The sequence below is a fragment of the Bradyrhizobium niftali genome, assembly GCF_004571025.1.
Classification (GTDB): Bacteria; Pseudomonadota; Alphaproteobacteria; order Rhizobiales; family Xanthobacteraceae; genus Bradyrhizobium; species Bradyrhizobium niftali.
Map to the genome: position 1 here is coordinate 217601 of NZ_SPQT01000015.1, position 57444 is coordinate 275044.

The following is a 57444-nucleotide window of genomic DNA, read 5'->3' on the forward strand; positions in this document are numbered from 1 at the left end:
GCATCAAGATGGTCATCTTCGACGAGACGCAGCACATCGTCGAAGGCAACATGAACACCTATGATGCCGGCGACGTTTTCAAGCTGCTGATCAAATCGAGGGTCCAGGTGGTCTGCGTCGGCCTCACCAATGCTCTGGATCTGGCGACAGCAAACGACCAACTCGATCGCCTCGTGAAGAAAAAGATCGTGCTGGAGCCGTTTCGATGCACGGTCGGCGATTTCCCCGAGCTCGACAAGAAAGGTAACATAGTCGGTGACGAGGTCCAGGAGCCGACGGAATTCCGGCAACTGATGGCTCTGATTGACCATAGGGACGGCCCCGATAGCGTCTTGCCATTCGACAAGGCTTCGAATCTCTCCGCGCCCGATATGGCACTCCGCATCCATCAGGCCGGTGGCGGTTACATCGGCAGGATCATGCCGCTGATATATGAGGCGGCGACATTGGCGATCTACGATGGCTCAGCATGGGTCACGAAGAACCATTTCGAGGAGGCCTATCGCGAAGCCAGTCGGTGCGATGACAAGGACAACTGGTTTAAGATGGGCTTTTCCTCCGTCGTGGAGCGCTTCGGTTCGATCAGGGAAAAGAAACTGATCTCGACGGGGATTGCCAAAAGACAACTGGAGCGGCACATGAGCAAACGCTCGCGCCGTCGCGTGACCGATGTGATCGCAGGACGCGACTGATGCTGGGAACGTCGCATCGGCGGCCAATCGGCCTCTATGCCTGGGACGAGGTGGGTCCGGAGGAGAGCGCGCTCGGTTTTCTCCTACGCATGGCCGAGGAGAACGGCCATCCGTCGACGGACAGCACCGTCATGGACATCGGCGTCCGCCGCGCCGGCATCGCGCGTGGGGTCCCAGAGCACATCAATCGGCTCGCGGCCGAAGCGAGGACGACACCGGCTGCGCTTCTTGCATACAGCCCGGTGCTTCGCGACGACGACAAGCTGGTCCTGCGCGGCCATGTTGTCGACAAGTACCTGCATTTCGGCGTGCGCAGGCTCTGTCCCGGATGTATCGCGGAATCCAATCACCATCGTTTCTGGTGGGACCTCGTCCCGGTGTCCATGTGTCCGCGGCACCGGTTGGAATTAGTTGGGGCGTGTCCGTGCGGGGCCGAGCTGGGCTGGCGAGATGGCGGCGTGTCGATCTGTACAGATTGCGGCGCGCAGGACCGCTATCGGTTCGAGCGCCGGCCCGCGGAAGCGAAAGTGCTGCGGTCGGACGCCTACATCCTGTCCCGTTTCGGTGTCGGATCGGCAGAGACCGTCCAGGTCCTCGATTCACTTCCTATGGCTGACGTATTCAAGATGCTGGAGCGCGTCGGGTCGGCCTGTGAAGGCTATAGTCGCGAGTGGCGTTCCGCAAAGTCGCTCGGCATCTCGTTAAGCGTTGTCCAGGCGCGCGGCTTCGAGGTGCTTGCCGACGGCAAAATGGATGAGGTGCTGACCCGCATTTTTGACGGATATATCAATCAGGGCGGAAAGCCGGAACACGGGTTCAGCAAGTGCTATGGCTGGCTATATCACTGGTTCAACCACAAACGCGGCGTGAAATTCTCGCCACTTCTGGCGGAAGCTATCCATCTGCACGGCGCTGCGCGTTTTCCGGTGACGCCCAAGGCCCATCTGGCCAAGATACCGGAAAATGCGCGCCGTAAACTCTCGCTAAAGGCTGCTGCAGCCAAAGCAGAAACGTCAGTGTTCGCCATGAAAAACATCGGCCTGGCGCTGGGCTTGATCCGGACAGAGAAGCTATCGGGTAGTCAGCTCTCGTTTTCGGTCGAGGACGTGGACCGGATTGCCCACGATTTGAAAGGAGCGCTCTCCTTCGAAGAAACCATGCAGCGTCTCGGCATCGGCAGGCGTCCATTGCGCGAAATGATGGAGAACGGCTCGTTGGTGCCGGCTCTCGAGGGTGGCGGCAAGCGCCATGCTTACGTCTTCCGGCCGATGGACGTGGATGGTCTGCTGAGGAAACTTGCGGGCACCGCACCTGTGGTTTCCAAGCCTTCACCAACATTGTTGGCCATTTCGCGCTTGGGTAAGAACCGATCGGTTACGATCGCTCACGGTGTGCGATTAGTGCTTGATGGGAAGGTGCTCGTTCGGGAGCGAATGCAGGGCCGCGACCTTGGCCTGAACGCCTTGTTCATTGCGGATAATGAGGCTCTCGCAGCGGTGGATCCCACCCATCATAAAATGCGCCAAGCGGCCACTGAAAAACTCATGGAAGCAGGAGAGTTGGTGCCGTTCTCCGCCGCGGCCAAGATCATGCGCCTAAATGCGCGTGGATTGCGCCGGGCCATCGAGATTGGCTTGTTTTCTGGCGTGGAGAAGGGAGCGAGCGCGCTGCCCCCGAAGCACGTCGATGCGTTCGCAAGAAAATTCATTATGATGGGTGAGATCAAGGCGCGCGTTGGTGGCTATTTCCCAACGCTAAAGGACCAGATCGAACGCGCCGGCTTCAAGCCGGACAAACAGCTGACAAAGTGTCTCAACTCCGGCTATTTGCGCGCTGAGGTCGAGCCGTTTCTAAAGAAGCTTAAGCAAGGTGCGGTCTCGCTGGACATGCCGCCGCCAGCTCGGAACGCCGTCATCCAGGAAACGCGTCGGATTCTCGAGAATGCCGATCATCCGATCGAGACCAAGGAAGTCCTCTCGATGCTGCGCAAGAAGGAGGTGCGGCTTGGGCCTTCGGACAAGGACCAATTCTTTTACGCAACCATGAACGAGGAGAAGAACGAGTTCGTGTACCTGGTCGGTGCTGGTTGGTGGCTGCGCCAGCGAGCGTTCATGGGCCACATCTTTCCTGCAGATCGTGAGACCCCGAGCTATCACAATCTGGTCGACGAGGAGATCGTAGCGATAGTCCGACAGGCCAAATGGCCCATGATGCCGGACGACATCGTGGCTAGCCTCGCGAAGAGACGAATCGCCATCGCATCGTCCGATCCGGTCGTCTATTTGCGCCGTATGGCGATCAGGAGGCCTGAAATCGTGCGCTTCCACGGTAAGGGGTATTGGGATTCGTCGCGAGCCTGGGCCCCTGCGAGATACTTTCCGAAAAAGGTTGCTGCCGCGGCTTGAGCAGTTGCGGCGCTATGTCCTGTAAAGCTGCGAGTTGTTGCATCACGCTCGATTATGCCGCGGTGTTGGCTAGTTCTTCACCGCAGCCTCCTTCACCGGCACGCCCCTTGGGGTCGAAGCGGCATCCATGTGCCGCCCCTGGGTGTCGGCACGAACAAGTGTGGCGTGCCGATCGTGCGGCCGTAGTGGAAGTGCAGGATCAGTCATGATGCCGGCCCCTGCATGTTCGCAACCTAGGTTCGCCCGAGTTCCCAACCCGGCGACGATGCCGATCGGGACGTCAGTACCCACCTAGTCGCGAAGGAAAATGTTTAACTCGGAAAGCACGCCTGTGCTGTCAGAATCAGCGGCGAGAGATTGAGCACTTGCGGAAACTGAAATGTATAACTTGCGCTGACCTGACTACCACAGGTCGGCGTGGCGTAGGTGAACGTCTGCGCTGGGAGATCCAGGCCGAATGCCTGCTGGGCAGCATAGCTCGTGATTTCATTGCTGCCTGGGCATAGCGTCGGATTGACACTGGCGCAGCGTGCCGCCATTTCGGTCCCGTGTTGCAGACCGAGCTGGGTCCAAAACAACAGTCCGAACTCGATGATGCCAAATATGAACAGAAAGAAGACCGGTGCGGTCAACGCGAATTCGAGCGCCGACGCGCCGCGTTCGTCTCGCCATAGCGCAGTGACTTTCACTGCAGCCTCGCAGTGGATTGAGCGTTGTAGGTGTAGGTGGCGGCGACAATCTGATAGTTGATCAGGGTATAGTAGGTCGCCTGCGCCGAGACCGTCGCATACGTGCCGGCCTGCGCACCGCCCGTGCAGACCGTTCCGCAACTAACCGAGCTAACTCCCGTGCTCGTGGGGCAGCCACAAAACTGAACAGGGCTTGGAGACGCCGTGACGGCTGTGGAATTCGTAGCGCTCGTTACCGCGCTCGAAATGCCGCTCGTGTCAAAGCCGTGCACAATGGCGTATTGAGCTCCGGCTTGCGCCGCATCCTCCACTTGCATTTTGCGATAGACGGCTAGCCCAATATCACTTACCGAGACCACCATCAGGGATAGCAGCGGGATCATGAATGCGAACTCGATTGCAGCTGCGCCGCTTTTATCGCGGACAGCGGCATGAACGAGGTCACGGACCCTGTCAAACGGTCGAACTCGGCTCTTAAGAGATAGATTTTGTCTCATTGAGGCCAACCTCATTCGATGAGCTGCGCGGTTTGGCCGCCGATCGTGGCGGTGCCGAGCGCAGAGCAGTTAACCTGAACGTTCGATGTACCAGTGAATGTCAAGGTATCCGCGATGATCTTGGTGCAGGAGGTGCTCGTGCCATTACCGCCGCTGAAGCTCAGATTGGCCTTTGGCAGGTAGATGGCGCCGCCAACATTTTGCGTGCCACCACCGGTCAGATTGAAGGCAGTTCCCGCAGGCATTTTTCGGTCGCCGTAGATTACGATGCCCTTGGTGGATCCGGCGGTCGGGGCCGTCAAATCAATGATGGCATTACTGCCAATGGAGGCTGTGCCCCAGTTGCTGCCCGACCCCGTAAAGACCAGAGTCACACCGGTGCCGGTGATCGTGGCATTGCCAGCCACGCTTAGATTAGCACCGTCCAGGTAGTAGATCCCCGGATCGAGGTTTAGAGTCGCACCTGCATTGACAGTAATGCTGCCGCTGTAGCAGCCAGGACTGAGGGAATTTGTCTTTCCATTGGAGTTGACTGTGATCTTGGCGTTGGTGCAACTCGGCTCCGCTGGGGGCGAGACATTTGCGTAGGGATCGGCCACCGCCCTCATGTGAGTTCGGACCCCATTGGTGGCGGTGATATTGCTGGCCCCGGAAACGTCACCCACCACGCCGACCTGGTTGGCGGCGACGGAGGCACTACCGGCGACGTTGAGTGATGGGCTCGCGCTTGAGTTGCTGTAGAGATTGCATTTGATCAGATTGAGCTGGTTGCCTCCGCTCACGTTCACTGCTGGGCTCGCCGTCGAATTGAGCGCGAGCACGCAGCCTGTCCCGGAATTTGGCAGTGCTACAGCACGTGCGGTGATAAGTATCGGATCTGACCCGAACAATGCTGATAGCAGCCGCGGTTGCAGCTGGCTGACGATGACTTCGACCGCTTGCGGATTTGAAGTATAATTGCCTGTCTTCGGCGGCTGGTTCACCGCAACAGTAACGTTGCTCACCGCATTCGCGTAGCCGTAGCTTGCCGTGACTGCGTTGGCTTCGGAGAGCAAATCAGTGCCGGCAGTTACAGCGGTTGCCGCACTCACCGCGCCTGAGTCCGCCGCACTCTGCATATTCTTATGCTTATAGTACCACCATCCGACCTCGGTGCCGAGACCTGCTGTGCCAACCAGAACAGGCATCAACAACGCAGATAGAATGACGTAGCTGCCGGACTGGTCTCGTGAGAATCTCCGGATCAGGCTGCTACGGTTTAGGCACCACCGTGCACCTTCGTTTAGATATCGCGAAGCGCTGAAGGAGCGACTGCAGATCTTCCTAAAGGTCATGTTCCCCCCGAAGACTTGCCACTTTTTCCTGATCTAGATAGGTACAATCGGATAAAGGACGCCTCAATGAGCGTAGGAAAATTTTAGCTAAACGCGGGCGACTTGGGGTGACACCAAAACTCTCCGGCGAGTTTGGATGCTCGCTAGAATCATCGCTCGCGAGTTGGTGTCCTGAATAATAGTCTCACCTGAATCCGCGCTTCGAAGAGCATCAGACTTACTAGCGGCAGGCGATTAAAAATGAACGTCAAATCGCAGGGTTAGCGTGATCGGAAAGATTCCCGGCTCCTGCCGCAAATGGAAACCGGCGAGCTCATTTATGGCCGTCGCGAGAGCAGTTGCCGTGATGAGTTGGAGGAGGTCCGAGAATTGATCGGAGCCCTCAGGGGCCGAAAAACAAAGTCCGACGTGACCTCAACGCCTGAATTCTTCGCATTTTGACCCGGAACTCACGTCGAGGCCAAGGAAGGTAATCAAATTAGTGCGCGCCACATTAGCGCTGGCGCTCATTGGCATTCCTGACAATCTTTGCTTCGCAACTGCATTTGCCAAATCTTTCACCTGGATCGGTTGCGGGCATGCGGATGCGTTACACACGTCGCCTTTCGCCAATCGTGGCAGGAATTGTGTAACCGTCCGGTGAGGGCCGCGGGATAATCGCGCGGCGCGATGGTCCGATCAGGCAACGGACTGGACGGGGGTCTTCTTCCATTCCCGGGGCAGCAGCTCATTGAGCCGGCTTTGCGGGGTGCTGGCGATACGGGACAGGACGTCCGCCAGCCAGGCTTGCGGATCGACGTCGTTGAGCTTTGCCGTCATGATCAGCGTCGCCATGATGGCGGCGCGGTCGGCACCACGTTCGGAGCCGGCGAAGAGCCAGGACTTGCGGCCGAGGGCAAAGCCACGCAGCGCGCGCTCCGCCGCATTGTTTGTCAGGCAGATCCGTCCGTCATCGACGAAGCGAGCGAACCGGTCCCAGCGGCGCAGCATGTAGTCTATTGGCTTGGCGACCGCGGAGGAGTTCGATAGCCGGGCGCGCTGCTCGCGCAGCCATGCTTCCAATGCCGTCAAAAGCGGAGCGCTTTGTTCTTTGCGCACCCCCAGCCGCTCTTCGGCGCTTTGGCCGTTGATGGCGCGCTCAATATCGAACAGCGCATCAATGCGCTTGACCGCCTCCAGCGCGATCGGCGAGATCGCCGCGGCATTCTTGCCGGCCCTCGCACTGGCGGCGATGTCCGCGAGCTCAAAAAACTGCCGCCTGGCATGAGCCCAACAGAGTGCGGGCGTGACCGGTCCCTGCGCGCGCAATGCGTCATACAGCTCGTTATAGCCACTATAGGCGTCGGCCTGCAGGATGCCGGTGAAGCTTTGAAGATGCCGCGTGGGATGCTCCTGCCGTCGATCGCGCGAGGCGTAATAGAGCGCGGCCGGCGGCGCCCGTCCGCAAAACGGCCGATCGTCGCGGACGTAGGTCCAGACATGCCCTTTGACCGTCTGCCCCTTGGCCAGGATCGGCACCGTGGTGTCATCGCCGTGCAGTCGCTCGGCGGCCAGGATGTGGCGCTCGATAAGCCGATAAAGCGGCTGCAGGGCCGCCGCACAGGTGCCGACCTGGTCCGCCAGTGTCGACAGGCTCAGATCTATGCCCTCCCGGGCGTAGCGCTCGCTCTGCCGGTTCAGGGGCTGATGCTGGCCAAACTTCTCGAACAGGATCATGGCCAGGAGGTTGGGCCCGGCGAAGCCGCGCGGTGTCACGTGGAAGGGCGCCGGCGGCTGAGTGATCGTCTCGCAGTCCCGACACGAGAACTTCTCGCGCACCGTCTGGATCACCTTCCACTTCCTGGGAACGACCTCCAGCGTCTCGGTAACGTCTTCGCCCAGCTTTGATAGCTTCGATGAGCCGCAGCAGGGGCAGCTCTCCGGAGCCGTGATCACGATGCGCTCGCGCGGCAAATGGTCGGGGAACGGTTTGCGCGACGGCCGCGTGCGCTTGAACGACCGCACGGTCTGTGTCTTGGCCGCGGCCTGCTCGGCTGCCAGTTCGTCCTCGGTTGCGGTTGCTTCGAGCTCTTCGAGCTGAAGCTCCATCTGCTCCAGGAGCCTTGCCTTGCGCTCCGAGCGAGTGCCATAAATCTGGCGACGCAGCTTCTCGATCTCGAGCTTGAGGTAACTGATCAGGGCCTCGGCCGCCTTCGCGTCCGCAGCCTCCGCTTTGGCGCTCGCCGCGACCGCTTCCGCTTGAAGGCGCGCGGCTCGCTCCGCGAGGATCATCGCATGCGCGGCGGCCAGATCGGTGGGAAGCGATTCAGATGTGGTCACGGCGATGATGGAATCACATCCATCACGATCCGCAAGCTCAAAGCCTCATCCGACCGATGTCGGCCGCCACGTCTCTTGTGGGTGCCTCCAATCGATCCCCGACAAGAGGTAACCGAGCTGCGCCGACGAGATCGTCACCACACCCTCAGCCGGGCTCGGCCAGATGAAGCGACCCCGCTCCAGGCGCTTCGTGAACAGGCAGGCGCCCTGGCCATCATGCCAGATCACCTTCAAGAGGTTGCCGCGACGACCGCGGAAGCAAAACAGGTGGCCGCCCAGCGGGTCGCGATGCAAGATCTCCTGAACCTGCAATGCCAGCGACGGAAAGCCCTTCCGCATGTCGGTATAGCCGGTCGCGAGCCATACCCGCACGCCGGCCGGCAACGGGATCATCGTAACCGTCCATCGGTCAGCGCCGCCACGACCGCGGTCAGCGTCACCGCGTCAACCGCGCCCGTGATCCGCATCCGAGCTCCGGCCGCGAACTCAATCTCGATCGCACCGCAGCTTCCGGAGGGCGCCGTCAACGGTTGCCGGTCTGGCGCAATGGAGACCGTCGCAAAACGGACCTCGTCATCCTGCCGCTGCATCGCCCAGGCCCGCAAGCGAGGATGCCTGTGCGCGCCTGCCGCCGCCAAGCCGTAACCAAATTGCGGTGAACATCATGTCGCCGAGCAACCTCGACAACACTGGCCCCGGGCGCCAGACTCTCCTCCACGATCCGAAGCTTCTCGGCGGTGGTCCACCGCCGTCGCCGCTCAGGACCGGACAGAACCGTAACCGTCGTCACGTTTGCTCATTTGCTTGCAAATTAGTGAGCAAACCATCTCACGCTCGAACGCAATCCGGGAAGGCGGTCTCCACCGGAGGCTTACGGAATTGTGCTGCCATTGGCCATTGTTTGCCAATCAACCACGTACGTTCGCTCGCGGCAGTCAAATAGGCACGACGATCCGTCGAATTCAGAACGTATCGATCATTTACTGCCGGAGGTTCGGAGCGCCGTGACCCGCATGGGAAATACGGCGCAAGCTGCTCATTACTTTGGAACCTATTTCGACAATTCAAGGCTGATCAGGTTGCACTTCGAACATCTGCATTGTGTTGACCAGGCACACTTTTGCAGGGACTCCAGTTGCCTCCGGCAGGATTACATCTCTAGCGGTGGGCATTATCGCTCATGAGAAACTACTGTGGCCGACCGACGACTGATCACCAATTTCCACTGGAGACACCTTCGAACAACGGGCAACCTTAAAGGGGCGACACCGGCCGGTGGAGCACCTAGTTGCGCGACGAGGAAATCGAATAGCCTCTTACTACCGTACGTGAGTCCAGACTTTGGCCGATCGTGTTGAAAAAGTACTTCTCTCGCTGATAAGTGAAAATTCTCAGGACCGCCGGTGCGTTTCTCTCGCCGCAAAAGCGATCGCCGGCCATCGTATCGATTCTACGGAGCCTTGCAGCGGCTGAAATCGCCAATGCCCTGCATTTGCGAGATTTCTGGAGCGCCGCGACTTTCGAGTTTTTCAACACGATCGGCTACAAGCGGACTTTGCCATCCTCCCACCAGCCGCCGGGGTTGCAGCCGGCAACGGCAGGGGCCGCGCGTGCAGGCGCCGCGCTCTTCATCGGTCATCAGGATCACCGGCATCGTCTCGGGATGAGGGGGAGCGCTCCAGCGGCCATTGCCGGATGACGCGCTCAAGATTGTGATGCGAGGCGAGGACGAGCAAGATCGGACAGCGACATAGCTGAACCAAGGAACAACTCTCCTCAGCCCGGAATTGGCTCTTGGGCCACAAGTAAGATTGGCCGACGGCCCCGCGCCTAGTACCTCCCGAAGGCGGGACCTGTGCTCTCGGAGAATTCATCATGGCTCACCAACAGAAGAGCAGCGGGCAAACCCGAAGGGCGCGAAGACGAGCACTGGCACGAAGCGCGCAGAGGGAATTGCAGGGCGCAGAAGAGCGTGGCGACCCAAACAAGGGTGCCGACATTTAGCTCCGCGTCCGCTCGATGGCCTGACCTAATCGGGCTGACTAGCGGCGTGCGAACCGATGTGCCCTAGGACGGCGGGATCGAAACCGATCTTTCATCCAGCGCCGAGCAGAAGACCTGGAACGACCACCATCTTCAACCGTTGGAGCTGATCGCAAGTCAAGGATGATCAAGCCATGATGAAAACAGTTGTTGTAGTTGGCGCTCTGCTGCTTGCCACGTCAGCCTTCGCTCAAACGGATAAGAAGGAATTGCCGGGAGCTTCGCAGTATGCACCCGGCCAACAGATGCAGGAACCCAACGCCAAGTCCACGGCACCTGGCGCTTCAGAGTATGCTCCAGGCCACCAGAAGAACACCACAGCCGGTCCTGGTCATTCTGAAAGCGCGCCTGGTCAGCAGACGACCACAGGATCGAGTTCGAAGCCAGATACCAGCAGTACAAAGAAATAAGGGGCAGAAAACCAACTGCACTACATAGGCGACCCGCCCGTGCGCGGCCGCGGCTGCATTCTGATGAGATATGTCCTACGCGCGGCCGCGTACGGGTGTAGCCGTTCGGCAGCAGCGCGATCCGCCCTAAGCTCTCATCAGTCTTCAAGCGCTCGGAACCAGTGGGATGACGGTGCGGTACTTCCCGGCGAAAGACGGAATTGGCGGTTCAGCGGCTAACTCAATAGAGACGTGACCAAGCTCATGCTCATTCAACAACTTGGTCAATTCGGAATGCACCGCCCGCCAAACCCGATGTGGGTCGGCGTTGGCTGAGGGATGGAGGCGAACGCGCAATTGTGTTGGCGCAATCTGCGCTATCTGAAACAACTCTACACCGGGGACATGATCAATCTCAAGCGCGAGCGATGGCACTGCGACCTGCTCTCCGCGTTCGGTTGGAAAGGTGATGATGTCGGCAGTGCGGCCGCGCACACGGATCGCCGGAAGCGGGTTGCCGCAGGGACAAGGATCAAGTCGTTGCAGGATGCGGTCGCCTAGATCATAGCGGAGGATCGGCTGCACGCGATTGGCGAGATTGCTCACAAGGACCGTATGGGACTCCTCGCCAGGCGGAACCGGCCGATAGCTCGCATCGACGGGTTCGAGAATCGCCCAGTCGCTGTTGACATGATACCAACCGTGTTCGCAACCGATGGCCATGAACAGGCATTCCGTCGCAGCGTAAACGGTCCGGACCTTGGCGCGGAATGCCCTTGCGATCCGGTCGCATCCGTCTTGCGAAAGTCCTTCGGAAGTCGGAAGAACCAACAGCGGCTGAATATGCAGGCGACCAGCATCCTGCTCGGCGGCCAATAGGACCATGACGCTGGCGTAGCCGATGAGCAGAGCCGGGCGGCACCGATTGAGTTCGGCGACCAAATTGCGCAACGGCGCCTGCGCCGCAAGCGCCCGTAATCGTCGCGCCGACCGTTTTGTGCGAATTGCAGCAAAGCTGGTTGCGCCGATGTAATGGCCGCCCATCGCCAGCACCGACGCCGCGCTGCCGCCGACGAGGAGACGCAACATGTCGCTCGCGCTAAGCCAGCCCGCTATCATGCGCAGCGAGAAAGCGAGTGTGACCGTCCAATTGTGTGTGTCCAACAGAAATATTCCAGGTGTCCCGGTGCTGCCAGAAGTAATTGCCACCGAATACTTGCCAAAGAGGCGTTGCCCGATCAGCTCGGAGTTGTCGACGAACCCTCGCACTGCCGCGAAACTAACCTCGCGGTCGGTGAGCCAGTCGCCAAAATGACGCATGAGCTCTTGCTTATTAGTCATCGGCAGCACGGACGAACTCTCAATCCGCTCCGGTAGCCCCCGATAGAGTTCGCGATAGTAGGGCGAGTTGGCACGAGCGAAGGCGACGGCCTCGCCAAGCCGCGCGCGTTGTCGCTGCGCGATGGCGTCGAGACCTTGCCTTCTTGCGCAATGCGCATCGAGCAATACCGACGAGATGCTTTCGCTCATGACAAGTGAACCCTACAGCAGGCGAGCGCGTGGCGATGATATTCACGTCCCCCTCCCGTGGCGAGGTCCACGCTTGCGCGCTCTTCCGGACTGCTAATGTGCAACCTTCGCAGCTACCTTGCTGTGCATCTCCGGGCGATGCGTTAATGCTCTTTCTGGATCGGCTCTCCCGCTGCACGATCAAGCGGCGGGTGCGGCCGCGCGAGGCCGGTCGTACCAGGCGGCGCGTCGTTCGCAGCCTGGCGCGTGTTCACGCGTTCCAGCGTCGTGACGGACGCGACTACAATCGCGACGGCAAGAGCAACGGCAAATAAAGCCAACGCTGTCCGCTGCCTGTCCATGACAAGCCCCTCATACGCCAACGCTATAATGCGCCGCCAAACCCGCCGGTTCCGGGCAGAACAGTCCTGCAATGGCGCGCCGCGAAACCGAAGAGACCCGGGCTCTCGCCGCATGCGAACAACCCAGCGACCGGTGTTGCTGCCATCCGCTAATGCGGCTGCTCCCCTGTTCGTGTCGCGAACGTTTGCCAGGCGGCTTGAGCCAGCGTCGTCGAGGGCGACAGCGCGCACGTCTTTGCGACCTCCTTGGCGATTGAACTGCTATCCAGCTCGGATTGGGTGAGTTGCTGAACAGCGGCGGCGTAGTTTAGCCCGGTCCAGAACCCGTAGAGCCAAACGACGCCTTCCGCATATTTACTTCTGGAGGACTGCCAATGAGCGCAGCTCATACTCCCGATTCCGCTCATCGTGACCCGTGCCGTCTCCTCGGCGACCGTTGTCGTCGAAAGGAACGCAATCAACAGCACGATCGGAAAAATTCGAGCTGCCATCACTTTTTGCGCGGATCGTCTGCTGGGTTGATGTAATCGATGCCTCCAGGGCCAACAAATTGAACTTGGAGAATTCCCTCCTCATTTCCGGTCCAGGCGTAGTGAGGATGTTTTGCCGGATAAACCCACAACGAGCCCGGCTTCAACAACTCGCCCTTCTTTTCAAACTTTTCGCCGTGGCTGGTCCCGATGTTGCCGCTTATGATCGTCACGACCTCGGAATAAGGGTGAGTGTGCGGCGGCATTTGAAAGTTAGGCGGAAACTTGATCCGCAAGACAACCACATCCCCCGTTTTCGTTGAGTCGCCGACCAGAGTTGCGATCTGTACGCCCTTAGGAAAGGCCGGGTTCTCCTTCCACGCGAGTGCATCAGGAGTAACCTGCGTCGGCGCGTCTTGCGCCATCGCCGGAAGTGAGAGCGCGATCAAGCTCGCAATGACAAAGAAGTTTCTCATGTGTGTCTCCTCCACTGTGAGTAGTTCCTCAGGTGGCGGTAACGCGGCAGACTGCGCTCGGAATCGAACTGGTCCGGATGGGAAGCAATGCTGCGCGGCCAGCGCTCACTGCCTTCCGATCTCGCGCGACGTCAACGGCCTGACGCCCGTGCGAGAACCTTTTCCGCAACGGCGCGACCGAGCGCTTGCCCGGCGTCGATGTCAGACCGGTAATGAATGCCTGCATACATGCGTGCGTCTGCTGCCTCCTTGCCGATCGCTAAAAGCGTGTCGGCATCGCCGGGAAACAAATGAGCGAGGACGACGGCCGCTGCGGTCGAAATGCAGCCATGAGCCGCTGGGTAGCTGGGATGGTTCGGCGGCGGGAATAACGTCTTGAGCTCAGGATCGAGCTGGGAGGGCCTGATTCGCCAATAGGCGTACTTTGCATCCCAGCAAGCGATACAAGAATCATGCATGGCGATGTTCATGGCCGCGAAGGCGTATGTGGCGGCTGCAGGGTCCTGACTGAGGCCGTATTCGAGGACCTTGCGGCCGGTATGCTCGTTCCAGAGCTGAAACGAGCGCACGCCGCCGAAGGTCTCCCAATAGACGGCAATCGAATTTGTCCGTGGCGTCCTCGTGAACGATTTCAACTCGGCGAGTTCGGCCAGCGCGGTGGCGGAATCGTAGTCAGGCGGCGGCGGCGGCCGAAACTCATCCGGAGTTTTCAGTGACCAAGACTTCCAAGTCGCAGTAGCCGGATTGATTGGATTTGTCCCCTGCCACCTGCCGGGCCCGGAGGGCACAGTTCCGGTCCACTTCTGGTCGGATCCATCCTGACTTGCGCGTTCGATGGCACGGGCCGCGACTTGGCGTCCAAGATCCAGCCCCGCCTCGGCATCGCTCGGATATTCGAGGCCAGCGATCACTCGCGATTGGGCGGCCTCCATGGCAAGTTTCCTAAATCGGTCTGCGTCGGTCGCAAACAGATAGGCCAGCACCTCGGAGGCAGCACCGGCGGCCGCGCCGAAATCAGACGGATATGATCCACTGCTCTGGACTGGCAGTACCCCGGCGATCTGTGGATCGACGGCAAACGGGCGCTGGCGTGCGTAGGTCTTCTTGTTGGCAAGCGCGCTCACCACGGCATCGTGGATGGCGGCATGAATAAGGGCGAGATTTCGTGGCGCGAGCGGCACTGTAACCGAGCGCGTCAGCATCTCTCTCACTGCGATTTCATTCCAACGATACACCGGTCCGCCGACGTCCCACCAGCGCGCCTGCGCGATTTCGGAGGCATCGCGGTTGGCGACCATCGTCCGAAGGGCCGTTAGTTCGCCCGCCGCGGCCTCGCCGGTCGGCGGTGGCGCAGTCTTGAGGTCCCCAACACTGGACAAGATCCACGTCGGTTGTTCGCCCGCGGCTTCAACTAGACCGCCGCTCGCAGCTACGACCAACCACCCGGCAGCCACGCTGCCTGCCAAAGAACGGCTCAGAGGAGTCATCTGCGATCCCCCGTGAAGGACCGGCATCAGACCGAACGCGTTGATGTTTTTTGCGCTGGAGGTGGTCGAACGCTGTTTGCCGCCTCCGGCCAGACGCCAGTGGGACACCTCATGAACTGGTACGCGCTGCAATGCGCGCGCTCTTAGCCGACAGTGGGCCCGGGTAGTCCGAAAGTCAACGTGAACCTCGACGTCGCTGCCGGAGCGGGGGCCTACTCTCTTATGGCAGGAGGAACGGTTTGACGTTAGCTCCGGGTGTTGTACCCGCGACAGCGGACGTGCGTTTTCGAGTTCTTCTTATCCCATGGCACATTGTCATGCGGCCTATGCCAGGTAGATCGCTTCGAGCGGAATGGAAAAGAGGTACAACAAGCCCACGGGCTCTTCATCAAGTTCAGCTCGATCGACACCCGCGAGAGATCGAATCCCACGACCCTCGCATCAAAGCTCATGCATATCCGACGAAACGTCTCGGCATTCAGCCGACGAATGAGATAAGCGCCGAGCGGTATGCCAACCACGACAAACGGAATAAGAGGTCGGCGCTTTCGGCGATGAAGCTCAGCTTTCAGAACCCGCTTTTCAACGCCTATGCGGTCGCCGCCTCGACAATGACTCTCAAAGCCGTCATGATTTCATGGTTGACGGTTGCTCGGATGATGCAGGTAAAGGGCGGTGCCGGAGGACGTCAAAAGGACGATCCTCAACCCCAATCCGAGCGCTGAACAACTGACACCCAACGAATACGTGGATCGCATCCGGTGAATTCAGGTGAACGATCTTGAAAATCTACCATTCTTCCTCGTTGCTGGATTTCTCTTGATCTTAACCGAGCCATCCATAGTGCTCGCCTAATGGCTGCTTTATGGTTACGTCGTTTCTCGGATGCTACATTTTGCGGCCTCAGAACTCACGATACACGCACGACTTTCTGTACCTAGGGCTCTTTGATTTTGATCTTTATGAGTTGCTGGACGCTTTTGTTTGCTTTGCATCAGTGACGTCGGAGAGCTGTTCAGCCAACGGAGATCATTCTCCAAAGTGCTGACTGGTTTTCATTGCACGAGAGCCAAATGGGAGAAGACTCAGATGAAGGCATACTTGATAGCAGCGGAGACGGTTCACGATGAGGCGATGTTAGCAGTTATAGAAAGCAGGTTGTTGATACAGTGGCTTCATTCGGAGGTCGTTTATCGCTCGCGGTGGTAAGCTGACAGTTCTTGAAGGTCAGTGGCAGCCTCCCCGGACCGTGATTGTCGAGTTTCCGACACGAGAGTCTGCCGAAGACTGGTACAAGTCGCCCGATTCCCAAAGAATAATAAACCTTAGGCTCGAGAGTACGCGCGGAGCTTTGGTCATTCTCGATGGAATGTGACGAAACAGTCCGCCAGACATACAGTGCGCTTCTGGAGCCGAAAGCGTCACTCCCTGGTGATCGCCTTACTCGCCTTTAGACCGCGCCGTAGAAATGCCGATATTGCCAAGCGGCTTCCCTCTCCAGTTGAGATTCGGACCACGACTGGTCTTCGAAGCGCGTGACAGACATGGGCGATAGATCGATGGACGGTTTGCCGTCGACAATCCAGGTTGCAAGAGCCTCTCCGATTGCTGGCGAGATTGAAAGCCCGGCGACATTGCATCCGCTCGCAAAATGGAAGCCCGTCGTCCCGGGGGCTGGGCCGAGAATGTGATGGCCGTCAGCGGTCACCGTCGGAATGCCACCGCGAAATTCTCGCACCTTAGCGGTTTGCAGGATTGGTAGTTGATCCTTTACTTCAATGGCGGCTGAGCGAAGCACCTCGATGTCGAGTGGCATGTCCTTGACATCGAAACTCGCCCCGAGCGATAGCATGTCAAAAAATCGCGGCGTTTCCTCGTAGACGCCCCAAAGAAAGCCGCCTTGGCAAGGGCGCGTATACACGGCGGCATCCATTATCCGAACCATCGGCAGGTCGGCACGCGCGCCATCCAAAGGCTCCGTGACGATCAATTGCTGCCGGGTTGGTACCAACGGCACGCGAACCCCACTTGCCTCCGCCACCTGTCGCGTCCATGCACCGGCTGCATCGACAACGACCGGCCCTTCAATTGTGCCTTTCGCAGTAGTTACGCCGATCACCTTGCCTGCGCTGATGTTCACGGTGAGTACGTCTGTCTTCGGCAGTAAGGTCGCACCCCGGGCCGCCGCTGCTCTGGCGAAGCCGATAGCCACCTGCGCCGGGTCGAAATACCTGTCGTCACCGATTCTAATAGCGGCTTTGACGCCGGTTGGCTTCATAAATGGATTGAGTCGATTCGCCTGCTCCGGAGATATTAGCTCGACATCAAGGCCCATACGGCGCCCGCGCTCAAAGTCGGTCTTGATAACCTCGGCGTCTTGCGGTCGACGCGCGATCTTCAGGCTGCCCGAATGCACCCAATCGAGAGGCTGCCCAGTTTCCTCCGTGAACGCTTCAATCTTGCGACATGCGTCCTTGATGAGGCTAATCATCAAGTCGCTCTTACGAACACAGCTCACCATGCCTGCAGCGCGGGGCGATGTTTGCGATCCGATATCATGCTTATCAAGGAGGGCGACGCTGATACCTTTGTGTATGCTCAAGTAATATGCTGTGGCAGCGCCGAGGCCGCCGGAACCAATCACAATAACGTCGGCTTTGCTAATCATGACGCAATGCCTCCCGAAATCCATCGGCAGCGAAGCCTACCACGTGTTGGAGGTAGGTGACTATTCCCCTCCTCGGGACGACGGCCGCAGCGAGGCCGCTTGTGGCCGATTTTGTTGCAAAAGTCGAAAGTTGCAGAGCTCAAGATTCTTCGCGAAATCACCAAGCAGCGAGCGATCGCTGATTCGTATGACCTCAATCGCGTTACCGAAGTCGCCTGTGAATTTTGCGTGAGGCCGTGAGGTCCCTCGCATCTTGTACGCGAAAGTCGCGCCCACGGCCCGCAGAATTTTGGTCATCGGCGAATATCGACTTTTGCAACAATATCGGCCCAAAGGCGAGAAGGCTCGGGCAGTCACAGAAGTCCGCTGTGTTAGGTAGACCGGACATGGGCGGCACGGTCGCCGATCGACGCGATTGACCCCAAGCCGAAGTCGAGCCTGCTCGCTTACATCATGGGGTTCCTCGGCTGCGTCCGCCGCGAATAACCCACTCCGACTCTTCGAGACCGGGACGTCACACGTCACTGCGCGTCTTCTGGGTCAAGCGGGCAGTTACTCGATCAGCAACATGCCACGCTTCTTATCCCCATCCCGTGTATTCATTGCATCGAACAAGCGCGTGCGCTCCACAAGCCATGGACGGTAATCGCGATTGACGTCCAGGACGAAAACCAGATCCCCGTTTTCGAGATATCCGCCTATTGGAGAGTGATGGCCACCCCCCGCTCCAAAGATCATCTTCCGATCGAAATTAATGATGTAACGGTGCGCTGGATCATTGGAGCGCTTCAGATGTTCTCGGAAGTCTTCTGCGCTCATGTCCCGAAGTACGGTCACGTTGCGACGTGTCTTAGCGCGCGCGAGACCAGCAAGCTCATCTAACGTCAGGCCCATTATGCAGAAGCCAGTCCAGCAAAGGCCCGTTCCGGCCAAAACCGACCTCTCGCTTATGACATCCTCGCCGAACGACCGAAACACGTTGGCTAGACTGGACGGGCCGCACAGAGAAACGTTGGACTGCCAAGAAACTTCATGCCCAAATGATGCGGCAGCGGGCAACTTCCACGCGCGTTCGACAGCATCATCTGCGTGGATCACCGATAACTCAATTGTCTCTGGGCTGACCTTTGTCCGGCTTACGACAACTTCCAGACCGCCCAGGGCGAGGACGATCACCATTGCGGCGGCGAAGGCGGCCGTCCAAACCTTGGTTTTCAACCTCATTGCGGCGCGAGCTCCTGATACCGGATAATTTCTGGCCTTAACCGATCGGCCTCAATTCTGGTACGACCTCGGCACGTCCCGAAAAGCAGTTCAACTCTAGGATACATCAGACTGTGGAAGGGTATGGTCGCTAATGGCCCTTCACGACGGTTTGCGCGACGCCTGAATATTTCCGAAGTTGAGGTAGTCCGCACTTCGGCTGCTAACGGCGCTAAAACCGGACGCCACGCGGACAGCCCAATTCGGTCGAGATTGACCCCTAGCCGCGTCGAGCCGCCCTGAGGGGATCTTGGTGGTTGGGCGGGGGCAGGCAGTGTGGCATAATCCACGACGTGGACCCATTAAGTCCATTGCTTCTTTGTCAAAGGAGAATTGTCATGTCCACGTACATGCTTCTCTGCAATTTCACCGAGCAAGGTGTTCGGACCATCAAGGAAATGCCGCAGCGTCGAGCGGCCGCCAGGGAGTTGGGCAAAAAGTTTGGCGTTGACATCAAGGCCGGCTATCTCGCCATGGGAACATATGACCTCATTATCCACACCGAGGCCACCGACGACGAGGCTATGGCCAAGTTTCTCTTATCGCTGGCCGCCATCGGGAACGTACGGACGACTTCGGTCAAGGTGTTCCCGGAAGCGGACGTTGACAAGATCATCGCGGGACTTGCGTAGGCTAAAGCAAATCAAAACAAAGGTCAGTTGTTGGCACGTAGCGTCGGCCAGCGCAGTGACATGTCTGAAGTTGACGGTAGACCGGAAGTGACAAGCCGACCATCAAAACAACGCGAATGCCCCTGAGCGGACATTGGCGATCTGCGCTACGCCTCTCCCAAGGCTCGCGTTCAACAAAGTCCGACCGACGTAATCAAGGTTGCGGACCCGATAGACCCGGCTCGCGCTCGGCCCGGAAAACATTACTATAAAGATTTGCTATCCATTGCCGACCGCTCGAGGTGATATTGAGATAGCGTATCGCGGTCTGAATTTGTGGAGCAACGTTATTCCAATAAAATTGCGGGTACTTGTAGACGACGTCGGCAGGCGTTTCATAGCCGAGCTTTTTGTTTAAACCGATTTCCTCAAACTCGTAGAACAGGGCATTTGACTTTCTCAGGTAGTTGGGATCGCCAAGCTGACCGATAAGATCGGCAGCGCGCAGCAACATACCCTCCTCTTCCATCAGACTGTCGTTTGAGGATTCCGAATAGGGAAAGCGCGTAAATTCTATGGCTCGGGCAATTCGGCTTGCGTCGATCTCTTCGACGTCGTCGAGGCGTTCCAGGACAAACAATTTTGAGCGGTCCACATGATAGGGTGCGAGCGCGGCGTCAGACGCCCCCCGTGGCAGACGAACCATGCGACCAGTTAAATCGGCGACATAGGAATCGTCGTTATCTCCTTGAACCACTCCGCGCACGTACCCGATGTCATGGGTGAGGCACGCCAGAGTAAAATTCGCATAGTCGACGACTGTCGTTGGCCGCAACAGCATTCGTCCCATCAGGATATCGTGCCCGGCAAGCGTAACGAGCATTGAGTGCTCTATGTTGTGATATAGGGCGTCGCTGTTACCAATGCACTCCAATGTGAGCCTGGCCGCGAAGGGAAGAACTTCAGCCAGTCGGGCATGCGAAGAACCAAACCGATCTCGTGTATCTGAAGTCAAAAACGATGCTAAAGTCTGCGCTACCAGTTCTGGAATTGTGATCATCTGAACACCCATCTCAGTGCGCGCCGCGGGCTTTGACATAGCTCCTTCGTTGGGCATCAAATAGCACATCGCTCCACGCTGCGTCGGTAAATGTCACGTCCGTGCGGAACCTGACCTCACCGGTCGGCCGGCGAGACACGTTTGGGGCGGCATCGAACTGACTCTTGGCTAAAAAGAGCACTTCCGAAAATGGCCCATCAGCGAAGTGGCGGCACGCCTCCTTGAGGTCCGTTCAACAGAGCATAGCGGCCTGAATTTGCTCAGGTTGAGTTTTTCGCATTTTGATCCAGATGTATGGTCCGGCGGCAACGGCGTGAGTATCAGCTGCTGACCCACCTACGAACGGAATATCGAGGCGTCACGCTGCCTTGCATTTGTAGTTCCAGCGCGTTCAGCGGCTAAGGCATGCGGCTGGCATGATGGTGCACCAGCAACCACTTGCCACCGCGCTTCTCAAATATGTTCGTCGCAAGCGCCGAAATGTCCAGGACGTCACCGTTCGCACGATGTGCGTACACTTTTTCAACACCTACGACCCAAGCGACGTTGTCTTTGACCGTTACCTGCGGATTGTCCATCACAACAGCGAAGTCTTTGTATCGAACCGGATGGTCCGCATAACTTTTTTGGACGCCCTCCCAACCCAGTATCGGTGCTTTGCTTGCGGGGTGTATGACCGAAACAGATCCGTCCTGGACCCAAGTCGCCTCAATAGCCTTGACGTCGAGCTTGGTAAAGGCCTGTTCGACCTGCGTGTTCGCTGCAAGCACGTCAGCCTTATCATCTGCGCGTGCTGAGACGGCCCCAAATGCCATCAGGAGCAAGGGTATGAGGACGCGACTGAATGGTTTCATATAAGCCCTGCTGAGAAAGACGAATGTGTTTTGCGCTGATCGGGCGCGAGCGGAGCCGATTCCCGTTGCCGCGACGAGGCCCCCGGCTGCGGCACTCCCGAGCAGATGGCGAGAAATTTTGAGTTCAGTCATGATGAGTACCCCCCTTTTTCCTCAGCCCTGGCGGTAAAGGCTACCGCTGTGCCAACCAGTTGAAAAGGGCGTTTGTCGTGGCGCGCTTTGGAGTCAGGAAATGGCCCGTTTGCGAAGTTGCGGCGCGGCCCACGTGGGTCCGCTTAGCAGGGTGAAGCGGACTAGATTTGCTCACAGTGAGTTCTTCGCATGTTGACCCAAACCCGAAGTGATAACCGCATTGAGCGGGCAGTGGCCTATGTTCTTGCCTTTCAGTTCTTTGCAGCGTCGGATACTTCCGAGAATCCGACATGCCGGGCGACAGCCAGTCTCGATCAAGGCGAGCGGCATTGTCGATAGCCGCCACAATACTTGCCTGTAGGAAGGGCACAAGCGGCATAGCAATCCGGTTGCACTAGGCCGACCTTCTCGTAGACCAGAGGATAGCGTTAGTGAGGATTTTCTGGCAGCGCGGGTCCTGCCAGACCGACGCCTCGTGGCCAAGCGCCGAATAGAATACTCGCCCCTCGCCGTAAAATCGTTTCCAGGCGAGCGGCCAACCATAGAAGCGTTGATGCACACCGGCCTTATTGAGGTCCACCGAACTTTGGTCGAGGCGCAAGAGCACGCGTGATCCGCGATAGTCGAAGTCGCTGATCTGGTAGATTTCATCGTTCAACTGCCGAATTCCTCAGAAACGCCACCAGTGGATCTGCAACATCAGCCACCTCGATGGTCACACCCTGATGCCAGGGATGACCGTTGAAGTAGCCGCCGATCAGATCGAGATAGTCTGGCCAAGTGTAGAATGTGTCCGTGGCCGAGTGAACGCCGAGAAAGCCACGGCCCGAGCGCACAAAGTTGAGGAGTGCTATCTTTTGGGCGCCGCTCATCGGAATTTCACCGCTTGTGTAGAACATCACAGCGGCGTACCGCTCGAGGTTTCCGGTCGAAAATTCAGACAGGTCTTCCGTTGTGATGACTTCAAAGGTACCGGAATTCCTTCCAAGCTGCGTCAGGATTGCTTCGGAAAGTGGTATGACGTCGTGCCGATAGCCGGCCGAGTAGGTGAAATAGAGGACACGTTCTGGCGGGCGCTCTTCACGCGCGCCGAGCGGTCGGATTGCCGCCGCGCTGCTGACGAGTGCGATGAAGAGGGCGGGCCCGCTTGTTCGGCATCAGCAAACGCGGCGATCGATACCTGCGGACGCTGATGATTCACGGAGCTCGCGCCGCTTTAAGCCGGGCTACTGGCAAGCAGGATCCGCGAAGCCTCTGGCTCGGCAAGATGCGGCAACGGCGCCATCCCAATGTCGTGGCCGTGGCTCTTGCCAACAAGAATGCGCGGATCGTGTGGGCTATGCTCACAGGCGACGCGGCTTATGAGCCGGCGCTGTCGGTGAAGGCGGCCTGAAGCGAAGCGGCAATCAAGGAAAGGAGGTCTCACCCGGCAATTGCAACAAATGGCAGGAGATGGCGAAACGGTCACCCCCGTCGCTTCCCGAACCTGATGTGTGGACCGGCACGGCTTGCGCCGATGTCTCGGGGCCGTTGAGGTGGAAGCGGGCGAAAACCATCGAGGCTCGCGGCGGAGACGTTGTCCAGCCGCATCAAGAAGCCGGATATACGTCAGCAGTTGTGACCGTCGATCCTGATCAAGCCGGTCGTTGCAATCGGGCGGGGTCCATATACGTCCACACATGGCCCTTAACCGAAGGTCGATTGAGCGTGTGTCATGTCGGCTGTCAGGGGCAAACCGGACGCGGATCCAACTTGGCGTCCACCGCTGCTTTTGACCCGAAGCCGTCATTACGTTATGGCCGGGCGTCTGCCCCAGGCCTGCACAAAAAGCTGATCGATCAGGAGCGTGTCGGGGTCGGCTAGATGCGCGGCCAAGGCGTTTCTGTGAGCGTCAAACTCGGCCTCAGTCAGTCGGCCGTTGGCCAGGATCTTGTCTTTCGTCACGTCCAAGATGCCCAGGCGATGGATGCGACGCGGATCCCCGATCTCAACAGCCCTGACATGCACCTTGGTGCGAATGCCCGTTACGCCGGCCGTACGCAGGAGCCAGGGCAGGGTCCGACCGCTGGTGCCGTCTCCGTTCGTCGACCGAACGGCTTCGCGGTACGCATCATTCAGCACCTGCCACGAGCGATGCTCGGGATGGCAGGCAAACGAGGCTCGATCCCAACTTTCGGTGGCAATGATGCCGCCAGGACGCGCCAACGCGACCATTGAAGCCACGATCGCATGCTGATTTGCGACCGGCACATTGATGAGCACGAGACGCTCATGAACGAGATCGAAAGTGCCCTTTTCCAGCTCCGTGCTAAGCGTGTCTCCTTCGACAAGAGAGACATTCTGCAGGCCGCGCTTGGCGATCTCCGCGCGGGCCATGGCGGCGAAGCGGGGCTCGCGCTCCACTCCTATGACGGTGCCGGTTAGCCCAACACGTTCTGACAACAGATCGAGAACGCCGATTGGCCCGCAGCCGATGTCGGCGACGCGCCAGCCCTTCTCGATGCCGACGTGATCGAGCAGCCACGTCGATTCAGGCTTCAGATCCTCAGCTTGCCCCAGCAGGCGTTCCAGCTCGTTCTGATTGCCTCCAAAGACGTAAGTAGCTGACTGGCAGTTCATGGGTCGCCACCTCCAACGTGCCACGTCCCGAAAGCCGAAGCTTACTGGCGTTTCGGCTCAATGTCACCTGTTGGCCCGTCAGCGAAGTGGCCGCACGTCTCGTTGAAGTCCGCTCAGCGTGCTGGAGCGGACTAGATTTGCTCACGGTGAGTTCTTCTCAGGTTGACCCATCTCGGAAGTCGACGAGCCTAGCCCAGCCGCCGCCAAATGTGCTTTCATGTCCTGCAAACCGAGATCACCAATCTAGGGGCGTTCCTTGATGGACGAACGGGTGGAACGGCGATTGGCAGCGGTGCTGGCGGCTGATGTCGCCGGGTACAGCCGTCTCATGGGGGGCGATGAGGAAGGCACCCTGACCCGGCTCAAGGCGGTCAGGAAGGACCTCGTTGATCCAACCATCGCTGCGCATCGAGGCCGCATCGTCAAAACAACCGGCGACGGGATGCTAGTCGAATTTGCCAGCGCGGTGGATGCGGTGCGCTGTGCGATTGAAGTGCAAGACGGTATGATTGGGCTAAGCGCTGCCGGACTACCCGATACCCAGATCGAATTCCGCATCGGCATCCATGTCGGCGACATTATTTTTGACGACAATGATATATTTGGCGATGGCGTCAACATCGCAGCGCGCCTTGAAGGCCTAGCCGAGCCGGGCGGTGTCTGTATTTCCGACGATACTTATCGTCAGATCCGCGACCGTATTGATGTTGCATTCGACGACAAGGGGGAGATCGCGCTCAAAAACATCGCGCGTCCTGTGCGAGTGTTTGCGTTGGCCGGTGCCAAGTTGCCTTCAACCAAAGTCATCGAACTGGCGCCTCAACTAACCCTACCCGACAAGCCTTCAATCGCGGTACTGCCGTTCCAGAACATGAGCGGCGATCCCGAGCAAGAATTTTTTGCAGATGGGGTGGTCGAGGACATCATCACGGCGCTTTCGAAATTCAAGGCCTTTTTTGTGATCGCCCGCAATTCCAGCTTTACCTACAAGGGCAGGGCTGTCGATATCAAGCAGGTTGGGCGTGAGCTTGGAGTGCGGTACGTGCTCGAAGGCAGCGTCCGCAAGGCCGGCGCTCGCGTACGGATCACAGGGCAGCTTGTAGACGCCGCGACCGGAGCCCATTTGTGGGCGGACCGCTTTGAGGGCACGCTGGACGATATATTTCTTTTGCAGGACGAACTTACGCGGCACGTCGTGGGAGCCATCGAACCAGAAGTCGACCGCGCCGAGATCGAGCGAGCAAGACGAAAGCCGCCCAGCAACATCGATGCGGTTACCGAACTCTATCGTGGACTTCCTCATATCAGTTGGCCGACGACACCGGAAAATAATGACATCGCCCTCCAGCATTTTCGGAATGCGATGGCCCTTGATCCGACGTTTTCGCAGTCATACGGAGCTGCCGCTGTGTGCCTTATGTGGCGACGGGCCAATTATTGGCCAACCGATGTGTCGAGTGACGATGCGGAGCTATCGCGTTTTGCCGACTGCGTCAAAAAACTCGGCACCGATGACGCGCCCACTCTAGTCGGCCTTGGTTGGGCTCTTTTCCATAATCGGGTGGATTGCGAAGCAGCTATCGAAATGGTGGAGCGGGCTGTTCGCTCAAATCCCAGTTTTGGCCAAGCATATAATACGCGAGGATGGCTTCGAGCTTGTGACGGTATGTCGGACGCGGCAATTGCCGATTTTGAGCAGGCAATGCGTTTCAGTCCGCGTGATCCATTCACCTTCGCCACGATGACTGGCCTTGCGCTTGGTCACTTCAACGCTAACCGCTTTGCCGAAGCGGCAGATTGGGCGGATAAATCCATACAAGCATTTCCTTATTTTATTCCCGGGCTCGCAACAGCGGTTGCTTGCCATGTCGAGGCAGGAAGGATGGAAGATGCCCAAAAAGTGAAAGCGCAACTTCTCCGGATTGCGCCCAACTGGCGTCTTCGACCCGGCGGTTCCACCCCGATCCGGTCTATCGACATGATCGCGAAAATGCGCGAGGCGGGTCGCAAGGCGGGAATGCCCGAATAAACACAAGCGGCTTGCAACCGGCTTGTGGTCGGACGTCATCACGTCGTCATTGATGTCGCCGATTGGCCCATTGCTGGCCTGCCGCGCGCAGCCGGTCGAGGACCGCTTGTGACCCACCGGACTTCGAGCCTGCCCAATGCTGGGGCTTAGACTGGGCTCTTGGTGGCTCTCGCTGCATTGCATGAATCTTTTGTGGGCATTTTTTGGACCTCGCGCGATGTCCGCTCCTCGGCGCTATCAGTGGGAAAGCCGACGTAGCGTGGACAAGTCGTTTCGATAGCGTTTCCCTCAGATGCTCTGGAGTTGCTCGACCGGTCCGCTAAGCTGTCCGACGCTTCGGCTTTCGGAGGATCGTGATGAAATGTCTACGCATCTATGCCTCGCCGGATGGCGAGTCCCATTTCGGTGAAGTCGATATCCCAGTAACCATGGCGCCGCTTTTCCCCAACGAAGCGCCGTTTGGGCTTTCGGTTCATTATTCGGCGTCACGCATCCGCTTTGTCCATGTTCCGGCCGGCGTGCGCGAAGCCGGTTGGCACACGCCGCCAGGACGGGTGCTCGCAGTCTGGCTCGACGGCATCGTGGAGTTCGAGACAAGTGATGGGGAGATGCGGCAGGTATCGGCCGGTGGCTTTGTGCTGGTGGAGGACACGCATGGAAAGGGCCATGTCTCACGTCACCCTGTGGACGGCCAGAGCCTCATTCTGATTACGCTGCCAGATGGTTTCGATAAGGCCTCGTAGCGCGCTCCCCAATCCGTTGCGGATATCAAAACGGAAGCACTACGGAAATTCAGGCTGCTAGTTGCGGTGCACGACTCTGCTTTTGACCCCTGAACGGACGTCGGGCCGGAGCAGCGTCTAAAGCCGACTTCGTGTTCGGCCCAGCGGAAATCGACGTCGAAGCCAACCCCGCCTAGGCATTCGATCACTTCGGCGCACGCGGCCATGCTGATCACTCCGGCAGCCCGGCTTTGCGCAGCATCGACGTCATCTCTGCGGCCCACTCGGGTCTACGGGCCTTCATCTGAGCGAACATGTCAGGCGGCTTCTCCAGTGGGCGCATCTGCTCGACAAAGGCCCGCGCTTCATCGAGTCGTTCGAGGGCTGCGCAGCAAATTACCAGCGTCTCCAGCGTGTTCGCCCAGTCGGGTCGAATGCTCAATGCCCGCGTTGCGGTTTGGAGCGCCGCCTCTCGATTTCCGGCAAAGTATTGGGCGAGGGCCAAGCTCCCAAGCCAGACGAAATTTTGCGGATCGAATGGGCTCAGTCGCAGGCCGTGCTCAATTGGGTCGATGGCCTCCACGGCTTTGCCAGCATTGAGGCGCGCAAGACCCAACGCCATGTGGCCAAGGGCAAAGCTCGGGCTCAGCGCTATCGCGGTTTCCGCGGCGAGAATCGCGCGCTCCACCGCGCCAGCAAATACGCTGGTGATGGCCAAGGCATAATGCGCGTAGGGGTTCCGCTCATCGAGCTGAACGGCTTTCAGTGCTGCCTCGGTTCCCTCTCGTAGATCGGCCGCGCGATCATTGCTCCAATCATAGGCGAGGAGCCCTCCGTTGACTCGGCCGAGCCAAAGATGCGCTTCCGGCAGCTTGGGGTCGAGCTTGAGCGCCTCTCGGAACAGCTCTCTGGCGCGGAAGTGGGTTTCACGCCTGACCTGATGGAAATGCCACATACCTTGTCGCACCAAGTCCCACGCGTTGAGATTTTCCGTTCGGCTGATTGCCGCACCTCCCTCGATCTTGAGTAGTTCCGGCTCGATAGCGCCCGCAACGCACTCCGTGATCTCGTCCTGCACGGCGAAGATATCGGTGAGGTCTCGATCATACCGCTCGGCCCAGATGTGTGCTCCAGTAATTGCGTCTATCAGCTGCGCCGTGATGCGGACGCGGTTCGCCGATTTCCGCACGCCGCCTTCGAGCACATAGCGTACCCCCAACTCACGACCCACCTGCTTCACGTCGACCGCGCGGCCCTTGTAGGTGAAGCTCGAGTTTCGAGCGATGACGAAGAGCCAGCGCATCCGCGTCAGCGCCGTGATGATGTCATCTACGATGCCGTCGGCGAAATACTCCTGCTCGGGGTCGCCGCTCATGTTCTGAAACGGCAAGGCTGCGATCGATGGCTTATCCGGTAGCGGCAGGGCCGGCTTGGCTTGCGTGAGGCTACGAGCCAGCCGCAAGTGAAATATGTGTACCGGCCGAGCAATATTCTTGAGCTGTTGCTCGCCAGCATCCTCGAAATTCACATCTAGCCTATCGCGGACCTGGTGATACGCTGCATCCGAAATGCAGATTCCACCGGGCTCCGAAATCCCCTCCAACCGAGCCGCCACATTCACACCATCGCCGAGCAGGTCCTCACCCTCGATCACCACATCACCGAGATGGATGCCTATGCGGAACTCCATCCTCTGCTCCGCAGGGAAATCGGAATTCCGGCTGTCCATCCCGCGCTGAACATCAAGGGCACACCTGACCGCGTCCACCACGGAGGGAAACTCGATGAGAATGCCGTCGCCTGTGGTTTTCACGATCCGGCCGCGATGGAGAGAAACGGCGGGATTGATCAGTTCGCGACGAAGCTTGCGCAGGCGCTTAAGCGTGCCCTCTTCGTCAATACCGGTCAGCCGGGTATAGCCCGCCACATCGGCGGCAAGGATGGCAGCAAGCTTCCGGGGCGCGCTCATGACCCGTCCGAACCGGCTTGGCATTGGGTGTCAGCTTAGCATAGGATCAGCCAGCCAATGCAGTGTTAAACTCTTAAATCGCGCTCGTTCGCGAGGGTCCGGAGGCCGGTTTTTGGCACCTTGAGCCAACCGCACTTAGAATTGCTATCGGCCAGCTGTCAGAATGACGCAATTGACCGTGCGCCCCGAGGGCGCGAACTATCAGTGAGGGAGGTTCTCTCCCGGATAATTGTCGATTGGTCCGGAAGCTGGCAGGCGGCACGGTCGGGTAACTGCCTGGGCCGGAGCCCTGCGACAAAGGCGGCCTTGGGCTGCTGAGCGATCCGATGGGCCGTAACAAAGTGAAGCCCGAGCAGGCCTCGAAAGTTCTAATGCGGATGCCGACCCTCCGGTCATTTGGGGAAGGCCGTACGTGTGGGGAAGTAATCGACACGCGCACCCACGCGATCCGCCGGGGTTTTCGTAGTCACGGGGGAGACCCACGTCAAGGGCGAGGGTAGCGGCCTCAACGTCGCGAAAGGCGGCGGCCATGGTGGGAGTCGGACGGGGCAATAGGAGCGTTGATGCCGGGTAATGCCGGTGGAGCAAAGGGCCCCGACTTCTGGTGCGCTTTTGAAGATGGCGAGGTCCTAGTGATTGGCGATGAGCCTGCAAACACCACTAATGACAGGCGCCGCCGGAGATTGCTGTGTCGAGCGGCGAAGGAGAGTTACTAACCGTGCCAAAGCCGTGTGCCTTGCGGTGAAGCCAGTCGGAAAGCCGGGTGCCGGAAATCGGCACGCCCGGTTTGATGAGCGGGGATGGGAAACGGGGCGTTGGCCATAGGCCCCAAGCTACCGCGCCCATCCTCGACTCTACCATCTCTAACATTGGGCCTAATCGGACATCGGCCGGTTTTTCTGCTAAATTGGCTTCGATTTCCCGGGCCGAGGTGCGTCTTGAGCGAGCGCGTGGAACGGCGATTGGCAGCGGTGCTGGCGGCGGACGTCGCCGGGTATAGCCGCCTGATGACGACTGACGAAGAAGGGACGCTGGCCCGGCTTAAGGCTGTTAGGAAGGCCATCGTTGACCCCGCCATAGCCTCCTATCGAGGCCGCATCGTCAAGACGACTGGGGACGGCATGCTGGTCGAGTTTGCCAGCGCAGTCGATGCGGTGCGCAATGCGGTTGAAGTCCAGCGCAGAATGGCCGAGCAAAATGCCGCCGTGCCGCAGGATCAAAGGATCGAGTTTCGAATCGGCATTAACGTCGGCGACATCATTTTCGATGACAACGACATCTTTGGCGATGGCGTCAACGTTGCTGCCCGCCTCGAGGGTATCGCCGAACCGGGTGGGGTCTGCATGTCCGATGACGCCTATCGGCAGGTCCGGGGCAAGGTCGACATTGCCTATGATGATATGGGGCCGCAGCCCCTCAAGAATATTGCTGAGCCTATGCGCGCGTGGCGGGTTCGGCTGACTGGTCAAACCAGCTCCGTCGTACAATCGGATTCGGCTGTGAGCCAACATCAGACGCTGCCGCTTCCCGACAAGCCGTCTATCGCCGTGCTCCCGTTTCAGAACATGAGCGGCGATCCAGAGCAGGACTACTTCGCGGACGGCATTGTCGAGGACATTATCACGGCACTGTCTCGCTTCAAAACGCTCTTCGTTATCGCCCGCAACTCCAGCTTCACATACAAGGGACGCGCTGTTGATGTGAAGCAGGTTGGGCGCGAGCTTGGGGTGCGCTATGTGTTGGAAGGGAGCGTTCGCAGAGCGGCTAACCGAGTGCGTATCACGGGGCAGCTCGTCGATACTGCTGCTGGCGCGCATCTTTGGGCAAACCGGTTTGATGGCGGGCTAGGCGACATCTTCGATCTTCAGGACCAGGTCACCGAGAGCATTGTCGGAGCGATCGCGCCGGCAGTTGAAAAAGCCGAGATCGAGCGCGCCAAACGCAAGCCGACCGAGAGTCTCGACGCCTATGATCACTATTTGCGGGGTTTGGCCAGCTCTTATCGGATTACTAATCGGCAAGCCAACGAAGAGGCGTTGCGCTTCTTCAATAAGGTGATCAAGCTCGACCCAGGTTTTGCGTCTGCTTACGGTCGTGCCGCCCTTTGCTACGCGTGGGCCAAGACGAACGGCTGGATTTCATTCACACCCACCGAAATTGCCAAAGTGAAGAAGCTCGCTCAGAGGGCGGTTGAGCTGGGAAAAGACGATGTAATCGCCCTTGCTGCGAGCGGATATACATTAGCGTTTGTTGCGCGCGATCTTGGGGGAGGCGCCGCCTTGATTGACCGCGCGCTTGCGTTCAATTCTAATTGGGCGGAGGCATGGTTCTGGGGTGGGTGGGTGAAAAACTGGCTAGGCGAGCCGGAAGCCGCCATCGAGCGCTTCGCACGTGCCATCCGCCTTAATCCGCTCGATCCCTCAATTAGCGGAGTGCGAGCTGGGCTCTCGCATGCCCATTTCTTCCTCGGCCACTATGATGAGGCAGTATCGTGGGCGGCAGTGGCGTTGCAGGATAATCAGGATTTTCAACCTGCGTTACGCATGGAGGCCGCAAGCGGTGCAATGGCCGGTCGATCGGAGCAAGCACATCAGGCGCTACTGCGGCTGCGGCAGATGAATCCCACGTTGCGTGTTTCCAATCTCAAGGATTTGTTGGGACCCTACCGACGCGCCGAAGACATCTCGCGGTACGAAGAAGGATTGAGGAGAGCCGGGCTGCCCGAATGACCATCGCGGGAGGCGGCCGCTAGGTGAGACTCGACTTCCACACATGGCCCCAAATGCGAAGTACCGACCGCATCGAGCAATGTCTGAGTTTGGGGGCGAAGCGGAATATATCTGCTCGCGCAGAGTATTTCGCATCTTGACCCCTTGCAGACATGTGACATCGTCTTGGACACCTACTCAACGACGCGGTCTGCTCGCTGCAAAATGCTCGCGGGTACAGTGATTCCAATAGCTTTTGCTGCCCGCTGATTTACGATCAACGTTCGCTTTCTCATGATTTCAATTGGCAGTTCGGCGGGCTTTGTCCCCTTCAGAACTTTATCCGCAATGATTGACATTCTGGGAAATGTGTCGATCACGCTGGTACCATAGGCGAATAGCCCGCCCGCGGTTCCCTGGCTTCCGGGAAACACGGTTGGCAACTTTCTCTCAGCGGCAATCTCCGCGATGCGCTTTGCATGCGGGAAAACAACCGGCGCTTCGACGATCACGATCGCCTGCACATCGTGCTTCATGATCTCCGCAAAGGCCTCATCCAGTTTCGCTTCGGCGGTCGGGCCCTTGACCCTCACGACGAAAGGCTCGAACCCAACCGCAATTGCTGCGGCGCGATTTTCCCTCTCGATCGGGACGAACCCACTCGCATCGGCTCCGGGCAATGTGTCGTCGCTCAGAATCGCTACCCGTGAGATGCTCGGCACTGCCTCTTTGAGGAGTTCGAATTGCTTTGCGGCTTGCTGCGTGTCGAGACTGGTAATTCCCGTTGCATTGCCGCCCGGACGACTCATGTCACGAGCAAGGCCAAGCGCGATCGGATCAGTAACAATAGTAAACACGATCGGGGTCTTGCTGGTTGCCTTTTGCGCAGCAGCGGTTGCTACCCCGCCGTAGGTCATGATCAGGTCGAGTTCAAGGCGAGCAAGCTCGTCGGCAAAACCGGGATGACGGTCCAACTGCCCCTGAGCCCATCTTGGCTCGAAAGTAATATCGCGACCTTCGACATATCCCAGATTTGCAAAATCTTTGCGGAGTTGATCAAAGAAGACGGCAGCAGTCGTATTCGACATGATTCCAACCCGGAACTGCCGGTTCGGTTGCTGCGCGCTTGCATCTCCGCATGCGACCAAAACAAAGATTGACGCGATTATCCTCCAGCGCAATTTCATGAACGCACCTCTGGCTGATGTTGGTTCCCACCAGCAAACGAATATCGACCCCCGAGGGAAACTTCATCGGATGAATCTGACTCTGCTTGTGGGCCCGAAGACGAACATGGCGACGACGCTTGGCCCGGCAGCGATTGAGGCTGGACCGAACCTCACGGAGACGAAGCGATTGACCCGATGCACTATGGAGCCGGAGAGGCGAGCGGTTTTCCTTTCTCGACAACGTAAGTAGCAATCACTTTCGCGCCGTTCGGTCCGGCTTTTGCATCGTGAATAACACCAGGTGCAAGTTGGTAGCTCTCACCGGACTTTACCGTCTTGTCTGGTTGACCATCGACCATGAGCACCATTTCGCCATCAAGCATAAAGCCTGACTCCGGACCAGGATGCGTGTGGCGCCCAATATTCGCATTGGGCACGACTTCAGCAATTCCAATCACCGTCTCATAGTTCGTGCCGGGCACATCAAACTTCTGTAGTGGCGTTCGCTTTATCGTCGCGGTTTGCTGGGTCGCCGCTGGCAGATGCTGCTAAGCGGCAGCGATACCGGTCATCGCCAACATGACTACGGCGGTGGAAAGTAAGTACCTGACAAGCATTACTTCCTCCAAATACTTGATTGAGAATACCCCAACTTAGCAAATCTCTAGGTTTTTGCCAACGCCGGCTGAGAAGTTCGCAGAATGTGTTGCAGCGGTCGGTTGAACTCGCCCCCAAAAGCGGACGTCACCGCAATAGCAGATAGGCTCCGCCTCGACCGCCCGCCGCGCGAGCGCAGCGAGATACGCGCGCCGCAACTCCCGCAGCGCGCTACCGCCACCAGAAGGGGCGGAGACGTCAACGAATTCAATCGCTGATACGCGCAGCTTCACTCGGACCTCAAATCGAACGTCCCGGGCTGCGGTGATCCGGCGTTGCCGTAAAGGCCATCAGGCGCCGAGCTGCAAATATCGGTTAGCGCCTAATCGTTCCGTTGTGTCCAACCGGCTAGGGTTTGTAGCGAAGCGCTGCAACGAGTGCAGCCAATGCGGGAGGCGTCTGCCTTCTGCTGGGATGATAGAGACAGTAGCCTGGGAAGGTCGGGCACCACTTCTCCAAGATCCGCTTCAGACGCCCAGCTTTTGGCGGCATTCCAAAATTCGCATTGCGAGTTCAACGCGCTCGTTCTGGTGGGGCACGACAGGCATTCCGACGGTCTCCCCTATAGGACCATCGAAAGCCAGAAAAATTTAAACTAGGCCACCACTACTTTCAAACTAGGCCACCGCGCTCAAAACAGGCCAGCACCCGAAAAGCTATGGGAACGTACCGGCAACTGAGAACTCCGCCTGCGTCGGCTGATGGATCAAAAGCAGCGGTGGACGCCAAGTTGGATCGGCGTCCGGTTTGCCCCTGACAGCCGACATGACACGCGCTCAATCGACCTTCGGTTAAGGGCCATGAAGAGACACGCGCAGAGATGCACCGCATTTTGGTACGGTCTAACGGACCGAAGGTGCAACACTCACGCACCGCGCGCACTCGGCTATTTCGAGTTGGCGCCGATATCGAACGTCCTGATAGGATCTATCGGACCTCGCCGGAGGTGAAACGGTAGTTCAAACCAACACGCAATAGCTGGCCTCGCGTGCTTTGATCCAGCGTCGCGAACGCCCCTGGCAATCCCACGCTGTCAGACGGCAGTGCCACTGACGTCCTGTTGCCAAGATCATAGTAGAGGTATTCGAATTTCGCCGACCATTGGTCCATGCCAACTTCAACGCCAGCACCTGCGGTCCAGCCAACCTGCATCCCAGATCGCGCCGACGAAAAGTTTTGCGTGAGATCATCGGTGTTGCGAATAAAAAGAGAATCTTCGATGTGACCGTATGCTAGGCCGCCTGTTCCGTAGAGCATCACATTATTTGAGACTACGCCGAATCGAGCACGGGTTGTCCCGAGGACGTTCAAGCGTTGCGTTAGGGTCGTCGCGATGATCGGCGCAAACGACGATGCGATACCAGTCATGGTTTCACTGCTTTTTGCAGCTGTGACTGATAGATCGCTTTCGACACCTACCAACCAAATACCAGTTTGGAAGTTGTAACCGATTTGACCGCCGCCAATGAAGCCGAAGCCATTTTGCGGTTTGGGAAGTAAGAGAATGCCGGCATCGATGACGGATCCAATGACGCCGTTCGGATCGGTAAAGGTTGTCGTTGGTATCGTGCGAATGTCGTTATAGCCCCCGCTGAGACCCGCATAGAAGCCAGTCCAACTATAAATCATGCGGCTTGGGGGTATCTTTACAGGCAGGTCTGCTGCCCAAGAAGGCGTGAAAGTTGAAACTACTAGAAGAAGGCTAACTGCGCGAAACATCAGTGGCTCCATCGGTAAACGAAGCGACTTTCGCAGGCTGAATTTGTTTGGTTGACTCTAAACTACGGGTTGAACCTGCATGCGCTTCTATCGTCGGTGCCCCTGGGCAAGCTGGGCTTCTGTGGTTAATAAATAGTTAACCGTAAGCGCGAGTAACGAATATTGGTCCAGCAGTCGACGCTGTGGACCGTGGACAGGCGAATGTCCAATTCGGGTCAATCGCGTCGGTTTGGCGATCAGCCGCGCACTTCCGGTCCTCCTCGATGAACCGACATTGTCAGCGTCGGTGGACAGCCGCCGCACAAAAGAACAGCCGCCCGAAGGCGGCTAGTCGTTCTCTCCGATGAAAGGAACTTGGAAGCAACTCTCCCAGCCGCCGGTGACCAAGCGAACGTTGTCACGCAGCGAGCCAATGTCCCTTGTGAATATCGAACTTCACGACGCCGTCGTCACGCATCTTCAACAGGAGCGATTGGCAGTCGTCCTGATGCTTTATGTTCACGCGCTTCATGATTTCGAAAGCCTTTAAAGGCTTCTCGCGAAGGGCAATTAGAATCTTTTCTCGATCAGTCATTGGGGTTCCTTGCGTCGGCATCGGCGACGGTACGCGTTGTACAGATCGTCTGCAACGGGTGCGTTCGCTTGACGAGGTCCGTTCCGGATCGATCGCGTCACTTTGGCCGCGTACCGCTCTCTTCCGGTTCACCCCTGTGAACGGACATCGTCAAACCGCCCCGGCATGTCTCAAACGGGCCATCAGCGGATATTCCGGCTGTTTCATAACGTTGCGGGATCGGATGCCCGCGACACGTCGGATACTTCGCCGACGAACTGAGCGACGTTTGAATGGCCAAATGGCGGGATTTCTGATTCACGCCTGTGAAGAATACCGCCGATGCCGCACGAAGATTGCTAGACCCGTAGGCCGCGCTAGGGTTTTAGTGACGCCAGATAGGCGCTGATCGAAATCAGATCATCCTCAGTCAAGTTAGTGACGGCATTGGACATCAGCGGGCTCCATGCTCCGGTCCGCACTCCGTGCTGAAACTCGTACAGCTGGCGAGTGATATAACTCGGCGAACGGCCCGCTAGGGGCGGGATCGGACCGAGCCCGTGCAGCGTTGGCCCGTGGCAAACACCGCAAGACACCGCCTTGCCGCCGCCGCTCGCGACCAGCGCTTCTCCTTTTTTGACCGCGCCGGGCGGTACATAGGCAATGAACCGGGCGCGACTATCACGATTCTCGAACTGCGCGAGATCTTCGGGCACCTCGATAATACGGCTTCCGATCGGTTCCTTCTCCCCATTACCAAGATCGGCGAGGAACCATCCGGCGACGAAAGTCTTCGGCACGACATCCGTTTCCACGACGCGGATGCGCTCGCGCGGTTTTAGTGACGAAAAATACGCCGCCGCTACCGCGATTTCGGAATCACTTACGCTTTTCGCAAGCGAGATCATCAGCGTTTGCGGAGCGCGATTTTGCACCGCCGTCGTTCTCATTCCGTTTTTGTAGTCTGCCATCTGTTGAATAATGTAGCTCGCTGGCAGTCCGGCGAGGTCAGCATTTTCCGGACCGCCTTGACCATTCGCCCTATGACAAAAACCGCAAGCGAACACGTCGGGCTTCCTCCCGTGCGCAACGATATCGGGAAGCGCAGGATGGTCTTCGGGATGCCAGACCGGTGCCAGAAATAGATCTCGGGTTTGCGGAACCGTATAGGACGCGCCGCTGTCCGGAACCGATCGTGGCTTGCCATCGTCGAGCGCCGGTTTGAAGCCGGGCGGATTGACCGGATAGGCCCACGCGGGCGGACCTTCGCTGCGTGCCGGTTGAACGGCAAGCGCGACAATGGGCAACAGTAGGATAGCTGCGAGCATGCGCATCTTATCCCCCACCGTTCTGACGCCTGGTTCAAAAACGTATTACATCGTGTCGCCTACGACAACTTCGAATCCTGAGTAACCAGTTCGGGTAGCTTCTGATCCAGCCGCAAGAGGCCCTTGTCGATGGCAATGCCGACGAGAATGGACAACACGCTCTTCGTCGCCGAATGCACCGGCCATTGCACGTCGGGCGAATTGTTGGCGTGGTATTCATGAAGGATGCAGTTGCCGCGCGCCAGCACCAGCGCCCTGGCCGACGGGCATTGCCCGGCGATTGTCGCCGAGAGCTTGGCAAGTGTTTCCGCCGTCGATGCAGTGGCCTGCTGTGCCCTGGTCTGGCGGGCCGGAAACCCTGCGGCAATGAATAGCGAGATGCCGATTGCCGCCATAAAAGGTCGCGCGCTGCCCATCGCCCTTCCCCCGCCGTTCGGTTCGTACCGCCTCTTGATTGCCGAGGATGGGATGGTCCGGCCGTGCTCCAGCCCTGCCAGCGAGCCAAACTGGTAAGGGCACCGAAGACAAGGGAGTATGCCATGTCCCAGACAACTCAACGGCAAGATCGCCGCGATCGGCATCGATATCGGCAAGAATTCGTTCCACATTGTCGGCCAAGATCGGCGTGGAGCCCTAGTACTGCGCCAGAAGTGGTCGCGCGGCCAGGTGGAAGCGCGGCTTGCCAACCTGCCGCCGTGCCTCATCGGCATGGAGGCCTGCACCGGGGCGCATCATCTCAGTCGCAAACTTCAGGCGCTTGGTCACGACGCCCGGCTGATGCCGGCGAAATACGTGCGGCCGTATAGCAAAGGTGACAAGAATGACTATCGCGATGCTGAAGCGATCGCCGAGGCCGTGCAGCGCCCAACCATGAAGTTCGTGGCGACCAAGACCTCCGACCAGCTCGACCTGCAGGCGCTGCACCGCGTGCGTGAACGGTTGGTCAGTCAACGGACCGGCATCATTAATCAGATCCGGGCCTTTCTGCTGGAGCGCGGCATTGCCGTACGGCAGGGACTGCGTTTCCTGCGCATTGAGCTTCCGGGCATCCTGGCGTCGCGCACCGATGTCATCTCCCATCGCATGGTGCGCATCCTCGAAGACCTGTCAGTAGACTGGCGTTGCCTCGATACGCGAATCGAGGGCCTCACCAGCGAGATTGAAATGCTTGCCCATCAAGATCAGCACTGCGAGCGCCTAATGACGGTGCCCGGCATTGGCCCGATCATCTCGAGTGCGATGGTGGCCGCGATCGGCACCGGCGATGTGTTCTCCAAGGGCCGCGACTTCGGCGCCTGGCTCGGGCTGGTCCCGAAACAGATCTCGACGGGAGACCGCACGATCCTCGGCAGCATATCAAAGCGCGGCAATCGCTATCTGCGCGTCCTCTTCGTTCAGGCAGCCTGGGTCGTGCTGGTCAAGCTCGGGCCGGAGCATTGGGAACGCTATGGGCTCAAGTCTTGGATCGAGGCGGCGAAGAGGCGACTCCACCACAACGTGCTCGCCATTGCGCTGGCCAACAAACTCGCCCGCATCGCCTGGGCGGTTCTCAACAAGGGACGCGCCTTCGCGTGCATCAAGACCGACGCGATGGCGTCCCGTCCAGCGTGATCCTCGACGTCGTGCTCGGGCCCGTCAAGGCGTGGCCTGGCAGCAGGACAAGAGAGGCAAGACAAGCGCGACGGCCAACCTTGACGACCCCTGTGCGCGACGCGAAGCCACGCGCAGGCCGGGACGAAGGAACGGTCCTCGGCGCAAACAAAGGAACAGCATAACAGGAGGAGCTATTGATGATTTAGCCAACAGCTTTTACCCGCCAAGGTCTGCGAGAGGATGAGTAGAGATGGAGGATCGGTCTTCCCGGCGCTTGCGAACACTGGTGACCCAACTAGCCCGTTCGAGGCCTATCCGAGAATCAGGTCGCATGCGCGCTGATATCCATGGTGGCCCGGAGCACACGCTCTAATCAGAGGCCGGATACAGTATTGCAAGACCGCGTCAACCAGGTCGACGAAACCTCTTGCACCGCGCGGCCGGACCATACAGTTGGGTCAAAAGCGGCGGTCGAGGCAAGCGCGGCTCGGCGACCGGTTTACCACGAACAGCCGACATCACGATGGCTTAAGCGCTCTTCGGCCTAGGGGCCGATTCCGTTGAAAAAGGCCGGAAGTAGTTCGTTGTAACGGTGCGAGCGCCGATGCGGCCGAAGGGCTCACCAGCTCTTATGCGAGCCTTGGGGTTGGCATTGGGATCAGCTTGGCCATTTTGCGGATGTTCTGGGCGGTGGCTGCGAGGGTGAACTCGTCGCGCGCGCCGTTCGGACCTCTTAGTCGCAGGCGATCGAGCTTGAGAATGCGCTTGAGGTGCGCGAACAGCATCTCGATCTTCTTGCGGAGCCGGCGAGAAGTGCGGCCCTCCCATGATCTTGCGATCTGGCGCGCCATGTCGCGAGCGCCCTCGTAGATCGAGTGTGGCATCCTCCGTGAGGCCTGCGTGGGACAGCACCGGAGCTTCAATGCGCAGCGATCACAATCGCGCTTGCTGGCGAGGTAAAGCATGGTGGCACCATCATTCACCAGCGTTCCGGTCGTGGTCAGAACTTTGCCATCGGGGCAACGATAGACGTCTCCGGTATGGTCATAGGTAAAGTCGTCGCGCGAGAAGATCCCGTCTGTGCGCGCCGACTTGTCGAACACTGTAACGTGTGGCTCGATGCCGTGCTCATAGAGCAACCAGGCGAGCATCTCGGCCGAGCCATAACCGCTGTCGCCGAGGAGCCGGCTTGGATAGAGATCGAACCGTTCGAGCGAGCGCTCAATCATGCGCTTGGCAGCCAGCACCTCCGCCTGCCGGATCGCCGTCGTCGCCTCAACATCGATGATGATAGCGTTCTCGACGTCGATCAGGTAGTTCGTGGAGTAGGCGAAGAAGGCTTGGCCACCGTGAGCCCCGGTCCAGCGCGCCGCCGGGTCGGAGGGCGACACGAACTTCGGGGGGACTTCGGTCGCTGCCCCGAAGGCTGCATCGTCGAGGACAGCTAGATACTCATCGATGGCTCGTCCGGCAGCCGCCGGCGAAAGTCCCTTGTCGCCTTCGATGCCCTTCTGCCGATTGGCATCGGCCTTGATCAGGCTCGCATCGACTGCAAACCCTTCACCGCCGACCAGCCGCTCCTCGATGCAGCGGCGCAACACGCACTCGAACACGCGTCGGAAGAGATCGCTTTGCCGGAAGCGGCCGTGCCTGTTCTTGGAGAACGTCGAGTGATCCGGCACCGCCCCGTCGAGACTGAGCCGGCAGAACCACCGGTCGGCCAAATTAAGGTGAACTTCATCGCACAGGCGCCGCTCTGATCGGATGCCGAAGCAGTAACCGATCAGCAGCATCCGGATCATGAGCTCCGGATCGATCGAAGGCCGACCGATGTTGCTGTAGAAAGGTGCCAGGTCCCGCTTGATCTCTTCGAGGTCAACAAACCTGTCGATCGACCTGAGCAGGTGATCGGCGGGAATATGCTTCTCAAGTGAGAACTCGTAGAACAAAGCGGCCTGCTCGACTTGCCGATGCCCCATCATGATCTTCAGTCCTGCCAACTAGACAGACTGAATCACTGATCTATCTGCGTCGCAACAGCCGCCTTTTTCAACAGAATCGGCCACTTTCAGACATGGCTCGCTTGCTTCCTCTCCGAGATGGCAACGGCCCGGTTTGGTGAGGAGCATGCTTTCCCAAGAGGTTTGGCTCTCACCAAATCCCCGGAATGAGCCGCCAACGGACCGCGCGGCGTAATCCGAATAGCCCGCAAGCTCCACCTGAAGAATTCGATCCTCTGTGATAGCGCGATAGAGCAGAAACGGCAGGCTGAAGATCACAACGAGCGCGGCAGCGAGCCAAGATCCGAGTGCGGGTCCGCTTGCTGCTATAATCAGAGTCCCGGCGGTGTATCCGGGATGGCGGACGAAGGCGTAGGGCGACGTGCTGGCCGCGGTCGGTCTGGATGCGAATGACTGACGAGAAAAGCCGGTTCACGCGCATAGCCCATAGTGCCAGGGCGTAACCGGACCCGACCGTTAACAGGCAAATGCCTTGCAGCCTGCCGGGCACGTCGTCGCTCCAATGGAAACGGCCACGGTCGAGTCCGGCAACGATCCAATGCATGAACAGAACGAGCGAGAAGCCCCTCAACCCGAGCGGCGGCTTCTTGCCGCCCGGCCGCATGCGTTCGCGCAGGAGGTCCGGATCGAGCGCCGCGAACGAAACGATCATGACGACGGCGAAGATTGCGAAATACGCCCAAAAGCCCGGGATGGCGACCGTGCCGGCTGCTGCGAACAATGCGGCGGCCGCCGCGACCACGAACAAGCCTGCCTTGAGGTAAGCCGAGACTGGCATCCGCTACTTCACCATTTCAGAGGAAGCGAAGTGGTGCCACACATGACCCTAGATCCACCGGTGTTGGTGCCGCTGAACAAAGTGTCTTGGTAGGCCATCATTCCCTCGGGACCGAGCGCCGCGCCGCCGACAAGCCTGATGAATTCGCGTCGTTTCATCGGATCACCTCGCCGCAGGCGAGGAGGTCCTGAATCGAGGTGGGCGCGGTCGGCGCCTCCGACCGACAGGATAGCACATCTGTGTAAGGCGGGAGACTGCTGCGCTGCGGTTAGGACCGCTTGGGCCCAAAGGCGGAAATGGGCTCTCGGCGCGGCCGAATGAGTTTTACCTTCAAGGCGCCGGCGTTCCAAATATCCTCCTGATGACTTCGTCGCCATGACACTCGAAACACCGGCCATGGCTGAGCATAATGCGCTCCGGTCGCCACGAGTGGATTTTTGCGAATGCTGCTCTAGCCTTTCGCGGCTGCAGTAGTAGCGGCAGCCGCATGCCAAAGAATATTTGCCCGCGGGGATGGTACATCCCGCTGAGCTTTGTCGCCGTTCGCCAAGGTTCGGGCATCTTATCCAGCTCGATGTTGATAATCGTGTCCGTGAGGACCAGCGTCTTCGATTTCTTGTGAAAGAAAATGAACTCTTTGAAGTACCCACCGGGAAATAGCGTCTGGTCGATGTCTTGCCGCCATTCTTCCGGCGGATTGACGTCGAGGTCTCGCGCAAACGTGACCTCGATGTGTCGAGCGCGCGCTCTTTGGCGTACACGCGGTGAAGCCCATGAGATCGCGTCGGGAAAGGCTTTCGACCACTCCCCGATATGAGCGTAGTGAAACTGGTTGGGTGACACGAGATGTCGGATTGTCCCCATCCGCTGCAGCTCGCTTGCCAGCGCCTCATCAAACTTGATCGGCGACTGCAGGAATAGATCACCATTCGAAAGGCGCACGACCGTCATCCGCGTGGTGAAAGGCAGCGGCAACGTGACGCCAGCCACGGTCAAATACTCGAATGGGCCATCGACTATTCCGATGTCCGGCCCCATCGGCTTAAATACGTTGATTGGTTCGTAGAGAGAGGCACCCACAGCCATCTTCCGGATAGCTTCATGGACGGAGTATCTCTAATCACGGGATGTCTGCAACGGGGGTCATTCGCGTCGGGGTCTGGCCGCCAGCAAGTCCAGCTATGTCCGCTATCCCCGGATGGCGACCAAATTCCGCATCGCAGCGAAATGACGCAATGGGGCCATGTGCGGAAATGGGCGAGTTTTGAAGTCACAATAAAAGATGCCGACCGGGAGTGCAGGCTCACGGGCGATGTCGCCAGAAGTAAAGGTCGAACTTGCCCGACTCGTGCCATGCAGTGTCACTTATCATGAGATAACACGCGACCGCAAAATCGTACGTTGAGCAAAAGATACCGTAACCCAGTGGAATTTCTGTTATCGACAGGCCCGCAAGTGACGAGCCGGACAGACAATGGGATAGATCCCAGAGCCCATGCATGACGTAGCAACGCCGACTACTTCAGTTTGCCAGGCATGAGTTGAGGCCCCGAAATAGGCAGCGAAGCTTAGGTAAAAAGCGGCAATCACGACAAGGAAAGAGGTCCAGAATATCTGTTCCCATCGTCCTTGGAAGATCCGTCGAAAGATAAGAATGCTTCCAATCGCAGGCGATGTCGCGGGGCCGGCAGTCCCCGGCGCAAAGCGGAGATAAGGCGCCTCCCTTGGGCTCTGATCCGAAAACACGCTTCAAAGCGTGGACATGAAAGCCAACAGCGCCTTTCTATGTGCCTCAGGTAGCTGACGGAATGAGCGTGCCGCGGCCGCACCATCGCCATCGTGCGCCAAAATAGCATCGACCGGAGTCTCGGCCCTGCCGTCGTGCAGAAATCGGGCACGCAGACGAAAACCTCTAAGCGGCGTTGTTCGCCATTCGGCGCCGGTGGCAGCGCCTTGAATGATTCCATCGTTGAAAGAAGGTCCCATGTCGTGCAAAAGCAAGTCCGAATAGAGCGCAACATCACCCCCCCTGGATGCGAGCGCTGGCGTATGGCACATTGCGCAGCCAATGGACGAGAACAGGTTCTGGCCTTGCTCCACGGATATCGCGTCGCTGCCCTTGGAAGGATCGGGCGATTGCGCAGGCAAAGCTAGTAGATAGGCCGTCACCGCGCGAATGATTGATCCATCATCGTCTAATCCGGGACCGGCTTTGCCGCAGCTGTTATCGTCATATGCAGTGTCTCGCGGAGCCAGTGGACTCGTGATGCCCATTTCATTGCGAAAGGCAAGCGCAACAAATTCCTCAAGACGGGCGACGTCGGCCTTCCAGCCGTAGCGACCGACCCTTTCCTGGCCGTGGCTATCCTTTACCCAGTTTGGCCGACCTTTCGGCCTGCGCTGCAGATTCGCGTTGGCAATGATCACTTCGTCGGTGATCTCTTCAATCGATCCAAGGCCGTAAAGGGGGGACGCATTGCGAAGTGAAATCACATTTGCGGAGGCTGGGGGACCGCGTGCCAATCGGCAAGGGACGCCGAGCCAGGCAACTGAGGCCGAACGGGCGACTGGAACTACGTCGCGGAACTCGGTCGGTCCCTCGTCGATGCGTCCGACCCGGGACACCAACGCAAGACCATTACGTCCCATGCCGCCCGGTGCTGGACTTTGATGGCATGCAAGGCACGATCGGGCATTGTAGAGCGGACCTAGTCCGTCTAGTGGCGAGAATTCCTTGCGAAAGAGGGTAGCCCCAAGTTCGCTCGACGTGAGTTTTGCGGGGTCAGCGAGACTTGCACGATCTGACCCGAATGCAGGAAGTTCGAGCAGAACGCCAGGGTCGTCGGGATAGCTGGGAATCGCTCCGCTGACGGTCACCCAGATGCGCTGAGCGTCGGGCGACACAGCTATGCCATTGAGCTGTCCTGGGCCGAATTCCTCACCGCTCTCGAGGGTGACCTTTCTAGCGGCAACAACCGTGCCATCCTGGCGCATGCGCACAATGGTGCCATTACCGCGATTCAGCACATACATGTCCGAATTGCCGGCAAGGGTCGTGTTGCTGGCGAATCCTGGGTTGGCAATTTCAGAAACGACGGGAGCGAGGTCGACTGGTACATTCAACTCCGGCGGGGTGAACGTCCGATTATCCCTGATCCGGAAGACCTTTTCGTCGCTGGTAAGCGTAAGCGCCACAACCGCGTTACGCGACGCGTCCGTGATATACAGGACCCGATCGGGTACCCAGTTAAAGATCATCCCCGCCCGAGTCCGCATCGTTGTCACAGCGACTGCAGGCGCGGGGACAGCAATCGGCGTGATGGTGGCCGGCGGAGCAAGTCCATCGAGCGCGAATTCGGTATGAGTTTGGACCACTGAGCCATCTGCCGCCAACACCGCGAATACTGCGCGCTTGCTGCCGTCAGGCGACATGCCAAGCAATGCACTGGCAACGGCGCCGGAATTTAACGCGCCCGGTATTACTTGTTCCGCGCGATTGGTCAAACTTCCCGCAAATACTCCCCCGAGCAACTTGCTCGGCGCGTTGTTCAAAGGTTCTCCCGTCGGATCGACAATCGACTCCGCTCCGATCTGCTGCGCCCCATAGGGAGTGTTGGAAAACCACAATCGGCCGAATCCATTATTGATCGAGATCCCGATGGGATTGCTAACCGACGGAAAGGTTGCGCTCGCTGCGCCAGGGGAGTGGATACTATTCAGGAACTTAGGACTTTGTGCGGTGAAGAGTTGAATCCGCCCTTCCAACGCATGTGCCTGTTCCCCATTGGCTGCGAATTGCTTGGGGATGATTAGCGTGGGGCCGTTTGGATCAAGCGAAAGCACAGCACCTTCGGCAGCCTCCAGCCGTGCGAGCGGTGCACCAAAATTGGAATGACTTGTGACCAGGATCCGTTTCGGATCCAAAACTTGGCCAGGCTGAGTGAATGCCGCGAATTCCGGTTTGTCGTGGATTGGTCCACCCTTGTGGAATGTCCCGACAGGCGCGACCGCGCTCGCACCAGGTATGCCGACCGCTATTATCCGAGCGCTCAATCCATCCACGTGCTCCTGTGCTCGTGCAGGAATAGACAACAACAGCGAGAAAAAACAAACCAATGCGAGGACACGATCAAACATAACGCCCTCCTAGGTTGCGGTTTCGATAGCCTAAGCTTTGGTCTGACGGCTGATCGGCTGACTTCTCCGAAATTCAGAACAGCGCCCGGACGGCAGGCCACGTCCCGTGGAGGTCTCAGTTTGCCGGTAAAACTTCTCAGCTTGAGGACGCTCCTGTTCACGGTGGAAACGTTGCTGCCTGCTCGAGTTCGGTGCTGGGTGCGGGTCGATGGGGCCGCGCGAAAACAAAACGAGATGTCACGGGTATTTCCGCTCCGGCTCTACCGTCTTGGCCGATTAGGATCAATCCGGCTCCGCCATTTGCCACATTCAGAATAATCGGCTCGCCGCTCCACTTCTTGATTGGCTCCATTCCGATAATGAGAAATTCACCCATGGGTTGGTCGAGATATTGGATTCGCAATTGCGGGCCGACCTCGGCCGCAGCAAGTTCAAAGCCGAGCTGTCGAGCGCGCGCGTAAACCGTGGCCAAGCTCACGGTATCGGACGTGAATCCTAGCTGGGCTGGCGATAGGGCGACGAGGTCCACATCTGTCTTATGAGAGGTAACGGTGAACGTCGGTCGAGCAAGAATTTCAGCGGCTTGCCCACCGATATTGCAGCCCATACGGTCCATGTCGTTGCGCAGCCTAATCAAGTCAGCGAAGGTGCCAATTGTAATCGTCTTCCATGTCGCAACATCGCGGGCGGACTTGATAGGCTGTTGGGGCGGCTGGGCGGAGCGCGTCTTGAGTTTTAGCTGGTTCTGCAAGACATCGCGGGCGGTGCATTGAGCCCACGCGTTATTCGCGGATTGAAGCATGCAGGCTGCACAGAGCATCGAAAGGATGAAGTGACCGCTACTCCGCCTTGCACCCGAATAAGGAGCGGCTCGGTTTTTGATAATAGACGCGCGAAAATCGCTTCGTGGTAACACTTGACAGAAAAAGCCCGCCTCCGAGTCAAGGGGAAGAACGGAGGGAAATGCATCAATGAAACATCGCCCGGCCGACTTTTGAAATGCGTCCGGAGGCGGGGCCGAATGGCTCAAGTATTCCAATACCAAATGACAGGCGGCAGTCTGTAAGCCTGACCGCCCGCCCACATCAGACCTAGGAGGAATGATGTGCTGAAAACATAGCATACGACCGTCCTCGCCGGGGAGACGAAATGCAGATCCACGACTGTCGTATTCCGGGACTGGTTTTGGTCGTTAGGACAATCGCCAACACCGCTCGCCGGACTGAGGCCAAGCGGTCCCAAGCTGGGCGAAGGCACGACGCTGCGGTCGTAACATTTCGAGCGATCATGCCGGCCGGTTGCCGCTTGGGCTCCTCGAGCCAATAGCTTTCACAGCAGGAGCGATCGACTTGAAGGAGGCGCATCGCGAGGTCGTGGTCTGCGGGAGCGCGATCCGAACAACGAGTTGGCATGGCACTCTCCTTGCGTTTATCGGACGCCTCGCGGGTCGCTACCTCGATTCGAGGCGACGTAGTCGATCTCGCCACGCGACGTGCCGATGTCCATCAGTTCCCTGTCACTTAGATCGGACAGAGCGGCGCGTAGCCTCTCCCGTTCGCGCCGTTCTTGAAACGCCTCCCAATATCTTTCCAAAAAGCTGACGACGCGCCGTCCAGAAGCGAGCCGTCTGTCCCCCCCTAATGCGCTATAGATCGTGCTCATCGCGCAATCTCCGGAGTCCCAACTCGGCCGGCAGACGCATCATCGCCGCCGCCTTGTTTGCGGGTGCAGTCCTAAAGATAGGTTGTGATGGCAGCGGAGCAGATGACCACCGAGGACATTACACCAGCAAGCGCCGCCGTCGCCTTATCGCTCTGACAAGCCGACTGTGGTCAGCTTCACGGCCGTTGCCTTCGCCGTCATGCTGGGCCGCGGCGTCAGGACCGCGAGCTGATGCGGAGACGCCGGCATCCCGCCGTACATCAGCGTTGGGATCGCCGACTGTTCCTTAACATCTTGCGCTCCCATTACTGCGACCTGATGTCGCGTGATCGGAAGGCCTTTCAATTCAAAGCTTGGAAGCTCTGCGGCCCCTGCCCGGGAGCCGACTACCGTCGCCGCAACAGCGGCCACCACGAACATTTTCTTCATGGCAATCCTCCTCCGAAACAAACAGAATATTCGCACCACAACTTCCAAAATGACCTAAATCAATTCGCCCGCGCGTAATGTGAGCCCCTTCACAAGCTAGCTCCACCGGTCGAGATTAGAGGCCCGTTTTAAGTCCAAGTGTGACCGAGGGCTACCAGTGCAAAGTACCTATGCATCGGCTTGCTCCGTTCGTTACTCTTGCCTTCCGGTGAGCCGATTGGGACATGATGGTCGTCGCCGCGGTGAGGCGAGGCTACGCCCAGGAACCGCACCGGTCGTTGAGTTTTGCCAATGTATGAAAAAAATCTGAGCGGTGGGATCGGCCGATCGCCGGCATTGCATGCCACGTCGCACCAGGAGGCCAGGAATGGGCTACTCGCCCTTGATGTCGCGCACAAGCTTCTCTAGACGGCCGATGTCGGTGACCCGCAGGTTGCGTCCCTCTCGACGCAACAGACCGATCGAAGTGAGACGGCTTACCTCCCGAGAAACTGCTTCTCTATGAGTGCTAACACGGTTGGCGATGTCGGAAAGCGATGGGGCCGGCGACAACAACGGTTGCGCTCCGTCTCTACCAGCGTCAGCCGCCAGACGGAGCAATTCCGCCTGAATTCGGTTTTGCACAACAAGTGTGCTGAACTCGAGCACGCGTTGCGACAATCTTCTCAGTTCGCCCGCGATGTGGCGCAGCGTTGCCATCGCGACGCTTGGCTCCTTGAGCAGCAGATTTTCAAACTGACTAGAGGTCAGGGTCGCGACGGTGGCCGCCTCCAGTGCCTCGATCGATGCTGATCGTGGGCTCCCGTCGATGGCAGAAATCTCACCAAAAATGTCGCCCGTCCTAAGATCCCTAAGGATGATAGCTTTCCCACGTGCCGAGTGGATGATTGCGCGGACCCTGCCGGAGACAAGAAAGAATACATTGTTCGAAGGATCGCGGTACCCGAGTATTTCTTCACCGCGTTTGTAAGTATGCCATCTGCACGTCTTGGCGAGGTCCTCCAAAGATACCTGCGATAAAGCATCCAGGATTTTGACGCGCTTTAGAAACTCCAATTGCCGATCAGGGTGCATGGGGCTCGCTGCCTCGGATAGGACTCAATCCGCCGACGGGAATGGATCCAAACCATTCCGCGTTGCGAGCACTGCTTCCAAAAGCAGAACAATCGAGGCAAACACTCCGCCTCTCCCGTCGCCGAGCAGTCGTTATTAAATTACACCGTAGCCATCGCAACGGCGAGACGATAGCACTGACCAGAGCCAAGGCCCGAATCGGATCATGACCCATAAGGCTCAGATTGAGAAAGTGTTTTTCCGCTCGCCCCGACGTCAGGGAAGCGCACCGAATCTCCGGGGTCGTGCCAGTTTGGGACCTGAGCATGTGCAGCGAAGGGCGTGCGCTGCGGTCGGTCCTACTCGATCGACTCGTCAGCGAGGGCGAGCAGCGCGGGCGGGATGGTAAGCCGAGTGCATTCGCCGGCGGCCAATGTTATCGTCGGCCGGCAACGACCTCGGCCGGCCGATGCCCGCGGGGAGGATCGTCAATGACCGCTGCCGAAATCGCCGCCGGATCGGTGTCCGACCTCGAGCACCGCACCCAGCTGCGCCGTGCGGTCATTGCCAGCACGGTCGGCACGACGATCGAATATTACGATTTCCTGCTGTATGGCCAGATGGCCGCAATCATCTTCGCGAAACTGTATTTTCCGTTGTCCGAGCCGCTCACCGGGACGCTGCAGGCGTTCGCCACTTTCGCGGTCGGCTTTGTCGCCCGACCGATCGGCGCGGCAATCTTCGGCCACTACGGCGATCGCATCGGCCGCAAGGCGGCGCTGATCGCGACGCTACTGCTGACTGGCTTGTCTACGTTCCTGGTCGGCTGTGTCCCGACCTACGAGCAGATCGGCATTTGGGGCGCGGTCTTGCTGGTCGTCCTGCGGTTTTTTCAGGGCGTCGGCGTCGGCGGTGAATGGGGCGGCTCGGTCCTTTTGTCGATGGAGTGGGCGCGCACCAACCGGAATCACGGGCTCATTGCAGCCTGGCCGCAATTCGGCGGCCCGGCCGGGTTCTTCCTGGCGACCCTGGCGATCCTGGCGTTCAGTCAGATGTCGGGAGAAGAATTCCTGAGCTGGGGCTGGCGCGTCCCGTTCTGGCTGAGCATTGTCATGTTCGCAATCGGCTTGTGGATCCGTCTCGGCATCCTCGAAACGCCGATCTTTCAGCGGGTGATCGCCGAGCAGCGGGTGGCGCGCGCGCCCGTCGTCGAGGTTTTCAAACGCCAGCCGAGGGAGATCGCCCTCACCGCCCTCGCGCGCATGGGCGAGATGGCGCCGATCTTCGTCTACATCGCCTTCATCTTCCCGTACGGCACACAGGTCCTTCACCTGTCGCGCGACTTCATTCTGATCGCGCTGCTGATCGGCTCGTTCACATCGTTCTTCACGATCCCGTTGTCCGGCTATCTGTCTGACCGGCTCGGCCGCAAGCGGGTGTATGTGTTCGGCGCGGCCGCCACCGGGCTCTTCGCGTTTCTCTATTACGCGATGCTCAACAGCACGGTGCCCGGACTGGTGATCCTGGCGACCATCGTCGCAATCTTTTTCCACGACCTGATGTGGGGGCCGCTGGCGGCGCTGACTGCCGAAGTATTCACGCCGCGCCTGCGCTACAGCGGCGCCTCGATCGGCTTTCAACTGGCCGCGGTGGTCGCCGGCGGGCCGGCGCCGATGATCGCGACAGCGCTCTTGGCCGCCACCGGCTCGGGCTATGCCATCGCGCTCTACATTTTCGGCTGCGCGACCATCAGCATTGTCACCACAGCGCTCCTGCCGGACGTCAAGGATCGTGATTTCGCGCGCGATCACCTTTGACCCGATAGGTCGGGTCCCAGCGGAGACCTGGATTCATCGTGATCCACCAAAGAACCGGGGGGCTCAGCTTCCTCGGGTCATTATTGCGCCGACGCCAGCACGACGAGTTGGTAGCCATCAACAAGCCTGGCGATTTCAAGCTACGCGCCGGCTTACCCACCGCGCCGCATATCCCTGTGTTGTGCATCACAACAAACTCGACGCATCGATGTCGCAGATCGGTCAAAATGCGAAGAACTCGGAGTGAGCAAATCTCGTCCGCTCCGCCCCCGTAAACGGACCTCAATAAGGAATGATGCCACTTCGCGGCCGGGCCAGAAGAGGGCATTCCGCTGACCGCGTGGCGGGTGAAATCGTGCTAGGTGGTCACCGCACGGTACAGACGCCATTCGTCGGGCACGCCTTTGAGAACGTGACGGCCGCGCTCTTCAAACGTCAATCCGGAGCCTGCTACGAGATCGCGAACCGTCTGTGATACCAGAATTTCACCCGGCGCAGCTAGCGCCGCAACACGCGCGCCAATATGAACGGCAATGCCAACAATATCCTGAGCGACGAATTCGCACTCGCCAGTATGCAAACCGCAACGGACCTTCAGGCCGAGCGGACCCACCGCATCGCCGATTGCGCTGGCGCAACGCACGGCGCGCGCTGGCCCGTCGAACGTGGCAAGGAAACCGTCGCCGGTGGTGTTGATTTCGCGCCCGCGATACTGGCCGAGCACATCCCGAACTTTGGCATAGAACGCGTCGAGCAACGCGCGCCAGGCGCCGTCGCCGAATGCGGCGGCGCGTTCCGTCGATCCCGCAATGTCGACAAACAGCACGGTCGCAAGCACCCTGTCTGGCTCGGCTGCTTGCCGATGCCCGGTGACGAACTCTTCGACCTCATCAAGAATTGCGTTCTGGTTGCCAAACCAGACCGTATGGTCCTGACCGCTGAGCTCAACCAGTTTGGCGCAAGGAATCTGCTGCGCCATGTAACGCGCATGCTTCACATCAATGACGCGCTCATCGGTTCGATGCAAAATTAAAGTCGGTACGCGCGTGACGGGCAGGATGTCTCTGACATCGATCTCCCGATTCATGCGCATGATCGAAGATGCCGCGCCTGGGCTTGCTGAAGCCCTGAAGTAGGCGGCGATTTGCTCAAGTATCTGCTTATTGCCTGCAACACTGGGCGCCCACATCAGCAAACTCATTGCATCCGTCGTGCCCCAGTGGTGCTCAATGTCCTCGAGGAAAGTGCTCCACTGCGCATCGGTCCATCCGAATGTGTAGTCAGGTGCCCACGAGCGCCGCGCATACGTGCCACAAAGCACCAGAGCCGACGTGCGCTCGGGATAGGTCGCTGCATAGAGCAGCGACATCGGACCGCCCTCGGACACGCCAAACAAGGTGGCCCGCTTGGAACCAACCTGATCCAGCACTGCCTGCACGTCGTGCATCCGCTGTTCAAGTGTGAAGATCTGGGAACCGCGATCGGACATTCCGGTGCCGCGCTTGTCGAACATGATGACTCGAGAAAATGTTGCAAGCCTACGGAAAAAGGAGGTGCGCGCCGGCGATTGCCAGAGCGCTTCAACATTGGAGACAAAACCCGGGACGAACAGCAGGTCGCGCGGACCATCGCCAATCACCTGATAGGCAATATGGACATCGTCACTTTTAACGTAGTGAGTGGCTGGGACGTCAGCCATGTTGGCCTACTGCGTGACAAGACTGCGCGGCGCGAGTGTTGCACCTCATTCCGCGTCAGGCCAGCGAAATCAGGTCGCAAATTTAACGGGCTCGACCGCCGACCGCCCGTTGACGGCGAAGTCCGATGACCTGATCCATGCCGACCGCCATGGCGCGATCGTGATCCCGCTCGGCGTCGCCGCCAAGCTGCCGGAGGCCACCGAACTCTGCGGCCGCCGCGAGACCCCGATTCTGGGGATCGCTCGCAGCCCCAACTTCTCGCTGGAGAAGCTGAAGGCGGCGCTGATGCGCTCGGCGGAGATTCATTAAAGGCGAAAGAGGGCAAGTCCGCGCCGCAGACAGGGCTTGTGAGGTCCGCTCTGTCCCTGAAAGCGGCGCAATAGCGGACCTCCCCGGAGGTCCGAGAGTTGGGTCAAACTCGAGCCCAAGGTAGATGTTCTGCTCTGCCACTATGAAGCGGACATCAGCGGACCCGCTGTTCAGGTCCGCGAAGGGCCGATTGTGTTGCAAAAGTCGAAAGTTGCAGGGCTCAAGATTTTTCGCGAAAACACTAAGCAGCGAGCGATCGCTGATTCGTATGACCTCAATCGAGTTACCGAAGTCGCCTGTGAAGTTTGCGTGAGGCCGTGAGGTCCCTCGCATCTTGTACGCGAAAGTCGCGCCCACGGCCCGTAGAATTTTGGTCATCGGCGAAAATCGACTTTTGCGACAATATCGGCCACAAGCAGACCTTCGGCGGCACGCAGGTCGCTCGAGGTTTGCTCGGACCTTAAACAAGTCCCCTTGGCGGATGCGAGAGGTTCTTCGACCAGAGCCGCTATGGAACAGACTTCGCTTCCCGCTCGAGGCAACCGCGCGGATCGGTCGAAAGATCGGCACGAACGAGATAGTCGATCTCGCCCCTCGTTACCCCGATATCTCTAAGTTCTAGGTCGCTCAATTCGTCCAGCGTCTCGCGCAAGCTCTGGCGGATACGCCAGGCACAAAAAGCGTTGAAATATCTTCCGATAAAGTTTGGACGACGGCGTGTCTGCGTCGCAGGCGCCTGCACCGATCCCGCAGCAGTATAGGTCGTGCTCATGGCTAACTCCTAGGGCAACTACCCATGGGCGACCTTGCCAAGGCACGACGGAGCGTGCTTGATGCCCCGCTCACATTTCCCTCACCAGTGACTTACTTTTCTATTTTCTCGACTGTCAGCAGAGTGCGATCTAAGCACCAGGCACCGACCGGCGAGATTCGTCACGAACCGATGAAAACTTGAGCAAATCGCCGTCGTCGAATTGATCTTTGTCTGATGCAGCAGCGGGCCCTGCTCGAGTGCGGGCATCGCGGTATGTTCGCCCCTCCGGAGCAATCAACTTGTGTAAGCGTGAAGGTTTGCGCCGATATTCAACGAGCGACTACACTTTTCGATGGCCTCTTCATATTGCCGGAGGTGCAGGTGGGCGACGCAGAGAAGCCGAGCCGTGATGTTATTGTGCAGAGCAACAAGATTTGTTCGGTCACCGTCGAACCAATCTGACCAAATGTCGCGAGCGGTTTGAAGATCGGTTAGCGATACGTTGATCCGTACTTGATCTCCGTAACTTTTCACCGCCCCTTGTACGGCCCAGCGGACGCCGAGAACCGCTCCAAACTGCTTCAGATCGGTCGGCCTATCCCTGTAGATCAAGGCGGCGGTCTCGTATCCGATAACGAAAGTGGCGGGCGTTCGCGCGATGTCGATCGTCAGTTCTCTTGTGATGGTGTCGGCGAATTGGTCCTGCTTTGGATCGTTGTTGAGGTTGGCGAAGGGCAGCACCACGATGGAGAGACGAGACTTAATTTCGGATATGACCGTTTCTTGAGCTTCCCGAACTGCATCGGTACGTGGCGTCTTCCAGAAACTCCAATAGCCATAAAGACCGCCAGCGATTGCGCCGACGGCAGCCATCGATGCCAGCGCACCGCCGACAAACTTCAAAGGTCCTTTGACGTGACCCAGTCTGTGATGGGATCGGCGTTTGCCTGTTAGTTGTTCAGAAGAAACTGGGACTAAAACCGCTTCCTTTCCGGTCGGACGCGCGACCTCTAGCTCATCTGTAGAAGAGATCATCGCGGTTGGGGTGCACCGACCCGCGTCATGCAACGCGCCTACAAAACGAAATCCCTTCCGTGGAAACGTTTTGATCAAACGTTGTCGTTCGCCGGAGTCGCCGATCGCACGTCGGACAGCGTTAAGCCGAGTCGTCAGCGCCGCATCGGATACAATTCGACCATTCCAAATCGCGCTTATAAGATCATCTTTACTGACGACGCGATCCCTGGTGCGGATCAAATATTCGAGCAAATCAAAGACCTGCGGCGAAGTATGCACGACATCAGATCCGCGCCGCAACTCACGCAGTTCAGTGTCCAATACACAATCGTCAAAGAAATAGCGCATGATACTATTCCGTGCGCATGCCCTCGATCACAAAGAGAGGGCGGGCAGCGAATATCGCTAGACAATAAGCCTTGGGAACGGAGGATGTAAACCAGTATCAACTACCCCTAGTTGCCGTGCGAAACCTCCTACCGTTGGACTGGTCAGCGGAGCTGCCGCGTTTCCCTTGGAGCATCCGGCGCGAAATCGGCCTCCTAATGAGGTCCGCTCAATAGCGTCGGTTTGGCGCTCGGTTACGAACTTCCGGTCTGCCCCTATGAACCGACATGTGGTTGTGCCGCGTCAACGGAAGCGATGGGCCAAGGGGCGACATTGTTCGCGAGCGGCTGGTGCCAAAACAAATGTGAGATAGTTCATACCCGGCGCGTCGCCGACGTGTTGCCATTCCGATGTTTCCGGCGAAACTTCATTTCTTTCGCTACCGTGGCCGGTGCGTATGGCGCTGCGGTTCGGACTGTGCGGGAGGCGTCGAATGGTCAATATCAAAGTTCCTCTTAATCCAGTGCAGAAACGCGGCTTGTGGCCGCCCAAAGGCGGGCGCGAATATCCAGTCTTAGATACGGACGACTGGTGGAAAATTGCGGCGCGCGAGCACATAGATGCGTGGGCGTTAATCGAGTTCAATTTCCAAACGCACGTTCCTGAGGAGGTGAATTGGTATTTGCGAGAGCTCGTGGGTTGCCGCCACAGCCGTGACGGGGGGCGCAATTACGCGTTCATCGGGGCTGACCCGAAGCTGCGCAAAATCTATCTTCCCGCTGTGCCGCCTCCGCCCCCACCTAAACCCATACCCTGGCCCGACAAACTCAAGAAGCTCCAGTACGAGGTGGAGCATTCGAACGATCCACAAAAGGAACGATTCCTCTGCATGCTCAAGGCGATGGAGAACCGCCGTGATGATCGCGTGATCTTTTGGTCCAGCATAGCCCCGGGGCCCGAGTGGGTTGCTCCGCTTGGCGTTGAGGGAAGAGGGATTGGCAAAGCGTTGATCGATTCGCAGTGGCTTTACAAAAATATAAAGACTGTGCGGGATGTGGACACTCTTCCGTATGGCAACGGGTTACCGAGAAGCGATACTTTCGTGATCAGCTTCCACAAGTATCTGTTTGAAACGGCTTCGCCTTCCATCGGTATACTGCGCGCGGCGAACGCAGAAATTGTCAAGACGCATGTCATGTTGGATCGTTGGGCGAACCAAAGCATGGGTGGAAGTTCGTCGATGCCGACGTGTTATCGCGCAATCAAAGAATTTATTCGCTTACAGGAGCAAAGTGATTACCCGTCTGTGATCAACTGCATCGTGACAACTGGCGCGTAACCAGGTCCCTGGGCGGATGACTGCACCAATCCACACTGATTGCGGAGTCATCTGCTTCGGCTGCGTTAAGTCCACCGAAACGCACCTCGCACTCGCAATTCACCACGTCAACAAAGAGATCATCGGCTGGCTGGAACCGGCGGCAAACAGCATCTCCAATTGTTTGGTCACCTCGTCGGTGGGCCGCTGGAGATGCAACGACACGTCGAGGTCGAGCGCTTTTTGGCGGTCTTGAAGTTGATCACCAGTCAAATTTGGTCGGTGCCTGAGTCGGCGGGTTGTAGCCCTTCATATAGGGTACGCTGGAACGCGACCGATGTCTCAATTGGGTCAAACTGAGAAGTCCGGGCGCTCAGCCGGTAGGTCGGCTTTACCCCCAACTCCAGACAAACCGCTGCATCGGACCAACTGACGCGATGGGCCAAAATCAGAAGTGATCCGCGCATTCGGTCACGGCGTTGATTCGCATCTACGACGACGCGAGGGCTCTGCGTGCCATCTTGAACGCAACCGCCACCTCGACGCGCTAGCGCAGCAGATGAGCTCGATCTGCTCGGGGTCATTTGGAGGCGACGGTCTCCTTGAACAGTTCAACCTTGCCGCACGTGTTGTCTGTCACCGCAAAAACCTCGTATAGATCGATCTGCGGCTTCTTGCCGTAGCGCTGGATGATGCCCTCGAGCCACGGCCCGGTGTAGAACGCCTTGGCGTCCTCGATGCGCTCCCACTGGTACACGCCGCCCGCCCAGCCGCTTTCGGACCAGATGAAGTGCTTGCTGATCAGCCCCGTCACCTCGCGGAAGTTGGGTGAGATCTTGTGAAAGTGCTCGCGACACGCGGCGTAGTCGATCTGCGGCGGCAGTTTGTATCGTACAACGGCGGTAATCATGCGATCTCCTTGTAAGGATGTCAGGGGCGCAACATTGATGACATGCCCGCGATCAAGCAAGCGAAGCGGTACAGGCGTCGCTCAATTCGCGCAATGCAGGCTCCATTGCGGGCGCGCGCGCACGACCGAAATATCGATCATCTACCCGCACCGATCGCGATCACATGCGACAGACGATGCCGTGAGTAGGTCAACACGATTGACAAGAGCCTTTCATCGCCGCAGCTATCTCCTTCCAATTTTTTGCGTTAATATGAGCGTCTTCACACCTGTGTAGCAGACGGGCTCGGATGATGCCCAAAGAGAGGCAAGCTAAGGCCCCGCAAAGCGCCACCCGGTTCTCATTCACACGCGAGTTTGGGAGCGACACATGGAAAAGCGTGAAACTGGCACCAGCTTAACGAAAGGTCTGTCCGAAGCGAAGCGGGGCGCCTTCTCCCGCCGCTCGGTGCTGACGTTGGTTTGCACCCTCGGCGCCGCCGCGCCGTTCGGATTCGGAGCGGCTCGCGCGCTGACGGCATCCGGGACTGGATCGCTGTCTTATATTCCTGGCGGGCCTTTTATTTGCCGCGCCGCAGCGAACAGTGAAGAGCTGCAGGGCCCACCCCACCAATTAAAAATCGCCTGGAACGCGAACGCAGCGTGCACGGTCGCTGCGGCAGTCGCAAAGGAACGGGGTATCTTCGCGAAGCACAACCTCGATGTCGATTTCGTCAATTTCGGCGGTTCGACCGACCAGTTGTTGGAGGCGATTGCAACTGGCAAGGCCGATGCTGGTTTGGGATTGGCCCTGCGCTGGCTCAAACCGCTGGAGCAAGGTTTCGACGTTCGGATCACTGCGGGTGTGCACGGCGGCTGCATCCGGCTCCTCGGCTCCAAGGCAGCG

Annotated in this window: 53 protein-coding genes and 3 pseudogenes (2 of these 56 only partly in view); 17 read left to right on the forward strand and 39 right to left on the reverse strand. The window is 58.6% G+C overall.

Annotated features, from left to right (window positions below; translation table 11 throughout):
• A protein-coding gene (locus E4K65_RS25130) for a TniB family NTP-binding protein (RefSeq protein WP_135176411.1) crosses the window boundary here: on the forward strand, positions 1-692 show its 3' portion. It extends 472 nt beyond the left edge of the window; 692 of the gene's 1164 nt are visible here — the last part of the coding sequence; its start codon lies beyond the left edge, outside the window; its stop codon occupies positions 690-692.
• Complete coding sequence (locus E4K65_RS25135; RefSeq protein ID WP_135176412.1) at positions 692-3097, forward strand: TniQ family protein; 2406 nt, start codon at positions 692-694, stop codon at positions 3095-3097. Before E4K65_RS25130 ends, E4K65_RS25135 begins: the two co-directional genes overlap by 1 nt.
• Positions 3098-3166: 69 nt before the next feature.
• Here the strand turns inward: E4K65_RS25135 and E4K65_RS47440 are convergent, their stop codons facing one another.
• From E4K65_RS47440 to E4K65_RS25165, 8 genes are all read right to left on the reverse strand, one after another.
• Positions 3167-3304, reverse strand: coding sequence for a hypothetical protein (locus tag E4K65_RS47440; RefSeq protein WP_167771113.1), 138 nt, complete (start codon positions 3302-3304; stop codon positions 3167-3169).
• Positions 3305-3408: 104 nt separating this feature from the next.
• Positions 3409-3786 carry a TadE/TadG family type IV pilus assembly protein gene (locus E4K65_RS25140; RefSeq protein WP_209312085.1) on the reverse strand — a complete coding sequence of 126 codons (378 nt, stop codon included), beginning with the start codon at positions 3784-3786 and terminating at the stop codon, positions 3409-3411.
• Entirely contained in the window at positions 3783-4283 is a 501-nt protein-coding gene (locus tag E4K65_RS25145; protein WP_135176413.1) for a TadE/TadG family type IV pilus assembly protein, read from the reverse strand. Before E4K65_RS25145 ends, E4K65_RS25140 begins: the two co-directional genes overlap by 4 nt.
• Before the next feature lie 11 nt (positions 4284-4294).
• On the reverse strand, positions 4295-5617 hold the full coding sequence (locus tag E4K65_RS25150; RefSeq protein ID WP_135176414.1) for a TadE/TadG family type IV pilus assembly protein: 1323 nt from the start codon (positions 5615-5617) through the stop codon (positions 4295-4297).
• Positions 5618-6295: 678 nt separating this feature from the next.
• Positions 6296-7888: an IS66 family transposase gene (tnpC, locus tag E4K65_RS25155; protein WP_135176415.1), complete on the reverse strand. Its 1593-nt coding sequence runs from the start codon at positions 7886-7888 to the stop codon at positions 6296-6298.
• Positions 7889-7981: 93 nt separating this feature from the next.
• Positions 7982-8329, reverse strand: a complete 348-nt coding sequence (gene tnpB, locus E4K65_RS25160) for an IS66 family insertion sequence element accessory protein TnpB (protein WP_135176416.1) — start codon at positions 8327-8329, stop codon at positions 7982-7984.
• Positions 8326-8526, reverse strand: coding sequence for a hypothetical protein (locus tag E4K65_RS47445; RefSeq protein ID WP_167771090.1), 201 nt, complete (start codon positions 8524-8526; stop codon positions 8326-8328). Before E4K65_RS47445 ends, tnpB begins: the two co-directional genes overlap by 4 nt.
• Positions 8460-8726, reverse strand: a complete 267-nt coding sequence (locus tag E4K65_RS25165) for a transposase (RefSeq protein ID WP_135176417.1) — start codon at positions 8724-8726, stop codon at positions 8460-8462. Before E4K65_RS25165 ends, E4K65_RS47445 begins: the two co-directional genes overlap by 67 nt.
• A gap of 591 nt (positions 8727-9317) precedes the next feature.
• Here E4K65_RS25165 and E4K65_RS25175 point away from each other — a divergent pair.
• Both E4K65_RS25175 and E4K65_RS25185 read left to right on the forward strand, forming a co-directional pair.
• Complete coding sequence (locus E4K65_RS25175) at positions 9318-9635, forward strand: hypothetical protein (RefSeq protein ID WP_135176418.1); 318 nt, start codon at positions 9318-9320, stop codon at positions 9633-9635.
• A 478-nt stretch (positions 9636-10113) separates the two neighbouring features.
• The gene (locus E4K65_RS25185; protein WP_135176419.1) at positions 10114-10389 is read left to right on the forward strand and encodes a hypothetical protein; all 276 of its coding nucleotides are present in this window, start codon (positions 10114-10116) and stop codon (positions 10387-10389) included.
• 144 nt (positions 10390-10533) lie between these two features.
• Here E4K65_RS25185 and E4K65_RS25190 read toward each other — a convergent pair whose 3' ends face one another.
• A complete protein-coding gene (locus E4K65_RS25190) occupies positions 10534-11898 on the reverse strand; it encodes a phenylacetate--CoA ligase family protein (RefSeq protein WP_135176420.1) in 1365 nt (454 codons plus the stop codon).
• Between the two features lie 146 nt (positions 11899-12044).
• Between E4K65_RS25190 and E4K65_RS47450 the strand changes: the two genes are divergently transcribed.
• Positions 12045-12212, forward strand: a complete 168-nt coding sequence (locus tag E4K65_RS47450; RefSeq protein WP_167771114.1) for a hypothetical protein — start codon at positions 12045-12047, stop codon at positions 12210-12212.
• 176 nt (positions 12213-12388) lie between these two features.
• Here the strand turns inward: E4K65_RS47450 and E4K65_RS25195 are convergent, their stop codons facing one another.
• The 3 genes from E4K65_RS25195 to E4K65_RS25205 form a co-directional block, all read right to left on the reverse strand.
• Positions 12389-12730, reverse strand: coding sequence for a hypothetical protein (locus E4K65_RS25195; RefSeq protein WP_135176421.1), 342 nt, complete (start codon positions 12728-12730; stop codon positions 12389-12391).
• The gene (locus E4K65_RS25200; protein ID WP_135176422.1) at positions 12730-13185 is read right to left on the reverse strand and encodes a cupin domain-containing protein; all 456 of its coding nucleotides are present in this window, start codon (positions 13183-13185) and stop codon (positions 12730-12732) included. The genes E4K65_RS25195 and E4K65_RS25200 overlap by 1 nt, the downstream gene beginning before the upstream one ends.
• A 131-nt stretch (positions 13186-13316) precedes the next feature.
• Entirely contained in the window at positions 13317-14804 is a 1488-nt protein-coding gene (locus tag E4K65_RS25205; protein WP_135176423.1) for a phosphatase PAP2 family protein, read from the reverse strand.
• Positions 14805-15226: 422 nt separating this feature from the next.
• Between E4K65_RS25205 and E4K65_RS48775 the strand changes: the two genes are divergently transcribed.
• A complete protein-coding gene (locus E4K65_RS48775; protein ID WP_235885716.1) occupies positions 15227-15397 on the forward strand; it encodes a hypothetical protein in 171 nt (56 codons plus the stop codon).
• A gap of 467 nt (positions 15398-15864) precedes the next feature.
• Positions 15865-16047, forward strand: coding sequence for a DUF1330 domain-containing protein (locus E4K65_RS50040; RefSeq protein ID WP_430649039.1), 183 nt, complete (start codon positions 15865-15867; stop codon positions 16045-16047).
• A 75-nt stretch (positions 16048-16122) separates the two neighbouring features.
• Here E4K65_RS50040 and E4K65_RS25225 read toward each other — a convergent pair whose 3' ends face one another.
• Both E4K65_RS25225 and E4K65_RS25230 read right to left on the reverse strand, forming a co-directional pair.
• Positions 16123-17340: an NAD(P)/FAD-dependent oxidoreductase gene (locus tag E4K65_RS25225; RefSeq protein ID WP_135176424.1), complete on the reverse strand. Its 1218-nt coding sequence runs from the start codon at positions 17338-17340 to the stop codon at positions 16123-16125.
• Between the two features lie 552 nt (positions 17341-17892).
• Positions 17893-18564, reverse strand: a complete 672-nt coding sequence (locus tag E4K65_RS25230) for a phytochelatin synthase family protein (protein WP_430649036.1) — start codon at positions 18562-18564, stop codon at positions 17893-17895.
• 377 nt (positions 18565-18941) lie between these two features.
• On the opposite strand from E4K65_RS25230, the gene E4K65_RS25235 reads away from it, so the two are divergent.
• Complete coding sequence (locus tag E4K65_RS25235) at positions 18942-19235, forward strand: GYD domain-containing protein (RefSeq protein WP_027548304.1); 294 nt, start codon at positions 18942-18944, stop codon at positions 19233-19235.
• A 193-nt stretch (positions 19236-19428) separates the two neighbouring features.
• Here E4K65_RS25235 and E4K65_RS25240 read toward each other — a convergent pair whose 3' ends face one another.
• The 4 genes from E4K65_RS25240 to E4K65_RS49540 form a co-directional block, all read right to left on the reverse strand.
• Positions 19429-20274 carry a metal-dependent phosphohydrolase gene (locus E4K65_RS25240; RefSeq protein WP_135176459.1) on the reverse strand — a complete coding sequence of 282 codons (846 nt, stop codon included), beginning with the start codon at positions 20272-20274 and terminating at the stop codon, positions 19429-19431.
• A gap of 398 nt (positions 20275-20672) precedes the next feature.
• Positions 20673-21260 carry a YybH family protein gene (locus E4K65_RS25245; protein WP_135176425.1) on the reverse strand — a complete coding sequence of 196 codons (588 nt, stop codon included), beginning with the start codon at positions 21258-21260 and terminating at the stop codon, positions 20673-20675.
• Between the two features lie 394 nt (positions 21261-21654).
• Positions 21655-21918, reverse strand: a complete 264-nt coding sequence (locus E4K65_RS49535; protein ID WP_283813881.1) for a ThuA domain-containing protein — start codon at positions 21916-21918, stop codon at positions 21655-21657.
• Positions 21908-22390: a ThuA domain-containing protein gene (locus E4K65_RS49540; RefSeq protein WP_347340968.1), complete on the reverse strand. Its 483-nt coding sequence runs from the start codon at positions 22388-22390 to the stop codon at positions 21908-21910. The genes E4K65_RS49535 and E4K65_RS49540 overlap by 11 nt, the downstream gene beginning before the upstream one ends.
• Before the next feature lie 5 nt (positions 22391-22395).
• Between E4K65_RS49540 and E4K65_RS25255 the strand changes: the two are divergent.
• Positions 22396-22653 (forward strand): annotated as a pseudogene (locus tag E4K65_RS25255) (IS110 family transposase); the annotation flags it as partial.
• Between the two features lie 395 nt (positions 22654-23048).
• Here the strand turns inward: E4K65_RS25255 and E4K65_RS25260 are convergent.
• Complete coding sequence (locus tag E4K65_RS25260) at positions 23049-23879, reverse strand: class I SAM-dependent methyltransferase (RefSeq protein WP_135176426.1); 831 nt, start codon at positions 23877-23879, stop codon at positions 23049-23051.
• Positions 23880-24138: 259 nt separating this feature from the next.
• On the opposite strand from E4K65_RS25260, the gene E4K65_RS25265 reads away from it, so the two are divergent.
• Both E4K65_RS25265 and E4K65_RS25270 read left to right on the forward strand, forming a co-directional pair.
• Positions 24139-25908 carry an adenylate/guanylate cyclase domain-containing protein gene (locus E4K65_RS25265; protein ID WP_235885717.1) on the forward strand — a complete coding sequence of 590 codons (1770 nt, stop codon included), beginning with the start codon at positions 24139-24141 and terminating at the stop codon, positions 25906-25908.
• Positions 25909-26264: 356 nt separating this feature from the next.
• Positions 26265-26651, forward strand: a complete 387-nt coding sequence (locus tag E4K65_RS25270) for a cupin domain-containing protein (RefSeq protein WP_135176427.1) — start codon at positions 26265-26267, stop codon at positions 26649-26651.
• A gap of 211 nt (positions 26652-26862) precedes the next feature.
• Here the strand turns inward: E4K65_RS25270 and E4K65_RS25275 are convergent, their stop codons facing one another.
• On the reverse strand, positions 26863-28599 hold the full coding sequence (locus E4K65_RS25275; protein WP_167771115.1) for an adenylate/guanylate cyclase domain-containing protein: 1737 nt from the start codon (positions 28597-28599) through the stop codon (positions 26863-26865).
• 938 nt (positions 28600-29537) lie between these two features.
• On the opposite strand from E4K65_RS25275, the gene E4K65_RS25280 reads away from it, so the two are divergent.
• Positions 29538-31328, forward strand: coding sequence for an adenylate/guanylate cyclase domain-containing protein (locus tag E4K65_RS25280; protein ID WP_283813882.1), 1791 nt, complete (start codon positions 29538-29540; stop codon positions 31326-31328).
• Between the two features lie 173 nt (positions 31329-31501).
• Here the strand turns inward: E4K65_RS25280 and E4K65_RS25285 are convergent, their stop codons facing one another.
• The 6 genes from E4K65_RS25285 to E4K65_RS25310 form a co-directional block, all read right to left on the reverse strand.
• Positions 31502-32494, reverse strand: coding sequence for an ABC transporter substrate-binding protein (locus E4K65_RS25285; RefSeq protein WP_135176430.1), 993 nt, complete (start codon positions 32492-32494; stop codon positions 31502-31504).
• Between the two features lie 182 nt (positions 32495-32676).
• A complete protein-coding gene (locus E4K65_RS25290) occupies positions 32677-33018 on the reverse strand; it encodes a cupin domain-containing protein (protein ID WP_135176431.1) in 342 nt (113 codons plus the stop codon).
• Between the two features lie 1042 nt (positions 33019-34060).
• A complete protein-coding gene (locus tag E4K65_RS25300) occupies positions 34061-34852 on the reverse strand; it encodes an outer membrane protein (protein ID WP_167771116.1) in 792 nt (263 codons plus the stop codon).
• A gap of 397 nt (positions 34853-35249) precedes the next feature.
• Positions 35250-35426, reverse strand: a complete 177-nt coding sequence (locus tag E4K65_RS47455; RefSeq protein ID WP_167771117.1) for a hypothetical protein — start codon at positions 35424-35426, stop codon at positions 35250-35252.
• Positions 35427-35782: 356 nt separating this feature from the next.
• On the reverse strand, positions 35783-36739 hold the full coding sequence (locus tag E4K65_RS25305; RefSeq protein ID WP_235885718.1) for a c-type cytochrome: 957 nt from the start codon (positions 36737-36739) through the stop codon (positions 35783-35785).
• A gap of 53 nt (positions 36740-36792) precedes the next feature.
• A complete protein-coding gene (locus E4K65_RS25310; protein WP_167771118.1) occupies positions 36793-37149 on the reverse strand; it encodes a serine hydrolase domain-containing protein in 357 nt (118 codons plus the stop codon).
• A gap of 118 nt (positions 37150-37267) precedes the next feature.
• Here E4K65_RS25310 and E4K65_RS25315 point away from each other — a divergent pair, with 118 nt between their 5' ends.
• Complete coding sequence (locus E4K65_RS25315; RefSeq protein WP_135176434.1) at positions 37268-38344, forward strand: IS110 family RNA-guided transposase; 1077 nt, start codon at positions 37268-37270, stop codon at positions 38342-38344.
• A 611-nt stretch (positions 38345-38955) separates the two neighbouring features.
• On the opposite strand, the gene E4K65_RS25320 is transcribed toward E4K65_RS25315, so the two are convergent.
• From E4K65_RS25320 to E4K65_RS25355, 8 genes are all read right to left on the reverse strand, one after another.
• Positions 38956-40308, reverse strand: a complete 1353-nt coding sequence (locus tag E4K65_RS25320; protein ID WP_135176435.1) for a transposase — start codon at positions 40306-40308, stop codon at positions 38956-38958.
• 169 nt (positions 40309-40477) lie between these two features.
• On the reverse strand, positions 40478-41125 hold the full coding sequence (locus E4K65_RS48785) for a hypothetical protein (RefSeq protein WP_235885719.1): 648 nt from the start codon (positions 41123-41125) through the stop codon (positions 40478-40480).
• A gap of 330 nt (positions 41126-41455) precedes the next feature.
• Positions 41456-42211 carry a DUF4336 domain-containing protein gene (locus E4K65_RS25330; protein WP_235885720.1) on the reverse strand — a complete coding sequence of 252 codons (756 nt, stop codon included), beginning with the start codon at positions 42209-42211 and terminating at the stop codon, positions 41456-41458.
• A gap of 663 nt (positions 42212-42874) precedes the next feature.
• Positions 42875-45262: a di-heme oxidoredictase family protein gene (locus tag E4K65_RS25335; protein ID WP_135176436.1), complete on the reverse strand. Its 2388-nt coding sequence runs from the start codon at positions 45260-45262 to the stop codon at positions 42875-42877.
• 157 nt (positions 45263-45419) lie between these two features.
• On the reverse strand, positions 45420-46064 hold the full coding sequence (locus E4K65_RS25340) for a hypothetical protein (RefSeq protein ID WP_347340967.1): 645 nt from the start codon (positions 46062-46064) through the stop codon (positions 45420-45422).
• A gap of 626 nt (positions 46065-46690) precedes the next feature.
• On the reverse strand, positions 46691-46924 hold the full coding sequence (locus E4K65_RS25345; protein ID WP_135176437.1) for a YjiS-like domain-containing protein: 234 nt from the start codon (positions 46922-46924) through the stop codon (positions 46691-46693).
• A gap of 144 nt (positions 46925-47068) precedes the next feature.
• The gene (locus tag E4K65_RS25350) at positions 47069-47353 is read right to left on the reverse strand and encodes a hypothetical protein (RefSeq protein ID WP_209312086.1); all 285 of its coding nucleotides are present in this window, start codon (positions 47351-47353) and stop codon (positions 47069-47071) included.
• A gap of 372 nt (positions 47354-47725) precedes the next feature.
• On the reverse strand, positions 47726-48427 hold the full coding sequence (locus E4K65_RS25355) for a Crp/Fnr family transcriptional regulator (protein WP_135176438.1): 702 nt from the start codon (positions 48425-48427) through the stop codon (positions 47726-47728).
• Positions 48428-48897: 470 nt separating this feature from the next.
• Here E4K65_RS25355 and E4K65_RS25360 point away from each other — a divergent pair, with 470 nt between their 5' ends.
• Positions 48898-50223, forward strand: a complete 1326-nt coding sequence (locus E4K65_RS25360; RefSeq protein ID WP_135176439.1) for an MFS transporter — start codon at positions 48898-48900, stop codon at positions 50221-50223.
• Between the two features lie 358 nt (positions 50224-50581).
• On the opposite strand, the gene E4K65_RS25365 is transcribed toward E4K65_RS25360, so the two are convergent.
• Complete coding sequence (locus tag E4K65_RS25365) at positions 50582-51922, reverse strand: adenylate/guanylate cyclase domain-containing protein (protein ID WP_135176440.1); 1341 nt, start codon at positions 51920-51922, stop codon at positions 50582-50584.
• Positions 51923-52031: 109 nt separating this feature from the next.
• On the opposite strand from E4K65_RS25365, the pseudogene E4K65_RS25370 reads away from it, so the two are divergent.
• Positions 52032-52232 (forward strand): annotated as a pseudogene (locus E4K65_RS25370) (RraA family protein); the annotation flags it as partial.
• A gap of 508 nt (positions 52233-52740) precedes the next feature.
• Here the strand turns inward: E4K65_RS25370 and E4K65_RS25375 are convergent.
• Positions 52741-53004: a DUF1127 domain-containing protein gene (locus E4K65_RS25375; RefSeq protein WP_135176441.1), complete on the reverse strand. Its 264-nt coding sequence runs from the start codon at positions 53002-53004 to the stop codon at positions 52741-52743.
• 1035 nt (positions 53005-54039) lie between these two features.
• Positions 54040-54351, reverse strand: a pseudogene (locus tag E4K65_RS48790) (winged helix-turn-helix domain-containing protein); the annotation flags it as partial.
• A gap of 472 nt (positions 54352-54823) precedes the next feature.
• Here E4K65_RS48790 and E4K65_RS25385 point away from each other — a divergent pair.
• Entirely contained in the window at positions 54824-55669 is an 846-nt protein-coding gene (locus E4K65_RS25385) for a hypothetical protein (protein WP_135176443.1), read from the forward strand.
• Between the two features lie 99 nt (positions 55670-55768).
• Here E4K65_RS25385 and E4K65_RS47460 read toward each other — a convergent pair whose 3' ends face one another.
• Positions 55769-55921, reverse strand: coding sequence for a hypothetical protein (locus tag E4K65_RS47460; protein ID WP_167771119.1), 153 nt, complete (start codon positions 55919-55921; stop codon positions 55769-55771).
• A gap of 307 nt (positions 55922-56228) precedes the next feature.
• Complete coding sequence (locus E4K65_RS25390; RefSeq protein ID WP_135176444.1) at positions 56229-56558, reverse strand: hypothetical protein; 330 nt, start codon at positions 56556-56558, stop codon at positions 56229-56231.
• Positions 56559-56928: 370 nt separating this feature from the next.
• Here E4K65_RS25390 and E4K65_RS25395 point away from each other — a divergent pair, with 370 nt between their 5' ends.
• A protein-coding gene (locus E4K65_RS25395) for an ABC transporter substrate-binding protein (RefSeq protein ID WP_135176445.1) crosses the window boundary here: on the forward strand, positions 56929-57444 show its 5' end (the start). It continues 612 nt past the right edge of the window; the window shows 516 of its 1128 coding nt (coding positions 1-516); its start codon is at positions 56929-56931; the stop codon falls past the right edge of the window.

Bases quoted from the DNA above. Each gene is read 5' to 3' on its own strand.
- E4K65_RS25135 (WP_135176412.1), top strand. From the start codon at position 692: ATGCTGGGAACGTCGCATCGGCGGCCAATCGGCCTCTATGCCTGGGAC.
- E4K65_RS47440 (WP_167771113.1), bottom strand. From the start codon at position 3,304: ATGACTGATCCTGCACTTCCACTACGGCCGCACGATCGGCACGCCACA.
- E4K65_RS25145 (WP_135176413.1), bottom strand. From the start codon at position 4,283: ATGAGACAAAATCTATCTCTTAAGAGCCGAGTTCGACCGTTTGACAGG.
- E4K65_RS25150 (WP_135176414.1), bottom strand. From the start codon at position 5,617: ATGACCTTTAGGAAGATCTGCAGTCGCTCCTTCAGCGCTTCGCGATAT.
- tnpC (WP_135176415.1), bottom strand. From the start codon at position 7,888: ATGATCCTCGCGGAGCGAGCCGCGCGCCTTCAAGCGGAAGCGGTCGCG.
- tnpB (WP_135176416.1), bottom strand. From the start codon at position 8,329: ATGATCCCGTTGCCGGCCGGCGTGCGGGTATGGCTCGCGACCGGCTAT.
- E4K65_RS47445 (WP_167771090.1), bottom strand. From the start codon at position 8,526: ATGCAGCGGCAGGATGACGAGGTCCGTTTTGCGACGGTCTCCATTGCG.
- E4K65_RS25185 (WP_135176419.1), top strand. From the start codon at position 10,114: ATGATGAAAACAGTTGTTGTAGTTGGCGCTCTGCTGCTTGCCACGTCA.
- E4K65_RS25190 (WP_135176420.1), bottom strand. From the start codon at position 11,898: ATGAGCGAAAGCATCTCGTCGGTATTGCTCGATGCGCATTGCGCAAGA.
- E4K65_RS47450 (WP_167771114.1), top strand. From the start codon at position 12,045: ATGCTCTTTCTGGATCGGCTCTCCCGCTGCACGATCAAGCGGCGGGTG.
- E4K65_RS25195 (WP_135176421.1), bottom strand. From the start codon at position 12,730: ATGGCAGCTCGAATTTTTCCGATCGTGCTGTTGATTGCGTTCCTTTCG.
- E4K65_RS25200 (WP_135176422.1), bottom strand. From the start codon at position 13,185: ATGAGAAACTTCTTTGTCATTGCGAGCTTGATCGCGCTCTCACTTCCG.
- E4K65_RS48775 (WP_235885716.1), top strand. From the start codon at position 15,227: ATGAAGCTCAGCTTTCAGAACCCGCTTTTCAACGCCTATGCGGTCGCC.
- E4K65_RS25225 (WP_135176424.1), bottom strand. From the start codon at position 17,340: ATGATTAGCAAAGCCGACGTTATTGTGATTGGTTCCGGCGGCCTCGGC.
- E4K65_RS25230 (WP_430649036.1), bottom strand. From the start codon at position 18,564: ATGAGGTTGAAAACCAAGGTTTGGACGGCCGCCTTCGCCGCCGCAATG.
- E4K65_RS25235 (WP_027548304.1), top strand. From the start codon at position 18,942: ATGTCCACGTACATGCTTCTCTGCAATTTCACCGAGCAAGGTGTTCGG.
- E4K65_RS25240 (WP_135176459.1), bottom strand. From the start codon at position 20,274: ATGATCACAATTCCAGAACTGGTAGCGCAGACTTTAGCATCGTTTTTG.
- E4K65_RS25245 (WP_135176425.1), bottom strand. From the start codon at position 21,260: ATGACTGAACTCAAAATTTCTCGCCATCTGCTCGGGAGTGCCGCAGCC.
- E4K65_RS25260 (WP_135176426.1), bottom strand. From the start codon at position 23,879: ATGAACTGCCAGTCAGCTACTTACGTCTTTGGAGGCAATCAGAACGAG.
- E4K65_RS25265 (WP_235885717.1), top strand. From the start codon at position 24,139: ATGGACGAACGGGTGGAACGGCGATTGGCAGCGGTGCTGGCGGCTGAT.
- E4K65_RS25270 (WP_135176427.1), top strand. From the start codon at position 26,265: ATGAAATGTCTACGCATCTATGCCTCGCCGGATGGCGAGTCCCATTTC.
- E4K65_RS25275 (WP_167771115.1), bottom strand. From the start codon at position 28,599: ATGAGCGCGCCCCGGAAGCTTGCTGCCATCCTTGCCGCCGATGTGGCG.
- E4K65_RS25285 (WP_135176430.1), bottom strand. From the start codon at position 32,494: ATGAAATTGCGCTGGAGGATAATCGCGTCAATCTTTGTTTTGGTCGCA.
- E4K65_RS25300 (WP_167771116.1), bottom strand. From the start codon at position 34,852: ATGTTTCGCGCAGTTAGCCTTCTTCTAGTAGTTTCAACTTTCACGCCT.
- E4K65_RS47455 (WP_167771117.1), bottom strand. From the start codon at position 35,426: ATGACTGATCGAGAAAAGATTCTAATTGCCCTTCGCGAGAAGCCTTTA.
- E4K65_RS25305 (WP_235885718.1), bottom strand. From the start codon at position 36,739: ATGCGCATGCTCGCAGCTATCCTACTGTTGCCCATTGTCGCGCTTGCC.
- E4K65_RS25310 (WP_167771118.1), bottom strand. From the start codon at position 37,149: ATGGGCAGCGCGCGACCTTTTATGGCGGCAATCGGCATCTCGCTATTC.
- E4K65_RS25315 (WP_135176434.1), top strand. From the start codon at position 37,268: ATGCCATGTCCCAGACAACTCAACGGCAAGATCGCCGCGATCGGCATC.
- E4K65_RS25320 (WP_135176435.1), bottom strand. From the start codon at position 40,308: ATGATGGGGCATCGGCAAGTCGAGCAGGCCGCTTTGTTCTACGAGTTC.
- E4K65_RS48785 (WP_235885719.1), bottom strand. From the start codon at position 41,125: ATGCCAGTCTCGGCTTACCTCAAGGCAGGCTTGTTCGTGGTCGCGGCG.
- E4K65_RS25330 (WP_235885720.1), bottom strand. From the start codon at position 42,211: ATGGCTGTGGGTGCCTCTCTCTACGAACCAATCAACGTATTTAAGCCG.
- E4K65_RS25335 (WP_135176436.1), bottom strand. From the start codon at position 45,262: ATGTTTGATCGTGTCCTCGCATTGGTTTGTTTTTTCTCGCTGTTGTTG.
- E4K65_RS25340 (WP_347340967.1), bottom strand. From the start codon at position 46,064: ATGCTTCAATCCGCGAATAACGCGTGGGCTCAATGCACCGCCCGCGAT.
- E4K65_RS25345 (WP_135176437.1), bottom strand. From the start codon at position 46,924: ATGAGCACGATCTATAGCGCATTAGGGGGGGACAGACGGCTCGCTTCT.
- E4K65_RS25350 (WP_209312086.1), bottom strand. From the start codon at position 47,353: ATGAAGAAAATGTTCGTGGTGGCCGCTGTTGCGGCGACGGTAGTCGGC.
- E4K65_RS25355 (WP_135176438.1), bottom strand. From the start codon at position 48,427: ATGCACCCTGATCGGCAATTGGAGTTTCTAAAGCGCGTCAAAATCCTG.
- E4K65_RS25360 (WP_135176439.1), top strand. From the start codon at position 48,898: ATGACCGCTGCCGAAATCGCCGCCGGATCGGTGTCCGACCTCGAGCAC.
- E4K65_RS25365 (WP_135176440.1), bottom strand. From the start codon at position 51,922: ATGGCTGACGTCCCAGCCACTCACTACGTTAAAAGTGACGATGTCCAT.
- E4K65_RS25375 (WP_135176441.1), bottom strand. From the start codon at position 53,004: ATGAGCACGACCTATACTGCTGCGGGATCGGTGCAGGCGCCTGCGACG.
- E4K65_RS25385 (WP_135176443.1), top strand. From the start codon at position 54,824: ATGGTCAATATCAAAGTTCCTCTTAATCCAGTGCAGAAACGCGGCTTG.
- E4K65_RS25390 (WP_135176444.1), bottom strand. From the start codon at position 56,558: ATGATTACCGCCGTTGTACGATACAAACTGCCGCCGCAGATCGACTAC.